General features: G+C 74.4%; 53 protein-coding genes and 2 pseudogenes (1 of these 55 only partly in view). 23 read left to right on the top strand and 32 right to left on the bottom strand.

From position 1 onward, the window contains the following. The 4 genes from ABB07_RS35000 to ABB07_RS34985 all read right to left on the bottom strand — a co-directional run. A protein-coding gene (locus ABB07_RS35000; protein WP_208902468.1) for a serine/threonine-protein kinase crosses the window boundary here: on the bottom strand, positions 1–1,289 show its 5' portion. It extends 937 nt beyond the left edge of the window; 1,289 of the gene's 2,226 nt are visible here — the first part of the coding sequence; its start codon is at positions 1,287–1,289; its stop codon lies beyond the left edge, outside the window. 118 nt (positions 1,290–1,407) lie between these two features. Then, positions 1,408–2,247, bottom strand: coding sequence for an oxygenase MpaB family protein (locus ABB07_RS34995; RefSeq protein ID WP_208902467.1), 840 nt, complete (start codon positions 2,245–2,247; stop codon positions 1,408–1,410). A gap of 9 nt (positions 2,248–2,256) precedes the next feature. Then, positions 2,257–3,435: an acyl-CoA dehydrogenase family protein gene (locus ABB07_RS34990; protein ID WP_208902466.1), complete on the bottom strand. Its 1,179-nt coding sequence runs from the start codon at positions 3,433–3,435 to the stop codon at positions 2,257–2,259. Between the two features lie 116 nt (positions 3,436–3,551). Continuing rightward, a complete protein-coding gene (locus tag ABB07_RS34985; RefSeq protein ID WP_208902465.1) occupies positions 3,552–3,923 on the bottom strand; it encodes a four-helix bundle copper-binding protein in 372 nt (123 codons plus the stop codon). Between the two features lie 208 nt (positions 3,924–4,131). Here ABB07_RS34985 and ABB07_RS34980 point away from each other — a divergent pair, with 208 nt between their 5' ends. Further along, on the top strand, positions 4,132–4,497 hold the full coding sequence (locus ABB07_RS34980) for a DUF6479 family protein (protein ID WP_244189615.1): 366 nt from the start codon (positions 4,132–4,134) through the stop codon (positions 4,495–4,497). A gap of 81 nt (positions 4,498–4,578) precedes the next feature. Here the strand turns inward: ABB07_RS34980 and ABB07_RS34975 are convergent, their stop codons facing one another. The 14 genes and pseudogenes from ABB07_RS34975 to ABB07_RS34905 form a co-directional block, all read right to left on the bottom strand. After that, a complete protein-coding gene (locus ABB07_RS34975) occupies positions 4,579–5,031 on the bottom strand; it encodes an RpiB/LacA/LacB family sugar-phosphate isomerase (RefSeq protein WP_208902464.1) in 453 nt (150 codons plus the stop codon). A gap of 114 nt (positions 5,032–5,145) precedes the next feature. Then, positions 5,146–6,690, bottom strand: coding sequence for an ANTAR domain-containing protein (locus ABB07_RS34965; RefSeq protein ID WP_244189614.1), 1,545 nt, complete (start codon positions 6,688–6,690; stop codon positions 5,146–5,148). Between the two features lie 124 nt (positions 6,691–6,814). Continuing rightward, positions 6,815–7,270, bottom strand: coding sequence for an STAS domain-containing protein (locus ABB07_RS34960; protein ID WP_244189613.1), 456 nt, complete (start codon positions 7,268–7,270; stop codon positions 6,815–6,817). 118 nt (positions 7,271–7,388) lie between these two features. Further along, positions 7,389–7,791: pseudogene (locus ABB07_RS34955) on the bottom strand (glycosyltransferase family 2 protein); the annotation flags it as partial. A 74-nt stretch (positions 7,792–7,865) separates the two neighbouring features. Next, the gene (locus ABB07_RS34950) at positions 7,866–8,858 is read right to left on the bottom strand and encodes a glycosyltransferase family 9 protein (RefSeq protein WP_208902463.1); all 993 of its coding nucleotides are present in this window, start codon (positions 8,856–8,858) and stop codon (positions 7,866–7,868) included. A 241-nt stretch (positions 8,859–9,099) separates the two neighbouring features. Beyond that, the gene (locus ABB07_RS34945; RefSeq protein ID WP_208902462.1) at positions 9,100–10,524 is read right to left on the bottom strand and encodes a PfkB family carbohydrate kinase; all 1,425 of its coding nucleotides are present in this window, start codon (positions 10,522–10,524) and stop codon (positions 9,100–9,102) included. Then, a complete protein-coding gene (locus ABB07_RS34940) occupies positions 10,521–11,222 on the bottom strand; it encodes a D-sedoheptulose-7-phosphate isomerase (RefSeq protein ID WP_208902461.1) in 702 nt (233 codons plus the stop codon). The genes ABB07_RS34945 and ABB07_RS34940 overlap by 4 nt, the downstream gene beginning before the upstream one ends. After that, positions 11,219–12,451 carry a glycosyltransferase gene (locus tag ABB07_RS34935; protein WP_208902460.1) on the bottom strand — a complete coding sequence of 411 codons (1,233 nt, stop codon included), beginning with the start codon at positions 12,449–12,451 and terminating at the stop codon, positions 11,219–11,221. Before ABB07_RS34935 ends, ABB07_RS34940 begins: the two co-directional genes overlap by 4 nt. Next, positions 12,448–13,410, bottom strand: coding sequence for a glycosyltransferase (locus tag ABB07_RS34930; protein ID WP_208902459.1), 963 nt, complete (start codon positions 13,408–13,410; stop codon positions 12,448–12,450). Before ABB07_RS34930 ends, ABB07_RS34935 begins: the two co-directional genes overlap by 4 nt. Beyond that, positions 13,407–14,417 carry a glycosyltransferase family 9 protein gene (locus tag ABB07_RS34925; protein ID WP_208902458.1) on the bottom strand — a complete coding sequence of 337 codons (1,011 nt, stop codon included), beginning with the start codon at positions 14,415–14,417 and terminating at the stop codon, positions 13,407–13,409. Before ABB07_RS34925 ends, ABB07_RS34930 begins: the two co-directional genes overlap by 4 nt. 607 nt (positions 14,418–15,024) lie before the next feature. Then, positions 15,025–15,735, bottom strand: coding sequence for a D-glycero-alpha-D-manno-heptose-1,7-bisphosphate 7-phosphatase (locus tag ABB07_RS34920; protein ID WP_208902457.1), 711 nt, complete (start codon positions 15,733–15,735; stop codon positions 15,025–15,027). After that, entirely contained in the window at positions 15,732–16,727 is a 996-nt protein-coding gene (locus ABB07_RS34915) for a glycosyltransferase family 2 protein (RefSeq protein ID WP_208902456.1), read from the bottom strand. Before ABB07_RS34915 ends, ABB07_RS34920 begins: the two co-directional genes overlap by 4 nt. Continuing rightward, positions 16,724–18,358 (bottom strand): carbamoyltransferase family protein, encoded by a 1,635-nt coding sequence (locus ABB07_RS34910; protein ID WP_208902455.1) that lies wholly within the window; start codon positions 18,356–18,358, stop codon positions 16,724–16,726. The genes ABB07_RS34915 and ABB07_RS34910 overlap by 4 nt, the downstream gene beginning before the upstream one ends. Positions 18,359–18,402: 44 nt before the next feature. Beyond that, a complete protein-coding gene (locus ABB07_RS34905; protein ID WP_208902454.1) occupies positions 18,403–19,410 on the bottom strand; it encodes an NAD-dependent epimerase/dehydratase family protein in 1,008 nt (335 codons plus the stop codon). A 349-nt stretch (positions 19,411–19,759) separates the two neighbouring features. Here ABB07_RS34905 and ABB07_RS34900 point away from each other — a divergent pair, with 349 nt between their 5' ends. Further along, complete coding sequence (locus ABB07_RS34900; protein ID WP_208903852.1) at positions 19,760–19,960, top strand: hypothetical protein; 201 nt, start codon at positions 19,760–19,762, stop codon at positions 19,958–19,960. A 201-nt stretch (positions 19,961–20,161) separates the two neighbouring features. Beyond that, a complete protein-coding gene (locus ABB07_RS34895; protein WP_208902453.1) occupies positions 20,162–20,725 on the top strand; it encodes a hemerythrin domain-containing protein in 564 nt (187 codons plus the stop codon). A gap of 451 nt (positions 20,726–21,176) precedes the next feature. On the opposite strand, the gene ABB07_RS34890 is transcribed toward ABB07_RS34895, so the two are convergent. Continuing rightward, positions 21,177–21,530: a DUF3040 domain-containing protein gene (locus tag ABB07_RS34890; RefSeq protein ID WP_208902452.1), complete on the bottom strand. Its 354-nt coding sequence runs from the start codon at positions 21,528–21,530 to the stop codon at positions 21,177–21,179. A gap of 295 nt (positions 21,531–21,825) precedes the next feature. Next, positions 21,826–22,290: a hypothetical protein gene (locus ABB07_RS34885; protein WP_208902451.1), complete on the bottom strand. Its 465-nt coding sequence runs from the start codon at positions 22,288–22,290 to the stop codon at positions 21,826–21,828. A gap of 157 nt (positions 22,291–22,447) precedes the next feature. On the opposite strand from ABB07_RS34885, the gene dhaK reads away from it, so the two are divergent. The 3 genes from dhaK to ABB07_RS34870 all read left to right on the top strand — a co-directional run bounded on the left by dhaK (position 22,448) and on the right by ABB07_RS34870 (position 24,520). Next, the gene (gene dhaK / locus ABB07_RS34880) at positions 22,448–23,440 is read left to right on the top strand and encodes a dihydroxyacetone kinase subunit DhaK (RefSeq protein ID WP_208902450.1); all 993 of its coding nucleotides are present in this window, start codon (positions 22,448–22,450) and stop codon (positions 23,438–23,440) included. 67 nt (positions 23,441–23,507) lie between these two features. Next, positions 23,508–24,113 (top strand): dihydroxyacetone kinase subunit DhaL, encoded by a 606-nt coding sequence (dhaL, locus tag ABB07_RS34875; RefSeq protein ID WP_208902449.1) that lies wholly within the window; start codon positions 23,508–23,510, stop codon positions 24,111–24,113. Continuing rightward, entirely contained in the window at positions 24,110–24,520 is a 411-nt protein-coding gene (locus ABB07_RS34870) for a PTS-dependent dihydroxyacetone kinase phosphotransferase subunit DhaM (protein ID WP_142219242.1), read from the top strand. The genes dhaL and ABB07_RS34870 overlap by 4 nt, the downstream gene beginning before the upstream one ends. 21 nt (positions 24,521–24,541) lie before the next feature. On the opposite strand, the gene ABB07_RS34865 is transcribed toward ABB07_RS34870, so the two are convergent. Then, on the bottom strand, positions 24,542–25,261 hold the full coding sequence (locus ABB07_RS34865) for a glycoside hydrolase family 75 protein (RefSeq protein WP_208902448.1): 720 nt from the start codon (positions 25,259–25,261) through the stop codon (positions 24,542–24,544). A gap of 537 nt (positions 25,262–25,798) precedes the next feature. Here ABB07_RS34865 and ABB07_RS34860 point away from each other — a divergent pair. Both ABB07_RS34860 and ABB07_RS34855 read left to right on the top strand, forming a co-directional pair. Next, positions 25,799–26,770: pseudogene (locus ABB07_RS34860) on the top strand (fibronectin type III domain-containing protein); the annotation flags it as partial. Positions 26,771–27,006: 236 nt separating this feature from the next. Then, positions 27,007–27,582 (top strand): hypothetical protein, encoded by a 576-nt coding sequence (locus tag ABB07_RS34855; protein WP_208902447.1) that lies wholly within the window; start codon positions 27,007–27,009, stop codon positions 27,580–27,582. Positions 27,583–27,725: 143 nt separating this feature from the next. On the opposite strand, the gene ABB07_RS34845 is transcribed toward ABB07_RS34855, so the two are convergent. Together ABB07_RS34845 and ABB07_RS34840 are read right to left on the bottom strand one after the other, a co-directional pair. Continuing rightward, on the bottom strand, positions 27,726–28,271 hold the full coding sequence (locus tag ABB07_RS34845; protein WP_208902446.1) for a PadR family transcriptional regulator: 546 nt from the start codon (positions 28,269–28,271) through the stop codon (positions 27,726–27,728). A 32-nt stretch (positions 28,272–28,303) separates the two neighbouring features. Beyond that, the gene (locus ABB07_RS34840) at positions 28,304–30,319 is read right to left on the bottom strand and encodes an NADPH-dependent 2,4-dienoyl-CoA reductase (protein ID WP_208902445.1); all 2,016 of its coding nucleotides are present in this window, start codon (positions 30,317–30,319) and stop codon (positions 28,304–28,306) included. Between the two features lie 161 nt (positions 30,320–30,480). Between ABB07_RS34840 and ABB07_RS34835 the strand changes: the two genes are divergently transcribed. Beyond that, positions 30,481–30,894 (top strand): tautomerase family protein, encoded by a 414-nt coding sequence (locus ABB07_RS34835; protein ID WP_208902444.1) that lies wholly within the window; start codon positions 30,481–30,483, stop codon positions 30,892–30,894. 29 nt (positions 30,895–30,923) lie between these two features. Here the strand turns inward: ABB07_RS34835 and ABB07_RS34830 are convergent, their stop codons facing one another. After that, entirely contained in the window at positions 30,924–31,295 is a 372-nt protein-coding gene (locus tag ABB07_RS34830) for a hypothetical protein (protein ID WP_055709692.1), read from the bottom strand. A 104-nt stretch (positions 31,296–31,399) separates the two neighbouring features. Next, the gene (locus ABB07_RS34825; protein ID WP_208902443.1) at positions 31,400–32,281 is read right to left on the bottom strand and encodes a hypothetical protein; all 882 of its coding nucleotides are present in this window, start codon (positions 32,279–32,281) and stop codon (positions 31,400–31,402) included. 340 nt (positions 32,282–32,621) lie between these two features. On the opposite strand from ABB07_RS34825, the gene ABB07_RS34820 reads away from it, so the two are divergent. Further along, positions 32,622–34,700, top strand: a complete 2,079-nt coding sequence (locus tag ABB07_RS34820) for a SpoIIE family protein phosphatase (protein ID WP_208902442.1) — start codon at positions 32,622–32,624, stop codon at positions 34,698–34,700. A 3-nt stretch (positions 34,701–34,703) separates the two neighbouring features. On the opposite strand, the gene ABB07_RS34815 is transcribed toward ABB07_RS34820, so the two are convergent. Beyond that, the gene (locus tag ABB07_RS34815; protein ID WP_208902441.1) at positions 34,704–35,540 is read right to left on the bottom strand and encodes a putative protein N(5)-glutamine methyltransferase; all 837 of its coding nucleotides are present in this window, start codon (positions 35,538–35,540) and stop codon (positions 34,704–34,706) included. A 221-nt stretch (positions 35,541–35,761) separates the two neighbouring features. Between ABB07_RS34815 and ABB07_RS41155 the strand changes: the two genes are divergently transcribed. The 3 genes from ABB07_RS41155 to ABB07_RS34795 are packed head-to-tail and all read left to right on the top strand — an operon-like array spanning position 35,762 to position 39,982. Then, the gene (locus ABB07_RS41155) at positions 35,762–37,456 is read left to right on the top strand and encodes a hypothetical protein (RefSeq protein ID WP_244189612.1); all 1,695 of its coding nucleotides are present in this window, start codon (positions 35,762–35,764) and stop codon (positions 37,454–37,456) included. A 46-nt stretch (positions 37,457–37,502) separates the two neighbouring features. Beyond that, positions 37,503–38,744: an AAA family ATPase gene (locus ABB07_RS34800; RefSeq protein WP_208902440.1), complete on the top strand. Its 1,242-nt coding sequence runs from the start codon at positions 37,503–37,505 to the stop codon at positions 38,742–38,744. Next, on the top strand, positions 38,741–39,982 hold the full coding sequence (locus ABB07_RS34795; protein ID WP_208902439.1) for a vWA domain-containing protein: 1,242 nt from the start codon (positions 38,741–38,743) through the stop codon (positions 39,980–39,982). Before ABB07_RS34800 ends, ABB07_RS34795 begins: the two co-directional genes overlap by 4 nt. Positions 39,983–40,252: 270 nt before the next feature. Here the strand turns inward: ABB07_RS34795 and ABB07_RS34790 are convergent, their stop codons facing one another. Continuing rightward, positions 40,253–41,353, bottom strand: a complete 1,101-nt coding sequence (locus ABB07_RS34790) for an ABC-2 transporter permease (RefSeq protein ID WP_208902438.1) — start codon at positions 41,351–41,353, stop codon at positions 40,253–40,255. 125 nt (positions 41,354–41,478) lie between these two features. Between ABB07_RS34790 and ABB07_RS34785 the strand changes: the two genes are divergently transcribed. Then, positions 41,479–41,877, top strand: a complete 399-nt coding sequence (locus ABB07_RS34785) for a MarR family winged helix-turn-helix transcriptional regulator (protein WP_244189817.1) — start codon at positions 41,479–41,481, stop codon at positions 41,875–41,877. A gap of 22 nt (positions 41,878–41,899) precedes the next feature. On the opposite strand, the gene ABB07_RS34780 is transcribed toward ABB07_RS34785, so the two are convergent. Next, positions 41,900–42,661 carry a GNAT family N-acetyltransferase gene (locus ABB07_RS34780; protein ID WP_425264784.1) on the bottom strand — a complete coding sequence of 254 codons (762 nt, stop codon included), beginning with the start codon at positions 42,659–42,661 and terminating at the stop codon, positions 41,900–41,902. Next, complete coding sequence (locus tag ABB07_RS34775) at positions 42,658–43,581, bottom strand: NADP-dependent oxidoreductase (RefSeq protein WP_208902436.1); 924 nt, start codon at positions 43,579–43,581, stop codon at positions 42,658–42,660. The genes ABB07_RS34780 and ABB07_RS34775 overlap by 4 nt, the downstream gene beginning before the upstream one ends. A 179-nt stretch (positions 43,582–43,760) precedes the next feature. Here ABB07_RS34775 and ABB07_RS34770 point away from each other — a divergent pair, with 179 nt between their 5' ends. From ABB07_RS34770 to ABB07_RS34745, 6 genes are all read left to right on the top strand, one after another. Then, a complete protein-coding gene (locus tag ABB07_RS34770) occupies positions 43,761–44,366 on the top strand; it encodes a sulfite oxidase-like oxidoreductase (RefSeq protein WP_208902435.1) in 606 nt (201 codons plus the stop codon). Between the two features lie 283 nt (positions 44,367–44,649). Then, positions 44,650–45,369, top strand: coding sequence for a ferredoxin reductase (locus ABB07_RS34765; RefSeq protein ID WP_208903742.1), 720 nt, complete (start codon positions 44,650–44,652; stop codon positions 45,367–45,369). A gap of 214 nt (positions 45,370–45,583) precedes the next feature. After that, entirely contained in the window at positions 45,584–46,168 is a 585-nt protein-coding gene (locus tag ABB07_RS34760; RefSeq protein WP_208902434.1) for an Rv1733c family protein, read from the top strand. A 106-nt stretch (positions 46,169–46,274) separates the two neighbouring features. Beyond that, positions 46,275–47,243, top strand: coding sequence for an acetylxylan esterase (locus ABB07_RS34755; RefSeq protein ID WP_208902433.1), 969 nt, complete (start codon positions 46,275–46,277; stop codon positions 47,241–47,243). Positions 47,244–47,351: 108 nt separating this feature from the next. Next, entirely contained in the window at positions 47,352–48,530 is a 1,179-nt protein-coding gene (locus ABB07_RS34750) for a serine hydrolase domain-containing protein (RefSeq protein ID WP_208902432.1), read from the top strand. 130 nt (positions 48,531–48,660) lie between these two features. Continuing rightward, positions 48,661–49,419 (top strand): GntR family transcriptional regulator, encoded by a 759-nt coding sequence (locus tag ABB07_RS34745; RefSeq protein WP_208902431.1) that lies wholly within the window; start codon positions 48,661–48,663, stop codon positions 49,417–49,419. Here ABB07_RS34745 and ABB07_RS34740 read toward each other — a convergent pair. Together ABB07_RS34740 and ABB07_RS34735 are read right to left on the bottom strand one after the other, a co-directional pair. Then, entirely contained in the window at positions 49,389–50,141 is a 753-nt protein-coding gene (locus ABB07_RS34740; protein WP_208902430.1) for a class I SAM-dependent methyltransferase, read from the bottom strand. The two genes, ABB07_RS34745 and ABB07_RS34740, sit on opposite strands and share 31 nt — an antisense overlap. A gap of 4 nt (positions 50,142–50,145) precedes the next feature. Then, complete coding sequence (locus ABB07_RS34735) at positions 50,146–50,709, bottom strand: PadR family transcriptional regulator (RefSeq protein WP_208902429.1); 564 nt, start codon at positions 50,707–50,709, stop codon at positions 50,146–50,148. A gap of 89 nt (positions 50,710–50,798) precedes the next feature. Between ABB07_RS34735 and ABB07_RS34730 the strand changes: the two genes are divergently transcribed. Beyond that, on the top strand, positions 50,799–51,197 hold the full coding sequence (locus ABB07_RS34730) for a nuclear transport factor 2 family protein (protein WP_208902428.1): 399 nt from the start codon (positions 50,799–50,801) through the stop codon (positions 51,195–51,197). Positions 51,198–51,246: 49 nt separating this feature from the next. On the opposite strand, the gene ABB07_RS41150 is transcribed toward ABB07_RS34730, so the two are convergent. Then, on the bottom strand, positions 51,247–52,248 hold the full coding sequence (locus ABB07_RS41150; protein ID WP_244189611.1) for a hypothetical protein: 1,002 nt from the start codon (positions 52,246–52,248) through the stop codon (positions 51,247–51,249). A gap of 584 nt (positions 52,249–52,832) precedes the next feature. On the opposite strand from ABB07_RS41150, the gene rho reads away from it, so the two are divergent. Together rho and ABB07_RS34715 are read left to right on the top strand one after the other, a co-directional pair. Further along, positions 52,833–53,981 (top strand): transcription termination factor Rho, encoded by a 1,149-nt coding sequence (gene rho, locus ABB07_RS34720; RefSeq protein ID WP_208902427.1) that lies wholly within the window; start codon positions 52,833–52,835, stop codon positions 53,979–53,981. 101 nt (positions 53,982–54,082) lie between these two features. Beyond that, the coding region (locus tag ABB07_RS34715) for a D-alanyl-D-alanine carboxypeptidase family protein (RefSeq protein ID WP_244189610.1) at positions 54,083–55,137 on the top strand (1,055 nt) is incomplete at its 3' end.

Raw genomic sequence — 55,137 nt, 5'->3', positions numbered from 1 at the left:
GCCAGTGCCTCGGCGACCCGGCCGGCGCGGACGAGCGCGAAGGCGGCCTCGTAGCGGCCGGCCAGGGCCTCGGGGTGGTCGGGGCCTGTGCGCTCCGCGGGTAGTGCCGGACACTCGCCGGGGAGGGGCGGTACGGGCCGTCGTGCGTCCTGCAGTCCGTTGTGGCTGCTCGCTCCCCCACGTTCTCGGCTTGGCGCTAACCCGGGGGAATTTCCTTCGCGACGGGAGTCGCCTGTCGGGTACGGCCCCGCGCCCGCTGGGGGCGTGTCCCGCCGGGTCACCTTCCATCGTCCCGACAGGGCCGCCCCCGGGTCCGGCGGCAGGGCACCGAGTCCGGCACCCATCGCCTTGTGGCCGGTGGTCATGCCGCACGTCCAGGACGGCAGGCGGGCCGCACCGGTCACCTGCGGGATCTCCATGGCCGGGACAGCGGTGGCCACCCCGCGTGGATGCTGGAGCCGACGGGCCAACTCCCCCGCGTCGCACGGCCGTTCCTCGGGCCGTTTGGCCAGCAGGTCGAGGATGATCCGCTCGAGGTGGCCGGGCAGGTCCGGGCGCACCTCGCGCGGCGGCCGGGGCGGGGTGTCGCGGTGGCCGATGAGGATCGCCCAGGCGTCCTCCAGGTCGAACGGCGGTGCGCCGGTGGCGATTTCGTACAGCACGCAGCCCAGCGAGTACAGGTCGCTGCGCCGGTCCACCGCATCGCCGCCGATCTGTTCCGGAGACATGTACTGCGGGGTGCCCAGCGCGACCCCGGTGCCGGTCAGCCGGGCGGTGAAGCCGATGTCGTGGCCGAGGCGCGCGATGCCGAAGTCGCAGATCTTCACCGTGCCGTCGGTGAGCCGGACGATGTTGGCCGGTTTCAGGTCGCGGTGGACTATGCCCTGTCGATGGGTGTAGGCGAGAGCGGCGGCGACCTGCGCGGCGATGTCCGCCAGGTCGTCCACCGGCAGCGGATGGCCCTTGTTGTCCTGCAGCAGCCGGCTCAGATCGCGGCCTTCGAGGAGTTCCATCACCAGATACGGGACCCCGTCGGACTCGCCGAAGTCGTGGACGACGGTCACCCCGCGGTGCGACAGGCCGGCGGCCAGCCGGGCCTCGCGGCGGAAGCGCTCGCGCAGGACCCGGGCGAGGGACGGGTCGTGGTACGGGCCGAGCGGCTTGAGGCACTTGACCGCGACCTGCCGGCCCAGGGACTCGTCCCGGGCCCGCCACACCTCGCCCATGCCGCCCCGCCCGATCAGGTCGAGCAGCCGGTACCGGCCCTGAACCAGCCTGTTCTCCCCCATAGCGATCCGCCGCCCCCGTCGCCGTCCGCCCCGCCGCCAGGAGGCAGGCCCGGAGCCGCGCCCCACGCACCGGCCCGATCCGCGCCACACCCCCCTGCTCGTCCAGTATGGCGGTCTATCACCCGACTTTGTACGGTGCCGGACGCGCCCCGGGTCCGAGCCGCGCCATGGCCCGCAGGATGTGTTTGGGCGGCAGCTGCCAGCGCAGACGTGCGGGAATGCCCCGCAGCAGCGCGCCCGTGGCCCGCAGCCGGCGGGTGACGACGGTGGGTGCGGGGGCCGGTCTGCCGTACAGCTCATGGGCGTACGGCGGCAGAGCGGCGTACGCCAGTTGGGCCACGCGCCGCCACAGCACCTCGCGCGCCGGGATGAGAAGGGGATGCGTCGGCGGCCGGAGGAGGAAGTCGTCCACCTCGCGTGCCTCGGGTCCCGCCGCCAGTTGCGGCCGCACCGTCTCGAAGTACGCGGCGAGTTCGGCCCGGCTCGCCGGTACGGTCTCCGGCTCCAGGCCCACCAGGCGGGCGCTGACCCGGTGTTCGGCTATGTACCGGTCGGCCTGGGCGTCGGTGAGCGGGAAGCCGGAGCGCCGCAGCACGTGCAGATAGGAGTCGATCTCCGCGCAGTGCACCCAGAGCAGCAGCCCGGGCTCGTCGACGCCGTACCGCTCGCCGGTCTGCGGATCGGTCGCCGTCAGCGTGCGGTGGATCTTCCGCACCCGGGCACCGGCCCGCTCGGCGGCCTCGGTGGTGCCGTACGTCGTCGTCCCGACGAAGTTCACGGTGCGCATCAGCCGGCCCCAGGCGTCGCGCCGGAAGTCGGAGTTCTGCAGGACGCCGCGTACGGCGCGGGGGTGCAGCGCCTGGAGGTAGAGCGCGCGGACGCCGGCGACCCACATCATCGGGTCGCCGTGCATCTGCCAGGTCACGGAGTGCGGCGTGAACAGCCCGGGGTCGCCCATGCCCGCAGGCTAGCGCCGCACCCGGGGCATCCCCAGGCCGATCCACGAGATGATCTCGCGCTGGATCTCGTTGTTGCCGCCGCCGAAGGTGAAGATGACCGCCGAGCGGTAGCCGCGCTCCAGTTCGCCGTGGAGGACCGCGCCCGCCGAGCCCTCTTTGAGCGGGCCGGCGGCGGCGACGATCTCCATGAGCCAGGCGTAGGCGTCCCGGCGGGCCTCGGAGCCGTAGACCTTGACGGCGGAGGCGTCCTGAGGGGTGAGCGTGCCGTCCTCGACGGCGCCGACCATCTGCCAGTTGAGCAGCTTCAGCGCGTCGAGCCGGGTGTGGGTGCGGGCGAGCAGCCGGCGCACCCAGGGCAGGTCGGCGACCCGGCGGCCGTCGGCGAGCTTGGTCTCCATGGCCCAGCGCTGCACGTCGTACAGGGCGCGGACGGCCATGGTGCCGTGCGCGGCGAGGGTGACGCGTTCGTGGTTGAGCTGGTTGGTGATCAGCCGCCAGCCCTGGTTCTCCTCGCCGACGCGGCGGGAGACGGGGACGCGGACGTTCTCGTAGTAGCTCGCGGTGGTGTCGTGCGAGGCGAGCGTGGTGATGACCGTGCAGGAGTAGCCCGGGTCGGAGGTCGGCACCAGCAGCATGGTGATGCCCTTGTGCGGCGGCGCGGCGGGGTCGGTGCGGACGGCCAGCCACACCCAGTCGGCGGTGTCGCCGTTGGTCGTCCAGATCTTCTGCCCGTTGACGACATACTGATCGCCGTCGCGTACGGCCCTGGTCTTCAGGGAGGCGAGGTCGGTGCCGGCGTCGGGCTCGCTGTAGCCGATCGCGAAGTCGATCTCGCCGGAGAGGATGCGCGGCAGGAAGTACGCCTTCTGTTCCTCGGTGCCGTACCGCATCAGCGTCGGGCCGACCGTGTTCAGCGCCATCAGCGGCAGCGGTACGCCGGCCTGCGCGGCCTCGTCGAAGAAGATGAACTGCTCCATCGCGGTCATGCCGCGTCCGCCGTACTCCTTCGGCCAGCCGACGCCGAGCCAGCCGTCCGTGCCGAGCCGGCGGATGGTGTCCCGGTAGAACCGTTTCTGGGCCACCGGGTCGGCGTACCGGGCATAGGCGTGGTCCGGGACCAGCTCGGCGAAGTAGGCGCGCAGTTCGGCGCGCAGTCGCTGCTGCTCGGGCGTGTGGTCGAGGTGCACGGCGCCTCCAGGCTCCCCAAGGGTGGTCCTGACGGCGCACACCGTAGAACGTGTTTCAGAAATAGGGAATGACGCGCCCGGGGGAATTCCGCCGGGCCCAGATCGGGCGAGGCAGGTCAGGCGAGGCTTCGCAGGAACTCGGAGCAGGCGTCGGCGCAGGTACGGCAGGTGGCCGCCGCCGACTCGGCGCCGGGCTGCTCGTCGAAGGTGCGGGCGCACTCCAGGCAGACCGAGCGGCACCACTCCAGCCGGACCCGGATCTCGTCCTCGTCCTGCCGGCTCTCCTCGCACAGCACGTGGCACGTGGCGTCACACACCTCGGCGCACATGATGCCCAGCCTGCGCACCCGCTCATGGCGCTCGGTGCCGTCCGGGTCGACCAGGCTCGCGCGCACCGCACAGGCCCGGGCGCACTCCGTGCACGCCTGGGCACAGGCGAAGCGGTCCTCCAGGAACCGGTAGAGCTGCTGAGAAGTCGGCGATGTCACACGGTGCGGGTAGCCGGGGCACAGGGCCGCAAACCACTGCGCGGGACCGGATCGGCGCCCCGGACCTGCCCGGGGCGGACCGGCAGCGGGAGGCCGCCGTACGGCGGGAGGCGCGTCGCCGTGCAGCGGAAGGTGGGTCGCCGTCCGTCGGCCGCCGGTCACGCATAGCGTCCGGTTCGTCCGGTTCTGTGCGGGGTATTCCTGTCCTATGAACACCGCATCGATGCAGCTGGCCGCAGCGAGCGGCCTGATGAGCCTTGTCCTGTTCATCGTGGCCATGGGCGTCCTGGCGCTGCTCGCCGGCGGCTTCTGGATGACGTCCCGCGTCAGGTACCGCGAGTCCCCCCGGCCCCGGCCCGAGGAACAGCCCACACTGCCGCCGGACGGCCCGGTGCGCGAGGTGCGGCAGAACAGGGAATACGAGGAGGTCCCCCAGACCCCCAAGGGCGGCCGCCCGCTCACCCCGTACGACCTGAGGAACCAGGACTCCAAGCCGAGCGCCTCGAAGGAGCGTCCGCGCTGGAGCCGGGGTTCCAGCGGCTCGTTCGGCGGCGGCGGACTCGGCGCCCACTGAGCCCCGGCCCCGGCACGGCCGAACGTCCCGCAACCCAACCCCAGCAGGCCCGGCCCGCGCCGGACCGCCGTACGCCGCCCCCTAGGAACCCCGGGCGGCGTCCAGGCGGCCGACGCGGGCCACGTTCTGCCGGTCCTCGGGGTCCTGGCTGGGCTCGCCGGCGAACCAGGCGTCCAGGATCTCCTTCAGCAGGGGTTCGGAGGTCAGGCGCAGACTCAGCGCGAGGACGTTGGCGTCGTTCCAGCGGCGCGCGCCGTCCGCGGTGACGGCGTCCGTGCACAGCGCGGCGCGCACGCCGGGCACCTTGTTGGCCGCGATGGACGCCCCCGTGCCGGTCCAGCAGCACACCACGGCCTGATCGGCGGTCCCCTCCGCGACGTCCCGCGCGGCCGCCTCGGAGCACGCCGCCCACTGCGCGTCGGCGCCGGGGCGCAGCGCGCCGTGCGCGCGGACGTCGTGGCCGCGCCTCCTCAGCTCGTCGAGGAGGAGACGGGCCACGGGTTCGTCCATGTCGGAGGAGACGGCGATGCGCATACGGGTGAGAGTAGTGCGCCATGGGAAGGCGAGTCCCCCGGCACTGCGCCCGCGCTCTGATCCTTACGGTGATCCTTGCGGTCTACGATGATCCTTGCGGTCGAGGGTGCCCGGTCAAGGGTGATCGGGCCGCTGTTCCGGAGGTACTCCTCCGCCCTTGCCGCCGCCCTTCTTCCCCTCGTCCGAGCCGTGCGGACGGCCGCCCGCGGCGCGCTCGGCTCCCTGCCGGGCCTTCGTCCGGCCGCTGTCCTGCGGGGTGGCGGCTCCCTTGTCACTGCGCCGCTGTTCGGGCTGCTGTGGATTGGACATGCGCCGGACTCCCTCCAGGTGCTGCGTGGCGTCTACGGCGTCCGGGTTCCCGGGACGCCACGGGTCACCCCCGGCGTCCTCGGCGGGCACGGCGGGCCCGGCGGAGCCGGTCACCGTCCGGTGGAGGTGTTCGAGGGCGTCGAGGAGCACCGAGCGGTGGTACCAGCTCAGCCAGGCCGCCGTGTCGGAGGCCAGCAGACCGAGCGCCTCGGCCTGGGCGGCGGTCGGGCGGTGCCCCGCCTCGGGCCAGTGCAGGGTGATCACGCCGGTGCAGGAGCCGGCCGCGGAGAGGACGGGGACGCTCTGCAGGGCACCGGCGCCCGTGCTGAGCAGGGCGCGCCGGGCCTCCTCGGAGAGCAGCGTGTCGGCGGCCACGTCGGGCACGCTCACCCGGTGTCCGCGCAGCCGGGCGAGCGCGTCGGCCGTGCCCTCGTCCCGGCCGCGCACGAGCAGGTCGAGAAACGTGTCCGCGCAGCCGTAGTGGGTCTCCAGCATCAGCGCGTGCACGGCAGGGTCCACGCACCGCACATAGCCGGCCGGCGCCCGCCCGATGGCCAGCGCCTCGTGCAGCACGGCGTCGATCATCTGCCGCCGGTAGCGGGGGTCGCGGCCGTCGCGGGCCAGGATCCGCAGCTGCGGCACGGGCAGGGAACGGCGGCCCGGGAACCACACCTCGCCGTCCGGTGGCCGGGCCACGACCACGGCGGAGACGAGGACGCGCAACGGCACGTTGAACCGCTGGGAGGCCTCGCGCAGCGCCCGGAAGGCGGTGCCGGAGTCCGGGAGGCCGTAGCGGACCATCAGCACCCCCTGTGCCATGCCGATGACCGGGGCGGTGCGCACCCGGGCACGCAGGGCGCGGACCTCCTTGCGCAGATCCTCGTAGCTGGGCCGCAGCGGATCCGCCATCTGCGACCGCCAGGCGGGCAGTTCCTCCACCCGGGAGGCGGCCCGGGCCAGCTCCCGCATGGCCTCGTCGAGCGTGGCGAACAGCCGGACCCCGTCCAGGCGGGCGAGGTGCACCGCCTCGCGCACCCCCGGCCGGGCGCGGACGATGATCAGGTCCGGGTGTCCGGTGCGCGCCCGGGTCGCCTCGCTGAGCGTGTGCAGCACGGCGGCGCCGCCGAGCTGCACGTGGGCCATGTCCAGGACGGGCCTCAGCCCCGCGCGGTCCGCCTGTTCGAGGTGGCCCCGCAGCTGGGCCGACCAGGCCTGGGCGCCCGCGGCGTCGAGGCTGCCGGACATGCGCAGCAGCAGCGCCGCCTCGGCGGGCAGCCCCTCGACGACGGACGACTCGATGACGAGCGGTGCCGGGGCGGCGGACGGGTCGGAGGACGAAGGGGGGGTCATGGCATCACCCGGGCATGACGGTGCGACGAACTCGGGCGGCCTCTTCCTGACCACGCCGCACGGTACGGGACCGGCCGCCGGCCGCCCCGGCCACCGCGCCGGAGGGGACGGGCCGGTGTGCTCCTCAAGCGGTGCCGCCGGGCCGGGGGCCGGCCCGTCTGCGGGCCTGAAGGGAGTTCAGGGCGGACGCCATGGTGGCGTGCACCCGCACGCCCGGCAGTCCCGCGGCGCGCAGCGCCTCCCGCACATGCGGACGGGGCTGTACGACGGGCAGGGCGCGGCCGGAGAAGGCCAGGACCCCGGTGGCCCGGTCCACGGCTCGCACCGCGGCCGCGCAGGCGAGGTACACCTCCGTCATGTCGAGTACGGCGTGTTCCCCGGCCCGGTCGGCGTGGGCGATGTGCTCGGCGAGGGTCTCGGAGAACTCCACGGCGTTGGTGGCGTCGACGGTGCCCCGCGCCTTCAGGACGCTGACGGCGCCGGCCTCGGGCCGGTGCTCGTGCACGGTCTGCAGGAGCAGCGGCGCCGGGCCGCCGGGGCGGCCCCGGGCACGGGACAGCTGACCTTTTTCCATGGACATCGGGCTTCCTGGATGGGGAAGGATCAGCCAGCCGCGTCTTGACCGGGGAGTTCACTGTGCCCCCGCGCCAGGCCTGACGCAACGATTCTGCCCGGGCGTGTCGCACCCCCGGGGCGGTTCAGCCGACATACCGCCGGGCGGGTGAGGTCCGACGGGCCCGCTCCAGCGCCGCCAGCCGCCGCTCCAGCTCGGGCGGCACCGGGCCGCGCCGGCGCAGCGCCCACGGCGGCCGGGCGGTGGCGTGAGCGAAGGCGCGCGCGGAGGCGATGTCCTGGGGCACGGTGCGCATCAGATGCCCGGTGCGGCGCGGCGCAGGCAGCAGCGGGCGGCGCAGCCAGGTGAACCACAGGGCGTTGCGGATCCCGAGCACGCTGCGGGCCGTGCTGTCCCGCAGCCGGGAGGCGTGGTGGTGGACGGTGAGGTCCTCGGCGCAGGCCGGGCCACCAGCCCCGGCGCGGCAGGTCGCGGGCGAGCAGCTCTTCCTCGCCGCCGAGCCACAGGCCGGGATGGAAGCCGCCGGCACGATCCGCGCGGTGCCGGCGGCGAGCCGGGCCGGGCGTCGAGCAGGTCGGCGGCGCGCCGCAGGCTGCCGGGTTCAGCGGACGCGCGCCACCTCCGGTCCGGCCCGCCGCCCGCCGTCGGCCGGTTCGAGCAGCGTCAGGCAGGCCGCGGCGACCTCCGCCGAGCGGATGCGCAGCAGCCGGGCGTCGGGGGTGCGGCCGTGCGGATCGCCGGGCGGGCCGGGCTTCCACAGGGCCAGGTGGCGGGGGCTCGGGGGCGGGCCCCACAGGCTCGGGGAGACGGGGCCGAACAGGGTGACGGAGCGGGTGCCGTGGGCGAACGCGAGGTGCGCCACTCCGGTGTCGCCGCTGAGCACCAGGGATGCCTCGGCGACCAGCGCGGACAGCTCCCGGTGGGGAAGGCCGCCGGAGAACACGTCCCCGGCGTCCAGTCCGCCGCGTTCGGCGACCGAACGCACCAGGGCCTCCTCGCCGGGGCCGCCGGTGAGCACCACATGGAATCCGGCCGCGCGCAGGCGCTCCACGACGGCGGCGAACCGCTCCCCCGGCCAGCGGCGGGAGCCGGAGGCCGCGCCGGGGTGCACGACCACGGCGCCGGGCGCCCGGGACCGGTTCCCCGGCCGGGGCAGCCGCAGGTCCAGGGGGTCGGCCGGGATGCCGTAGGCCTTCAGGAAGGCGCACCAGCGGTCCCGTTCGTGGGCCTGCGCCGGCCAGGGCGGGCCGTCCGGGCAGGCATGGGCGAGCAGCCGGCGCGGGTGCACGGCGGCGAGGGCGTCGCGGCTCTCGGGGCCGTTGCCGTGCAGGTCGACGGCCAGGTCGGGCGGCGGGCCGGTCCAGTGGATGAGGGACGGCACCGCCCGGCCGGGGGCCTCGGCCGGGAACACGGCGTCGATCGCCCCGGTGGCCAGGGCCGGCTCGGTCAGCCCCGGGGGCAGGGCGAGCAGGATCCGGTGGTCCGGGAAGGCCCGGCGGATGCCCCGCAACGCGGGCACACCGGCCAGCAGGTCACCGAGGCCCAGCGCGCGCAGCACCAGGACGGTCGGGGGGTGGGGCGGGATGTGGGTCACCGAGTGGGCCCTCCGGTATGTGGGACGGGGTGGCTGGTCGGGTGAGGGCAGGCCCGCGCCGCGGCCGGCCGGCGGTGTGGTGCGCGGAGCGCGCCGGGCACCGGAGCGCGACCGGTCGTCGTCGCGCCGGGCCCGCCGGGGGCCACGGACGGCCGGGCCGGTGCCACGGCGGCCGCTCCGGTGCCGTACCGGACCCGTTCCGCGGCGGGCGGAGCCGGTGGGCGTGCCGAGTACCCGGCGATCATGACGTACGTCCCGCGGCCGGTGCCTGGGCGGCTCGGCGGGCGAGGCCGGTGGTGGAACGGCCGTCGAGGTAGGGCAGCAGGAGGACCTGGCCGCCCCAGCTCTCCACCAGGGGCTGTTCGGGCAGTTCGGTGCGGGCGTAGTCGCCGCCCTTGGCCCAGATGTGCGGGCGGAGTTCGCCGAGGACGCGTTCGGGCGTGTCCTCGTCGAACACGGCGACCGCGTCGACGCACTCCAGGGCGCGCAGCACCCGGACCCGGTCGGCGGCCGGCACCAGGGGGCGGCCGGTGCCCTTGCGGCGGCGCACGGAGTCGTCGGAGTTCACGCAGACGATCAGGCAGTCGCCGGCCCGGCGGGCGGCCTGCAGGAGGGCGACGTGACCGGCGTGCAGCAGGTCGAAGCAGCCGCCCGCGGCGACGACGGTGCCGCCCGCGGTCCGGACCCGGGCGGCCAGGCGCACGGCGTCCCCGGTGATGTCGCCGTCCGCCGGGGCGGGCTCGGGGGTGTCCGCCCGCTCCTCGGTGGCGACCGCGCGGGCGCCGCCCTCGGCGACGTAGCGGGTCGCGGCGTGGACGGCGGCCCGCACGGCGGCCTCGGTGAGCGCGCCGTCGGCGAGTTCACCGGCCGCCGCCGCGGCGAACCGGTCGCCGGCGCCGCAGGGGTCGCCCGCCACCGCGGCCGGGGTCGGTACCAGCAGCGGGGTCTCGCCGTGGGAGAGCAGGGCGCCGCGCTCGCCGAGGGTCACGGCGACGGCCCGCGCCTGCCAGGCCCGGACCAGGGTGCGGGCGTCCCGGGCGGCGGTGCGCAGTCCCGCCCCGTCGCCGGCCTCCCCGGTGGTGTCCGACTGCCGGGCGAAGGCGCGGGCCTCCTGCGCGGAGGGCGTGGCCAGGCGGACGCCGGGGACCGGGGCCTGGCCGCGCACATGGGGGTCCCAGACCATGGGTGTGCGGCCGGCGGCGGTGGCCAGCGCCGTCCGGAGGACGTCGGCGGTGCCCCGGCCGTAGTCGGCGACCAGGATGCCGGCGGCACCGGTGACGGCGTCCTCGGCGGCCCCCGTCGCCGCGCGGGCGCGTCCCTCGCCGTCGTCCAGGCGGAGCAGCGGCCGGTCTCCGGCCATGACCCGGGTCTTGCTGCTCAGCGTGCCTTCCAGCGGCACCTCCACCAGGTCCAGCCGGCCGGCCAGCAGCCCGCGCAGGATGTCGCTGGCGGTGTCGTCGCCGAGGGCGGTGACGAGCGTGACCGGGCGGCCGTCGGCGGCGGCGAGGCAGGCGGCGAGGGCCGCGCCGCCGGGCCGGGAGCTGCGCCGGGTGCCCTGCACCACCGGCACGGGGGCGTCCGGGGCCAGGCGTTCGGCCCGGCCGCACAGGTCGTGGTCGAGCAGCGCGTCGCCCACGACGACCAGCGGTGTGCGCGGGCTCGTCATGTGTCTCCCCTCCTGCGGGCAGCGGGCGCACCGGGCGTGGACCGGCCGACGGTACGGGCCCGGCCGACGAGCCGGCCGACGACGCCCGGCCTGCCGTCCACCCCGTCGCAGCCGGCCCGGCCGGCCTCCCCGCGCTCGACGGCCCGGTCGAAGGCCTCGCACAGCATGTGCACGGCGACCAGGTGGAGTTCCTGCACGGTGGCGGCGACCGGCGCGTCCACGCACAGCGCGTCGTCGGCGCCGAGCTGCAGCGGGTTGGGTGCCCGGCCGGTCAGCGCCCACACCGTCATGCCCAGGCGGCGGGCGCGCTCGGCGGCGGTCAGCAGATTGGCGCTCGCGCCGCTGGTGGACAGCAGCATGAGCACGTCTCCGGGGCGGCCGTGGGCGACGGTCTGCCGGGCGAAGATCTCCTGGACGCCGTAGTCGTTGGCGATCGCGGTGGTGGAGGAGGTGTCGGCGTGCAGGGCGACGGCGGAGAACGGCGGCCGGTCGTCGCGGTAGCGGCCGACGAGTTCGGCCGTCAGGTGCTGCGCCTGGGCGGCGCTGCCGCCGTTGCCCGCGACCAGCAGCCGGGCCCCCGCGCCCAGGCGGCGGGCGAGTTCGCCGCCCCACTCCGCGATGCGGGACTCGTGCTCGCGGAACGCGTCCAGGGCCTTGGCGAGGTCGTCGCAGTGCGTGGTGTCGCCGGCGGTCTTCATCGCACCACCCCCGAGAGCCGGGGGACCGGGGCGACGGCGCCGTACACCCCCGCCACTCCGTCCGCCACCCGGTCCCAGGTGTAGTGGGTCAGCACCCGCTCCCGGCCGGCGGCTCCGTACCGGGCGAGCCGGTCGGGGTCGGCGAGCAGCGAGCGCACGACCGCGCCGAGGTCGTAGTCGTCGTCGGCCGGGACCAGGACGCCCGTGGTGCCGTCCACGACCGTGTCGAGCTGGCCGCCGACCGCGGTGGCGACGACCGGCGTGGCGCAGGCCATGGCCTCCAGCGGGACGATGCCGAACGGCTCGTAGCGCGGCAGGGACAGCACGAGGTCGGCGCCGGCCATCAGCCGGGGCATCCGGGCCCTGCCGACCCCGCCGAGCAGGGTGACGCGGTCGCTGACGCCGTATTCGCCGGCGAGGGTGCGCAGGCGCCGGGCCTCGGTGTCGATGCCGAGCAGGTCGGCCTCGGGGCCGCCCGCGACGAGCAGTTCGGCGTCGGGGATGGAGGCCAGGGCGCGGATGGCACGGTCGAAGCCCTTGCGGGGCACCAGCCGGCCGACGGCCAGCAGCCGCCTGCGCGCACCGGCCGGGCGGGCGCCGGGGGCGGGCGTGAACCGGTCGGGGTCGACCCCGCAGGGCACGACGCTGATCCGCTCCTCGTCCAGGCCCATGGCCTTCAGTTCGGCGACCTCGTCGCTGCAGGTGGCGATGATGCGGGCGCACTCGTGGCCGACGGCCTCCTCGATGGCGAGGCGCTGCGGGGGGCTGGTGTCGGCGGCGCCCTGGTAGCGCTTCTTCACCGTGCCCAGCGCGTGATAGGTCTGCACGACGGGTATGCCGAGCTCCCGGACGCCCGCCAGGGCCGCCAGGCCCGACATCCAGAAGTGGGAGTGCACCACGTCCGGTGGGCTCAGCGACCACTGCCGGGCCAGGTACGAACCGAACTCCGCCATGTGCGGCAGGAGTTCGTCCTTGGGGACGGGCACGGGCGGTCCGGCGGGCACGTGCACCACCTGTACCCCGTCGATGAGGGTCACCCGGTCCGGCAGGCCCGCCGAGTCCCGCCGGGTGTACACCGTGACCCGGTATCCCTTTCTGGCGAGCTGCCGGGCGACCTGTGCCACGTACACGTTCTGGCCGCCGGCGTCCGGTCCGCCGAGCGCGGCCAGCGGGCTGGCGTGCTCGGAGACCAGGGCGACGCGTCCGGCGGTGGACGGGATGCGGCTCATCGGGTGACCTCCTTGATCAGGCGTTCCCAGTCGTCCAGGAAGCGCCGCTCTCCGTAGCGGGCCCGGGCAGCGGCCCGGGCCGCGGCGCCGGTGCGGCGGGCGAGCGCGGGTTCGGCGAGGAAGGCCCGTACGGCGTCCTCCAGTACCTCGAGGCGGTTCGAGACCACCCCGGCGCCCCCGGGTACGGCCTCGCGCACCTCGGTGGTGTCGAGGGCGACCACCGGCATGCCCAGGAACATCGCCTCCAGCAGGGACAGCCCGAGCGAGGTCCAGCGCACGGGGTGCAGATAGAGCCGGCAGCGGGCCATCTCGCGGTGCAGTTCGTGCTGGGGCAGATCGCGGGTGCGGCAGCGTTCGGGGGGCAGGCCGAGGTGTTCGGCGAGGCCTTCGGTGCGCATGCCGAAGACGTCGAGCGGCGCGGACCGGGCCAGGCGGGGCAGCAGGTCGGTGCCGGTCGTACGGCCCCTGCGCACCGGCTCGTTGACCACGACGGCGGCGCGCCGCTCGGTGCCGGTGTACAGCGGGCCGGGGTCGATGATGCCGTGCTCCACGACCTCGGTGGGGGCCTGGCCGCTGTCCCACATCAGCCGGTTGAAGTGGGTGACGTGCACGACCGGGATCGCCGACTGCCCGGCCAGTGGGTGGAGTTGACGTTCGGGGGACGCGTCGGGGCTGTTGTGCTCGACGTACACGGCGGGCACGTCCACGCCGGGCCGCCGGCCGGTCCAGCGCAGGGCGAGGTCGAGTTCGTGCGGCCGCTGCAGCACCATCAGGTCGATGTCGCGGTCCCACAGCTCCTTCGGCGTCCGCTCCTGGACGGTCCCGGGCCAGTCCCAGGTCACGGCGCGGCCGAGTCCGTCGGGGCCGCGGTCGTCGGTGACCGGGACCAGGTAGGTGTGCGGGCCCTGCACGAAGGCGGTGAGCCACGATCCGTGCACGTGCCAGACGAGGATGTTCATGTGTGCCGCTCCTGGATGAGCTTGTGCACCGCGCGCACCACGTCCTGTCCGGTGACCTCGTCCAGACAGGGGTGCCCGGGCACCGGGCAGGTCAGCGCCCGGGTGTTCGCGCACGGCGCCGACTGGTCGCCGAGCAGGATGACCGGGACGCCGTACGGGGCCCAGCGCTCGGCCGGGACCACGGGCGCGAAGAGGGACACGACCGGGGTGCCGACGGCGGCCGCGAGGTGGGCGGGCCCGGTGTTGGCGCTGATCACGACGTCGGCCATGCGCAGCACCCCGGCGAGGGTGCGCGGGGAGGTCCGGCCGCCGAGGTCGATGCCCGCGTCGCCGCTCACGCACCGGGTGAGCACGGTCTCGTGCGGGCCGCCGGTGACGACCACGCGGTGCCCGGCGTCGGCGAGCAGGGCGACCGCGTCCGCGCAGCGCCGTGGGTGCCAGGCGCGGGCGGGGGCGCTGGCTCCGGGGTGCAGGACGACGTACGGGCCGTTGCCGGTCAGGGCACTGGTGTCCGGTGACGGCAGGACGCGCAGCCGGCCGTCATCGCCGGGGGGCGGCCGGAAACCCATGGCTGCGGCGGTGTCGAGGGCCGCCTCCACCTCGTGGCGGCCCGGCAGCCGCCGGTGCCGTACGTCGAGCAGCCGCCCGGGGTGGTCGACGCTGTCGGCGCCGATCCTGCCGATGCCGGCCAGCCGCAGCAGCAGCGCGGTGGGCAACGGGCTCTGGTGGAAGGACGTGAGCACGAGCGCGGCGTCGAAGGCCGCGGCGCGCAGCCGGCCGAGCAGGGCGTCGATGTCCGCCGCGCTCACCTCGGGCGGGTCGAAACCCTCCCAGGGCGCCTCCCACACCAGCACCTCGTCGACCCCGGGCAGCAGGCGGGCGGCGTCCGCGCCGCGCGGGCCGCACAGCATGGTGACCCGCGCGCTGTGCGCGGCGACGGCACGCACGGCCGGACCGGCGAGCAACACGTCACCGAAGCTGTCCAGCCGCACGACGAGGCACTTCATCCCGACCGCCCCCTTCCCGCTCCCGCCGAGTCCGGCGCCGAGCGCCACGCCCGGCCTGACAGCACCGCGCCGGTTTCACCGGACCCCGCCGGGCCCGGCGCCCCCACGTCCGCCTCGGACACCCGCCCCGGGCCAGGCACCACCACGTCCGCCTCGGACACCCGCCCCGGGCCAGGCGCCACCACGTCCGCCTCGCGGGACCGCCCGGGGCCAGGCGTCGCCTCGTGCGGCCGGGACAGCCACATCATGGCCGGACCCTCCGTGGCCTGCGCAGGCGACCGTGTACGGCCGGCGACCGCCGTATCCCGTTCGGAGGACCGCACACCGCCGGGGGCCGTCGGGTCCGACTCGCGGAACTGCCCGGGGCCAGGCGTCGCCTCGTGCGGCCGGGACAGCCACATCCCGGCCGGACCCTCCGTGGCCGGCGCAGGCGACCGCGTACGGCCGGCGACCGCCGTATCCCGTTCGGAGGACCGCACACCGCCGGGGGCCGTCGGGTCCGACTCGGGCGGCCCCGCCTGGGCCGGCGCCACGGCGCCCTGCCGGGATGGCCGGGCCCGGGCCGGGACGGTCGCGTCCGGCGAGGACGAGCAGGTCTGATCCGGGCTCATCGCGCCCCGAGTAGAAGTACGGGTCCGGTCCGGGGCCGCCGCGTCGGGCGAAGTCGGCCGCGCCCGGTCCGGGACCGCCGCGCGGCGCGAAGACGGCCGCGCCCCCTCAGGGGCCGCCGCAACCCGCGAAGACGGCCATGCCCCGCCAGGGGCCGCCGCGCCCCGCCAAGGCGGCCGCGCCCCCGCCGCCCCCGTGAGCGCCGTGCGGATCGCGGTGAGGATGTCGGGGCGCTCTGGTCGGCGAAACGGGCGACCTCCGCCGGGGCCGTGGCCGGGTTCGGTACGAGCAGTGCGTGGGCGCCGGCCGCGCGGGCCGCGAGGACGTCCGCCGCGATGTCACCGATCACCAGGCACGCGGCGGGCGGGACACCGAGTCGGGCGGCGGCCGTGAGGATCAGGCCGGGGCGGGGCTTGCGGCAGTCGCAGCCCGTTTCCGGGGTGTGCGGGCAGAAGACCCAGGTGTCCAGGCCGCCCAGCAGGGCGTCGGCGCGTTCGTTGACCCGGCGTACGTCGTCGGCGGTGATGAGGCCGCGCCCGACGCCGGACTGGTTGCTGACCACGCCCGTGGCCAGGCCGAGGGAGCGCGCGAGTGCCACGGCCTCGGCCGCGCCGGGCAGGAGCCGGACGCGCTCGGGGTCGCCGTTGTAGGGCACGTCCGCCACGAGGGTGCCGTCGCGGTCGAACAGGACGGCGGAGAAAGGGGTCACCCGGCACCTCCCAGCGGTTCGGCGTGCCGGTGGCGGAGGACTCCGCGCAGCCAGTGCCGGACGGCGAGGGGCGGGATGAGCACACTGGTGCCGAGCATCCCGGCGATCTCGCGGGCGGTACGGGGGCCGGGCAGGATGCGGGCGAGGGCGAACTCGAGGGTGCCGAGCGTCCACAGGGCCGTACAGACGGTCGCGGCGCGGCGGCGTCCGGCCAGCGCGCAGGCGGCCGCCGCGAGAGCGGCACCGGTCACCACCGCGTGGCGGGGCAGCCGGCCGCGGGGTGCCTTGGCGCGGTCCCACCAGTCGCGGCCGTGCAGCCGGTTCATCAGCGCGTCGTCGGCGTTGCCGCGCTGCGCGGGCAGCGAGGCCCACCAGTGGGCCGGGCGCACGGGGTGCCGGGTGATGCGGCGGCCGCGCCGCAGCGTCCAGCCGGCCCGCTGTACCCGCAGGGCGAGGTCGGCGTCCTCGCGGAAGGCGCGCGGGAAGCGTTCGTCGAAGCCGCCGACCCGGGCGAGCGCCTCGGTGCGGTAGGCCATGTCGGCGGTGGCCCAGGCGGCGTTCTCCAGACCCTTGGTGCCTCGTTCCCAGTCGGTGGGCCGGCGGTCCAGGGGCAGGGGGACACGCAGCTGTCCCTGGATGCCGCCGACGTCCTCGCCGGCCGCCCGCAGGTCCTCGGCGAGCAGCCGGGACCAGTCCGGGAGCACCTGGACGTCGTCGTCGAGGAAGACGGTCCACGGTGTCCCGGCCGTGCGCCAGCCGGCGTTGCGGGCGGCGGCCGGGCCCTTGCCCCCGGTGCGCAGGGTCCGTACCCGGTCGAGCAGTGGTCCGGCCTCGGCCAGCGGCAGTTCGCCGTCGCACTCGGGCCGGTCGTCCACGACGATCACCTCGTCCGGGGGGTGGCCTTCGGCCGCGGCGAGCGCGCACAGGCACTCGGCGAGGCAGGGGCGGCCGATCGTCGGGACGACTACGGTGTAGGCGGGCGCGTCGGTCATGCGAACGCCTTCCCGCGGCGGATCGCGAACGGGCCCAGCACCAGCAGGTCCACCGGCGCGGAGCCGAAGCACTCCAGGGCGTCGCGCGGGTCGTCGACCATGGGCCGGCCCGCGGTGTTCAGGCTGGTGTTGACGACCACCGGCAGCCCGGTGCGGCGCTCGAAGCCGTCGATCATCCGCGCGACCAGCGGTTCCTGGGCGCGGTCGACGGTCTGGACGCGGGCGGTGCCGTCGACGTGCACCACGGCTGGGACGCGGGCCTTCCAGCCGGCGGCCACGTCGTGCACGAAGAGCATGTGCGGGCTGGGCAGCGGTCCGTCGAAGATCTCGGCCGCGCGTTCCGCGAGCACCATGGGCGCGACCGGCCGGAACTCCTCGCGGCCCTTGACCGCGTTGAGCCGCTCCAGGTTGTCCGCCTTGCCGGGGTGGGCGAGCAGCGAGCGGTGGCCGAGGGCGCGCGGCCCGTACTCGCTGCGGCCCTGGAACCAGGCCACGATCCCGTCGGCGGCCAGCGCCTCGGCGGCCGTCTCGGCGATGTCGGCGGGCTCCTCGTACGGTACGGCGGCCCGCTGAAGCCACTGGCGCAGCTCGGCGTCGCTCCAGCCGCGGCCGAGCGCGGCGGTCGGCATCGGCTCCAGCGTGTCCTTCTGGCCGGCGACGTGCGCGGCCGCGCCCAGGGCCGTACCGGCGTCTCCGGCGGCGGGCTGGACCCACACCCGCTCGAAGCCGCTCTCGCGCCACAGCCGGGTGTTGGCCACGCAGTTGAGGGCGACACCGCCGGCCAGGGTGAGCGTGCTCTCCCCGGTGCGCTCGCGCAGCCACCGCGCGAGGGCGAGCATGGCCTCCTCCAGACAGAGCTGGGCACTGGCTGCCAGGTCGGCGTGGTCCTGGCGCCAGGCGCCGCCCGCGGGGCGGGCCGGTACGAGGTCGGCCCACGGCACCGGGCGGGCCCGGAAGCCGCCCTGGTCGTCGGGGTGGACGTACTGCCGCAGTCGCTCGGCGAAGCGCGGGGTGCCGTAGGAGGCGAGCGCCATCACCTTGAACTCGTCGCTGCTGCGCAGGAAGCCGAGGTGCTGGGTGAGGTCCTCGTAGAACAGGCCGAGGGAGTCCGGCAGTTGCTGGGTGCCGAGGACGGTCAGCTCACGGTTGGTGTAGCGGCCCGCCAGGTGGGAGCCGCACTCGCCGCGGCCGTCGAGGACGAGGACGGCGCAGTCCGGGTACGGCGAGACCGGCCCGGCGGAGGCGGCGTGGGCCACGTGGTGCGGGACGAACCTGACCTTCGCCGGGTCCAGACCGGGCAGCGCCTCGGCAAGGAAGTCCGGGGCCTGGCGGGCGTAGTGCTGGCGCAGGTGGTCCCAGGGGTCGTCCAGGCCCATCCGCTCGGCCGGGCGGGCGAGCGAGGGGTCGTAGGAGTAGGCGACGGCGTCCAGGTCGGACGGGGTGAGGCCGGCCTGTTCCAGGCACCAGCGGGCGGACTGCTCCGGCAGCTCCCACGCGGAGAAGGGCACGGGCCGCTTGCCGTGTTTGCGGCGCGAGAACCGCTCCTCCTCCGCCGCCGCCACGACCTTGCCGTCGGTGATCAGGGCGGCCGCGGGGTCGTGGAAGAGTGCGTTGATACCGAGGACGTGCATGCGCTGTCTCCAGGGCGGCGGGCGGTCGGGGGTCGGGGCGGCGGTCAGGGCTGCGGTGCCGGGTCCTCCTGCCTCGGGACCGGTTCGGGGGGCTGGGCGGCGAAGTAGGCGATGGTCTGCTTCAGCCCCTCCTCCCAGGGGATCTGCGGCGACCAGCCGAGCAGTTCGCGCGCGAGGGTGGTGTCGGGGCGGCGCCTGCCCGGGTCGTCGACGGGCCGGTCGACGAACGCGATCGGGGAGCGGGAGCCGGTCAGGGCGACCACCCGGCGGGCCAGGTCGGCGACGGTGATCTCGTCGCTGCCGCCGATGTTCACGGGCCGCACCGACCTGCTGGCGGCCACCCGCAGTATGCCGTCGACGGTGTCGTCCACGTAGCACAGCGAGCGGGTCTGGCTGCCGTCGCCGGCCACGGTGAGCGGCTCACCGGCCAGCGCCTGGCAGATGAAGGTGGGCACCGCGCGGCCGTCGTGGGCCCGCATCCGCGGCCCGTAGGTGTTGAACAGCCGCACGATCCCGGCGTCGGTGGACCTGGTCCTGGCGTGCGCGGTGACGAGCGCCTCGGCGAACCTCTTGGACTCGTCGTACACGCTGCGCGGCCCGACCGGGTTCACATTGCCCCAGTAGCCCTCGTGCTGGGGGTGCACCAGCGGATCGCCGTACACTTCGGAGGTCGACGCGAGCAGGAGGCGCGCCCCGTCGCGTTCGGCGATCGCGAGCGCGTTGCGGGTGCCGAGGCTGCCGGCGTCCAGGGTCTCCAGGGGCAGGCGCAGATAGTCGGCGGGCGAGGCCGGGCAGGCGAAGTGCAGCACCAGGTCGTACGGTCCCGGCAGCCGCTCCGCGCAGTCGGGCGCGGAGACGTCGACCTGCGCGAACCGGAAACCCGGCCGGTCCTCCAGCGCGGCGACGTTCTCCCTGCGCCCGCAGGCGAGGTTGTCGGCGCAGTCGACTTCGACCCCCGAATCCAGCAGCCGTTCGCACAGATGGGAGCCGAGGAAGCCGGCGCCTCCGGTCACGAGGGCGCGCCGCCAGGAAAACGGTGTGTCACCAGTCATGGGGCTGTTCCTTCGTCCACGTCGTCGCGCCCCCGGAACGCTCGTGCCTGTGCGTTCCGCGCGCACCGCGACAACGGGCCGAGAGGGTCGGCCCGCTGGGGGAAGTGCTGGGGAAGCTGAGGAGAGGGCTCGGTCCCCGCTGGTCCGGAGGACCGCCCTGGTCGGCCGCCGCTGGCTGGACGGCACTGGCACTGAAGTTCCCCTGCCAGTTGGTTTCACACGTTGCATCCTTATTGTCCGGAAGGCCGGGTCCTCGCGCGACTTCAACGACGTCGAGCCAGGTGGAGAGGGGCCTGAGGCGACGCCCGGACCGGTCGGCGGCGCCATCCGGAAAGAGTTCGTGAGGGCCATGCACGACGAGGTCACGGCCGCCCTGCTGCGTGCCCTGCGGCAGCCGCACCGGCCGGTCTCCCGGGCGCGTGCTGCTGACCGGCTGGTTCAGTTTCCGGGACGGCGAGGCGACGGCGAGGCGACGGCCGGGGACGTGCCGGCCCAGCGGCACGCGTCGGCCGCGCCGACCGGGGCGGCCATCCGGCGCGACACGGCGTGAAGCCCCGGTTTCCGCCGCGGCGCCCTGGGCACGGCGGCGCCACGGCGCCGACCACGCGGTCCGCTGATCGCAGGCGAAGGCGATGTGCACCTGGGGGGCCGTGGAGCGGGTGGGCCGTGTAGCGGGCCGTGCGTGGGGCACTCGGCGCGGCGACGGCAGGCCGCTCATGGGCCGCCGCGATGTCTCGCAGGAGGTGACGACATGGGTCACGGCGGAAACGTCATCCAGGAGCTGACGACCGATCACCGTGAGGTCGAGGAGATCTTCGGGCGTATCGAGGCGCTGCCGCCCGGCTCAAAGGACCGCAAGGACCTCGCCGACCAGGCGACGATCGAGCTGGTACGGCACTCGGTCGCGGAGGAGTCCTATTTGTACCCGGCGGTGCGCGAGCACGTCACGGGTGGGGACGCGATGGCCGACAAGGAGCTCGAGGACCATGCCAAGGCCGAGCGGATCATGAAGGACATGGAGGGCATGCAGGCGGACGATCCGCAGTTCGACACGCTCATGGCCCAGCTGATGAGCGAGATCCGCTCCCATGTGATGGACGAGGAGCAGAACCTCTTCCCCAAGCTGGAGGCCGCCTGTCCGGCGGACGCGCTGATGGACCTGGGCGACAAGGTACGCCGCGCGAAGAAGATGGCCCCCACCCGTCCCCACCCCTCGGCACCGGACACGCCCCCGGCCAACAAACTGCTGGCCCCGGGAGCGGGCCTGGTCGACCGCATGCGCGACGCGCTGTCGGGCCGGGGGAAGGAGAGCTGAGGGAGGGTCCAGGGGGTCCAACCGAGTCCCCGACGTTCCCCGGGCCGACACCGGGCCCCTGCTGGTCCGGGGTTGGCCCGGCGTCGGCGGCGGGTGCTGGTCCGGGGTTGGCCCGGCGTCGGCGGCGGGCGGCTGGCTGACTGACATCGTCGTCTCGCACTGGCACAAGGCCTGGTTGGCACAAGGCCTGGCCGGTCATCGTCGTCTCGCGGCGTCTCGCCCAGCCGCCACCTCGCCACACGTCGCCACGCGACACCCTGCGCCCGGTCACCGGCGTTCTCGGGCCGCGCGGCGAGGAGGCAACGGGACCGCCCTCGGCCTGTGACCCCCACCAGTGCCGTACCAGCCAGCGGGACCGCCGATCGTCGCCACGGAGCAATCGTCGCCACGGAGCAACGGCCACCCGCCGACAGGCGCGGGAACCCCGTCCGCGGTCCCTGGCCCCAGCGCCTCACAGCCACGGCCGCCGCATACGGCCCGCGTCCCCGGAGCGGGCGCGGGCGCGGTGGTGGATCGCTCGTCGTAGGAGGCGGAACGCCTGGAGGAGGGTCAGTGGGCAGAGCAGCGCGAAGCACCAGAGCACTGCGGGGTCCGACGTACGGACACCCATGACGGCCGCGAACGCCGAGGCGATGCCCAGCAGGAGTACCGCCACCGGCAGCCACACCTCTCCGCGCAGGTCGCCCATGCGGCGCGCGAACCTGCGGTCCTGCCTGAGGCGGGCCTCGATCTGCAGCAGCGCGACGCGTTCGCGTGGCGACAGCCGTACCTCGTCGTGCGTCTCCCATGTCTCCCAGTCGTCCACGGCAACGGCACCTCCTCCGCCGACCGGCGGTTTCCGTCCCCGGGCGCCCGAGTTCCCCGGACGGCACGGCCGATGCGGAGCCGCGAGCGCCCGCCGGAGGCCGCCGCGGCCGCAGCCGTCCTCCCGCCGTTCTCGCGTGCCGGGACGCTGTACCGGAGGGGTCGACGGTGTCCGGCGGCGGGGCGCCGGCCGTGCCGGGAAGCTGTCCGGAGGAGTGGGCGGCTGTCACGACCGGCCGTATCACCGAACCCGAGGAAGTGGCGGCCCTGATCGCGCGCCACCGCAAGGGCCAGCCCTAGACCTGCCGGCGTGCCGTCCCGACGAAAGCGTCGATCAAGGCGCGAGTCGCGTCCCGTCGGATGATGACGTCGGCGCGCTCCTCCGCCCGATCGATCTTGCCGACCGCCGTGAAAGCGTCGACCGCGACGGCGATGAGTTCGGGCTCGTCGGTGATCAGCTGGAGTTGGAACAGGGCGTGCTGCGTGCTGGAGCGAAGCTCGAACGACCGGCGGCGCAGCGTGACTTCGTCCTCGGCGTCGCGGCCCTCATGCAGACAGAACCAGTGATGCAGCATGGCCTGGCGGAAATCGACGAGCAGTCCGGCGTACGCGCCGAACACCTCCAGCCGCTCCTGACGCAGCCGCTCCTTGCGGGCGTTGTGCTCCGTGCGCCGTGCCGATCGCTGCTGGAAGACATGCGTCACCGTGGAGCCCAGCAGGGTGCCGAGGACCGCGATGACACTCGTGACTATGGCGTTCATGGGACACCATGCAACCAGGCCACCGTCAGCCGACCGGGCGCTACGGACCGTAAAGCCACCGTCACAGGTGACCTTCGCTGCCCCAAGGCCGATACTGCCGATAGACGGGACGAGCGACCCCCTTCAGCCCTGGCGCCGAGCTCGCGAGGAGACACCCATGAAGATGCTGATCAACGTTCCGGAAACCGTCGTGGCGGACGCGCTGCGTGGGTTGGCGGCCGCGTATCCCGATCTCACGGTCGACGTGGAGAACCGGGTGATCGTCCGCCGGGACGCCCCGGTGGCCGGGCAGGTCGCGCTGGTGTCCGGTGGCGGGTCGGGGCACGAGCCGCTGCACGGCGGGTTCGTCGGCCCGGGCATGCTCGCCGCCGCCTGTCCCGGAGAGGTGTTCACCTCCCCGGTGCCGGACCAGATGGCGCGTGCGGCGGCGGCCGTGGACAGCGGTGCCGGTGTGCTGTTCGTCGTGAAGAACTACACCGGCGACGTGCTCAACTTCGACATGGCGGCCGAACTGGCCGAGGACGAGGGCATCCAGGTCGCCAAGGTGCTGGTCAACGATGATGTGGCGGTGACCGACAGCCTGTACACGGCCGGGCGGCGCGGCACCGGTGCGACGCTGTTCGTGGAGAAGATCGCGGGCGCCGCCGCGGCCGAGGGGCAGCCGCTGGAGCGGGTCGAGTCCATCGGGCGTCAGGTGAACGAGAACTCCCGGAGTTTCGGTGTCGCGCTCAGCGCCTGCACGACCCCGGCGAAGGGCAGCCCTACCTTCGAACTTCCCGACGGCGAACTGGAGTTGGGCATCGGCATCCACGGCGAACCGGGCCGGGAGCGGCGGCCGATGATGACCTCGGGGGAGATCGCCGACTTCGCGGTGAACGCGATCCTGGAGGACATGCCGCCGAGCAGCCCCGTGCTGGTGCTGGTCAACGGCATGGGCGCCACCCCGCTCCTGGAGCTGTACGGCTTCAACGCCGAGGCGCAGCGGGTGCTGCGCGAGCGCGGGGTCGCCGTGGCCCGCACCCTCGTCGGCAACTACGTCACCTCGCTGGACATGGCGGGCGCGTCGGTGACGCTCTGTCAGGCCGACGAGGAGCTGCTGCGGCTGTGGGACGCTCCGGTGAAGACTCCCGCGCTGCGGTGGGGGATGTGATACGGCGAACGAGGCGATCATCACCCGTAGCACGCCGGTCAACACCCCTGACACGCAAGGAGATCCAGTGCTCGACGCCGACTTCTTCCGCCGTTGGATGGCGGCCACCGCCGCGTCCGTCGACCGTGAGGCGGAGCGGCTCACCGCCCTCGACTCGGCCATCGGCGACGCCGACCACGGCAGCAATCTGCAGCGTGGCTTCACCGCCGTACGGGCCGCCCTGGAGAAGGAGGCGACGGACACCCCGGGCGCGGTTCTGGTGCTCGCCGGGCGGCAGCTCATCTCCACGGTCGGCGGCGCGGCCGGGCCGCTGTACGGCACGCTGCTCCGCCGGACCGGCAAGGCCCTCGGCGACGCCGCCGAGGTCGGCGAGGAGCAGCTGGCCGAGGCGCTGCGCGCGGGCGTGGACGGGGTGATGGCGCTGGGCGGGGCGGCCCCCGGCGACAAGACCATGATCGACGCCCTGGTGCCGGCCGTGGACGCGCTCGGTGACGGCTTCGCCGCCGCGCGGGCCGCCGCCGAGGAGGGCGCGGTGGCCACCATCCCGCTGCAGGCCCGCAAGGGCCGGGCGAGCTATCTCGGTGAGCGCAGCATCGGCCACCAGGACCCGGGTGCGACCTCGTCGGCTCTGCTGATCGCCGCTCTGGAAGAGGCGGCGGAGGGCGGACGGTGAGCGACGAGAAGGTGGTCGGGATCGTGCTGGTGTCGCACAGCGCGGAGGTGGCCGCCTCGGTGGCCGAGTTGGCGAAGGGCCTGGCGGGCGGCGCCCCGGCGGTGCCCGTGGCCCCGGCGGGCGGCACCGAGGGCGGCGGGCTGGGCACCAGCGCCGAGCTGATCCGCGCCGCGGCGGCCTCGGTGGACCGGGGCGCCGGGGTGGCGGTGCTCACCGATCTCGGCAGTGCCGTGCTCACCGTGAAGGCGCTGATCGCCGAGGGCGGCGAACTGCCGGACGGCACCCGGCTGCTGGACGCGCCGTTCGTCGAGGGGGCGGTGGCGGCCGTCGTCACCGCCGCCACCGGGGCCGGCCTGGACGCCGTGGAGGCCGCGGCGACGGAGGCGTACGGCTACCGCAAGGTGTGACACGGCCACGGCACAGGCCGGTCACCTGTGCGCGAGGAACAGCCTGGCCAGCCGCGTGCCCGCGGACACCGCCGCCGCGTGGTTCTCGATGGGGTGCACCCGGGAGTTCCGGAACACGATGTAGGTGACCCCGGCGGGCGCCCCGCCGCCGCTCGGGTCGGCCCGGATGCCGAGGCCCCGGGCGGTGGCGTAGGAGGCCTCGCCGATGACGTCGCGGGGGCCGATGTCGCCGACCACCGCGTACCGCACCCGGCCCCGGTAGAGCACGGCGGCGACCGAGCCGCCCCGTACGCCGTACTTCCGGGGGTTCCAGATGCGGCTGGGGGCCGGGACGACGATGTAGGGCAGCCTCGCCGCGTCGAGATGACGGCCGTCGGACTGCTCGTAGGCGGTCATCGTGGAGAACTGCGGGTCGGTGTGGCGGTTGCAGCGTGCGGTGGACCGTCCGTCGCAGTCGACGTCCAGGTCGGCCTTCCAGTAGACGGCGTCCCGGGTGCCGCAGACGGGCACGGTCGCGGGACGGCCGGCATCGGTGCGGTACCGGCCGCGGGAGATCCGGTGGCAGGTGCCCAGCCGGTCCAACAGGTCGGCGGCGGCCACCGCACCCTCGCTGTGGGCCACGGGCCGTTGCCGGGGTGGGCCGTCGGCTGCCGGGGCGGGCAGCACGGCCGGGGCGTGCAGGGCGGCCGGGGCGAGCAGGGCGACACCGGCCACGGCCGGCGTCAGCGACGGGACACGCACGATGAGGGACCCTCTCGTCGGGGACGGGGCGGACGTCCGGCCGCTGTGCGGCGGACATCCAGCCCACTCTGGTGCGCATCGGCGCCCTCCGGCCATCCGGCCCGCTCCGAAGAGGCCGGATGGAGCAGGCTTCTGACGCCCCGTGAGGGACATGAGGAGGGACAACGGGGGGACTTCCGGAGCGGCGGCGGTGGCCCGCGACAACAGGGGCCGGGGATCCGGGCCGAAGCCGGTCCGGATCCCCGGGCCACCCGCGTCGGCGCGGGATCGGCGACGACAGCGTGTCCGCGCCGCAGGCATGAACTTCCCTGCCCTCTCGGGTAGTTCAGCCGCAGAGAGCCCCAGCATACGGAACGTCCCGGCGTGGTCACCAACACGGGCCCCGGATCGGTCACCCGCGCGGACGCCGGTCGGTCACCCACGCGGCCCCGTAGTGGTCACCCACACGGCCCTCTTGCCGCTTCGGTGCCCCCCGCGCCATATTGGTCCGGACCTTTACATGAATGCCGATGCCGCCGTCCCCGGGGAGGCAGAGCCGTGCGACGCGTTCCGTGGCCGCTCGTGCCGGTCTGCGGGGTCCTGCTGCTGGTCGCGTCCTGCGGCTGGGGCCGGGCCGGCGAAGCCGACGAAGGCCGGGCACCCGGTGCTCCGACCGGGGTCACCGCGCGGGCGGGCAGCGCCACGAGCGTGCACGTGATGTGGAACGCCGTGCCGGACAGCTCCGGTGTCCGCGCCTACGAGGTGTATCGCGGCACCACGAAGGCGGAGGAGGTGCCGGGTTCACTGCACATGGTGGACGTCACCAGGCTCAGGCCGTCCACCGTGTACGCCTTCACCGTGCGGGCCCGGGACACCGAGGGGCGGCTCGGGCCGCCGAGCCGCCAGGTGCGGGCACGGACACCGGCCAGGACGGCGGCGGACCGCTCGGGGCCCACCCGGCCGGCGCATCCCGCCGGGCGGGTGCTCGGCGCCCGGGAGGTCCAGCTGTCCTGGGGCGCGTCCCGGGACGACCGGGGTGTGGTGTCGTACGACGTGTACCAGGGCGGGGCGAAGATCCACAGTGTCGGCGGGAACCAGACCGCGACCGTGGTCACCGGACTGCGTCCCGGCACGGCTTACGTCTTCACCGTGCGGTCCCGCGACGCCGCCGACAACCTCTCCCCCGCGAGCACCCCGGTCCGCCTCACCACCCCGGGCACCGACGACGGGCGGAACACCGCGCCCACCGGCTTCACCTTGGGGACCCATCGGGCCGGCGGGGCGTACTACCTCGACCTGTCCTGGGACCCGCCGCGCGTGGACGGCGTGATCACCGAGTACCAGGTCGGCCTCGACGGCACCGCGGCGACCTCCCTGATGTGGGGCGGCACTCCCCCGCGCGGACGGGCGGGCTACAGCTTCTACATCGGCCGGACCGCCGGAGAGGAACACCGGGTACGGCTGCGGGCGCGGCTCCCGGACGGCACCTGGGGCGGCTGGTCGCCGGAGCGAACGGTGACGACGGGCGGCCGAGGGCGGCTGAGGGCGGCCTCCCCACGCCGGCCACGGCAGCCGGCCCAGGGGCGCGGGGCCGCGTCGACCCGCGGCGCCACTGCGGGTGCGCGCCCTGCCGCGGACAGGCCGCACCCGCCGGCACCCGGGCGTCGCGGACGAGGAGGCACGTTCTCCGCCGCCCGACGGAATCCGTCACCTGACCGGCCGCCTCCCGGGTGCGGCCACCCCCGCAGCCCCGTTGGCTGCTGTCCATGCAGACCTCGCGACTCCTCGCCCGCTCCGGTCCGGCCCTGGCGGCCGCCGCGGCGCTCACCGGCGCCCTCGCCGGACCGTCCGCCGCGGCCTCGGGCATTTCCGTCAGTACGACCGGGTCCACCATCTCGGTGGTCACCAGCGCGTGCTCCGAGATCAACGGCAGCTGGGGCAACGCGGCCCTGCTCACCAGCAAGCAGGCGAACTTCTCCGAGGGCCGGCAGGTGAGTCTGGCGGGCACGTCCGTCAGCCAGTCCGCGGCCTGGACCGGGGTGAGCCCGGGGACGTACACCGTGGTCGTGGTCTGCTCCAGCGGCAGCACCGCGGGCACCCAGGCGGTGAACGTCTCGTCCGGCTCCCGGCCGACGACCTCCTCCACGGCCACCTCGTCGACCTCTTCGACAACCTCCTCGACGGCCTCGCCGGCGCCCTCCCGGGGCGTGCTGGGCGGCCTGGGCGGTGCCGCCCGGGACTACGGGCCGCTGACGCTCGGCATCGGCGCGGCCCTGGTGGGCACCGGGGCCATCGCGACGGGCTGGTACCTGCGGCGGCGTTCGAAGCCCTACCGGCTCTGACACAAAGCCGTACGGCCGGCACCGGCACAAAGCCGTGCGGCCGGCTCCGGCACAAGGCGTGCGGCCGGCTCCGGCACAAGGTGTGCGGCCGGTTCTGGCGCACGGCGTGCGGCCGGCTCCGGCGCACCGACGGCGCAGTCCGGTCAGTCGCCCTCCGGTAGTTCGGCGAACTCCGCGAGGGCGTGGGTGAGCCACTGGGTCCAGAAGGTCTCCAGGTCGATGCCGGCCCGCAGCACGAGATGGCGCAGCCGGTCCTCGGGGGCGTCCCGGTCCGGCGGGAAGTCGCGCTTCTCGATCTCCCGGTACTCGGCCAACTGCCGCCGGTGCAGCTCCAGATGACGGCGCAGGTCCGACTCCACGCCCGCCCTGCCGACCACCGCCGCGGCCCGCAGCCGCAGCAGCAGCGTGTCCCGCAGCGGTTTGGGATCCTGCGCGGCGGCGGTCCAGCGGGCCAGTTCGGCACGGCCCGCGGGCAGGACCTCGTAGCTCTTCTTCTGCCCGCGGGCCGGCGCCTGAGTCGGCAGGGCGCGGATGAGGCCGTCGGCCTCCAGCCTCCCCAGCTCGCGATAGATCTGCTGGTGCGTCGCGGACCAGAAGTAGCCGATCGACTTGTCGAACCGGCGGGTCAGCTCCAGCCCCGACGACGGCTTTTCCAGCAGGGCGGTGAGGATCGCGTGCGGGAGGGACATGGCCTCAATCCTAGGGACCGCCGGCCCGCGGCCTACAGCGCCGCCGCCAGCTCCGTGCCCTGCTTGATGGCCCGCTTGGCGTCCAGCTCGGCCGCGACGTCCGCGCCCCCGATCAGATGGACGCTGCGCCCGGCGGCGGCCAGCTCCTCGTACAGGTCGCGGCGCGGCTCCTGGCCGGTGCACAGGACCACCGTGTCGACCTCCAGCACCGTGCTCTCCTCGCCGACGGTGATGTGCAGACCCGCGTCGTCGATGCGGTCGTAGCGGACGCCCGGGACCATGGTCACGCCACGGTGCTTGAGCTCGGTGCGGTGGATCCAGCCGGTGGTCTTGCCGAGGCCGGCGCCGACCTTGGTGGTCTTGCGCTGGAGCAGGTGGACCTGGCGCGGCGGGGTGGGCCGCTGCGGCGCGGCGAGACCGCCCGGCGTCCGGTAGTCCATGTCGACGCCCCAGGCACGGAAGTACGTCTCCGGGTCCTCGCTCGCCTTGTCCCCGGCGTCGGTGAGGTACTCGGCGACGTCGAAGCCGATGCCGCCCGCGCCGAGGATGGCGACCCGGTCGCCGACGGGTGCGCCGTCGCGCAGCACGTCCAGGTAGCCGAGGACGCGGGGGTGGTCGACGCCGGGGATGTCCGGGGTGCGCGGGGTGACACCGGTGGCGACCACGACCTCGTCGTAGCCGTCCAGGTCGGCGGCGCCGACCCAGGTGTCCAGGCGTACGTCCACACCGTGCGCGTCGAGCTGGTGGCGGAAGTAGCGCAGCGTCTCGTCGAACTCCTGCTTGCCGGGGACCTTGCGGGCCACGTTGAGCTGGCCGCCGATCTCGCCCGCGGCGTCGAAGAGCGTGACCTCGTGGCCGCGTTCGGCGGCGGAGACCGCGCAGGCGAGTCCGGCCGGACCCGCGCCGACGACCGCGACGCGCTTCTTCAGCCGGGTCGGGGAGAGCACCAGCTCGGTCTCGTGGCAGGCGCGCGGGTTGACCAGGCAGGAGGTGATCTTCCCGCTGAAGGTGTGGTCGAGGCAGGCCTGGTTGCAGCCGATGCAGGTGTTGATGGCCTCGGGCGTCCCGGCGGCGGCCTTGTTGACGAAGTCGGGGTCGGCGAGCATCGGGCGGGCCATCGACACCATGTCGGCGTAACCGCCCGCCAGCAACTCCTCGGCGACTTCCGGGGTGTTGATGCGGTTGGTGGTCACCAGCGGCACGGACACCTCGCCCATGAGCTTCTTGGTGACCCAGGTGTAGGCGCCGCGCGGCACGGAGGTGGCGATGGTCGGGATGCGGGCCTCGTGCCAGCCGATGCCGGTGTTGATGATCGTCGCTCCGGCGGCCTCGACCGCCTTGCCGAGGGCGATCACCTCCTCCAGGGAGGAGCCGCCCGGGACCAGGTCGAGCATGGAGAGCCGGTAGATGACGATGAAGTCCTCGCCGACGGCCTCGCGGACCCGCTTGACGATCTCGACGGGGAAGCGCATCCGGTTCTCGTAGGAGCCGCCCCAGCGGTCGGTGCGCCGGTTGGTCTGCGCGGCGATGAACTCGTTGATGAGGTAGCCCTCGGAGCCCATGATCTCCACGCCGTCGTAGCCGGCCTGCCGGGCGAGGCGGGCGGCGCGGGCGTAGTCGTCGATGGTCCGCTCGACGTCGGCGTCGGTCAGCTCGCGCGGCACGAAGGGGCTGATCGGCGCCTGCAGCGGGCTCGGGGCGACGAGGTCCTGGTGGTAGGCGTACCGCCCGAAGTGCAGGATCTGCATCGCGATCCGGCCGCCCTCGCGGTGCACGGCCTCGGTGACGGCCTTGTGCCGCTCGGCCTCCGCCTCGGTGGTGAGCTTGGCCCCGCCCTCGTACGGCCTGCCCTCCTCGTTGGGCGCGATGCCGCCGGTGACGATGAGGCCCACCCCACCCCGCGCGCGGGCCGCGTAGAAGGCCGCCATGCGCTCGAAGCCGCGCTCGGCCTCCTCCAGACCGACGTGCATGGAGCCCATGAGCACGCGGTTGGGCAGGGTGGTGAAGCCCAGGTCGAGCGGGGTCATCAGGTGCGGGTAACGGCTCATCGGGCCCTCCGTGCGCGGTGTCGTCGCCTCTTGTTGTAGAGGAAGCCCGCGCCTTTGTGCAACTAGTTGCACAACCAGCGAGGGGTGACACCGACCACTCTGTACCTACTAGTATGTACAGCCGGACTCGACTCCAGCCCGCCCGAAAGGACGTACTCACCATGCCCTTCGTCCGGATAGACGCGCTCGGCACCGACCCCGCCCGGCTCGACGCCCTGGGCCAGGCCGTCCAGGACGCCCTGGTGGAGACGCTCGGCGTGCCGCCCGACGACCGCTTCCAGGTGCTGGCCGGCCACGACGGCACCACCAGCACCCTGCGCTACGGCGACCACCTGGGCCTGCGCAAGGACGACTCGGTGGTGTTCGTGGCCATCACCATGCGCTCGGGGCGCCCCCCGGAGCGCAAGCGGGCGCTCTACCGGCGGATCGCCGAGCTGGTCCACGAGCGCACCGGCACCGCGCCGCGCAATGTCGTCGTCACCGTCACCGAGAACACGTCCGTCGACTGGTCCTTCGGCGACGGTGAGGCACAGTACGCCCCGGCCGACGTGACGCCGGCCGGGGCAACCTCCTAGGCCCTGTCGGCCCGGCGCCCGGGGGAGGCTCAGCGGCTGCGCAGCCGCAGATGCAGGTCCCGCTCCTGGTCGCCGGAGGCCGTGCAGGTCTCCTCGACGGCGAACATCGAGTCCAGGGTGTGCCGGAACCGGTCCACGGCCCAGTAGCCGCCCTGGACGTCCGCCTGGACGGACGCGTCGAGGTGGACCGGCGGGCAGCCCGGCCCCCGGGCGTCCGCGACGTCGTACGTGCCCAGCCACACCATCGGCCGGACCTCGTGGAGCTGCTGAGGGATCTCGTCCGCGCCCCGGTCGGACGCGAAGCAGGAGCTCAGCGCGTCGAAGACGAGGCGTGCGTCCTCCTTGGAACCGCTGATCTCCACCGTGACGGTTTCCGGGTGCGACCGCTCCGTGTGTGCCATTGATCGCTCCTTCCGTGCCGCGCCGCGGTGGAAGGGGGTACCCCGCCCAGCCGCGTCCACCCCTAGGAAAGCACCACCGGCCGGTCGGCACACCCCAGGCGGGCTCAGCCGCGGGAGAACTTGTACGTCTTGCTGTCCGTGAGGACGCAGAAGCCGGGCGACATCACGATCACGCGCAGGATCCCGGTGCGGCGGTCGTAGTCGATGCCCTCCACCTCGAAGGTGCCCGAGCAGGAGCTGCGCAGCGGCAGCTGGCGCAGGGCGGTGACATGCCCGGTGACGTCCCCGGAGCCGTTCGGCGGGGCCGACAGGTCGATCTGGAGCAGCGGCTTGGTGAGGCCGAACAGGCTGCCGTCCGGGTCGTCGGAGGAGCACAGCAGGGTGGTGGGGCCGGAGAAGTCGCAGCCCTGGACGTCGCGGACGGCGTGGTCGAGGTTGACCCGGGAGACCTGCGGGAGGTTCGCCGAGGGCGAGGTGGCCGGGTTGACCCCGGGGGTCGGGAAGACCAGCAGGCGGTTCATCGTGCCCCACTCGCCCGAGAGCATCCACTGGCCGTCGGGCGAGATCGCGTCCCAGGAGTTGTTCAGGGCCTCGCCGGGGCTCAGCGCATGGACGTACTCCGACCAGGTGCCGTCGGGCGCCTGCACGCGGTACATCTTCGAGTTGCCGGAGTCCTGCTGGTAGGGCTCGATGTAGTAGCCGTTGTACGAGGCGTCGGGGTCACCGACGTGGTTCCAGCCCCGGCTGGAGACAGCGAGGGGAATGGTGCCGATACCCGTGTACCGGTTGGGACTGTTCGCCGGCACCTCGACGGAGGTCAACCCCTGGCTCTCGTCCAGCGCGCGGGCGTGGTCGGAGCCGGTCTCCGTCCAGGTGTCGGCCGCGGCGGCGGACCCGGGTGCGGCGAGGGACACGACGGCGGCGGTGGCGAGGGTGACGAGTCCGGCGAGAACTGGATGACAACGTTGCCGGGCGGACGCGGGCATGGCCGACTCCTTGGACTGGGTGACAGCGGGCGGTGGGCAGGAACGACCGGGCGGCGGGGACACTCGGTCGGCGGACAGTCTGGCGTGGTGCGATGGTCATGTACAGGCCAATGCAGCAACATGAGCGTGAACTCTCCCGGTCCGCCGTGGGGACGTGCACGATGTCCGGGACGGAAGTCCCCTCCCGGCGTGGCGGCTTCGGCGGACGTGCACCGCTGTGGTGAGAGATGGTGGAGGTGACCGGCGACGGCGCCGGAGAGTCGGGTGTGAGCGCGGTGGATCAAGGGGAGTCGGCACGGGGGACGACGTGCCGTGCGGACGGGCGAAGGCGGTACATGGCATGAGCGCAGCCGAGGCTCCGGTGACCGAGGGCGGCGAGCCGGTGCGCGGTCCGGAGCGGCCGGGCGGGCTGCTCGACGTGCTGGGCGTGGCGTCGGTGGTGCTGGACACCAGCGGCCGCATCGTGCTGTGGAGCCCGCAGGCGGAGGAGCTGTTCGGCTACACCGCGCGGGAGGCCCTCGGCCAGTACGCCGCCCGGCTCATGGTCCACGAGCGGCACTTCGAACTGGTCGGCAAGCTCTTCGCCGATGTGATGCGCACCGGGCAGAGCTGGGCCGGCGGCTTCCCCGTCCGGCACAAGGACGGCACCACCCGCGTGGTCGAGTTCCGCAACATGCGGCTGCTGGACGACCGGGGTGACGTGTACGCGCTCGGCCTCGCCGCCGACCAGTCGACCGTACGGCGTCTGGAGCAGGACGTGGCGCTGTCCGAGCGGATGGTGAAGCAGTCACCGATCGGATACGCCGTCCTGGACACCCGGCTGCGGTTCGTCTCGGTCAACCCGGCCCTGGAGAAGATCAACGGGGTACCGGCCGCCGAGCACGTCGGGCGGACGCTGCGCGAGGTGCTGCCCATGCTGAACCCCGAGCCGGTGGAGATCGACGCCCGGCGGGTGCTGGAGACCGGGGTGCCGGTCATCGACAACACGCTGGTCGGCCGTACCCCCGCCGACCCGGACCAGGACCACACCTGGGCGCATTCGCTGTACCGGCTCGACGACGCCATGGGCAATGTGCTCGGCGTCGCGGTCTCGGTCGTCGACATCACCGAGCAGCACCGGGCCTCCCTGGAGGCGGAGGCCGCCCGCCGCCGGCTCGCGGTCATCGCAGACGCCTCCGCCCGGATCGGTACGACGCTGGAGCTGGACCGCACCGCCTGCGAGCTGGCCGAGGTCGCGGTGCCGGAACTCGCCGACGTGGCCGCCGTCGATCTGCTGGACGCGGTGGTGGAGGGCCGGCCCAGCACGCTCGGTCCGTCGGAGGAGGCGGTGATCCGGGCCCTCGCGGTCCGCCCGCAGGACGACACGGACGCCGTACGGGCTGCCGACCCGCCCGGCCGGGTCGCCCGGTACGGGTCCGACCGGCTGGTCACCGAGTGCGTGCGCACCGGCGAGGCGGTGCTGGTGCCGCGGGTCAAGGACGAGGATCTGCCGCGCATCGCCCGCTCACCCGAGGCGGCCGATCTGCTGGGCCGCGCGGGACTGCACTCGTATCTCGCGGTGCCGCTGATCGCGCGCGGCGAGGTGCTGGGCGCCCTGGACCTGAAACGGACCCGCACTCCGGCGCCGTTCGACGAGGACGACGTGCTGCTCGCCCGGGAGCTGGCCGCCCGCGCTGCCGTGCAGATCGACAACGCGCGCTGGTACCAGAACGCCCGCAACACCGCCCTCACCCTGCAGCGCAGTCTGCTGCCCAGCAGCCCGCCGGTGACCACCGGCCTGGAGGTGGCCTCCCGCTACCAGCCCGCCGGGGCCACCAGCGAGGTCGGCGGCGACTGGTTCGACGTCATCCCGCTGGAGGGCGGCAAGACCGCGCTCGTGGTGGGCGATGTGATGGGCAGCGGTCTCAGCGCGGCCGCGACCATGGGCCGGCTGCGCACGGCGACCACCACGCTGGCCGCCCTGGACCTCGATCCGGCGCTGCTGCTGGAGCACCTGGACAAGACGACGTCGGCCCTGGACCACTCCATCGCGACCTGCATGTACGCCGTGCACGACCCGCATCTGCGGCAGTGCCGGATCGCCAACGCCGGCCATCTGCCGCCGGCCCGTCTCCGCCCGGGCCGGCCGCCGGAGCTGCTCGACCTGCCGACCGGGGTGCCGCTGGGCGTGGGCGGCGTCGCGTTCTCCACCGTCACCGTCGACTTCGAGCCCGGTGACGAGCTGGTGCTCTACACCGACGGGCTGGTGGAGACCCGGTACCACTCCCTGGACGAGCGCCTGGACTTCCTGCTGTCCCTGCTCGACGACCCCGCCCGGCCCTTGGAGGACACCTGCGACCTCCTCCTGCGGACCCTGCACCACCCCGCCAACCACGACGACGTCGCCCTGCTCATCGCCCGGGCGCAGGAACTCCCCTGACGGTTACGGCAGTACGCCGATCACCACGTGCGCGGACAGCTCCTGGGAGACCGCCGGACGGGCTCTCAGCCCCGCGTCCCGGAAGGCCTGTAGAGCGGCCGGTGCCTGGCGTTCGCTGGTCTCGCTCAGCAGGCAGCCGCCCGGCGCGAGCCACTCGGGGGCCCCGGCGGCCACCCGGCGCAGCACGTCCAGGCCGTCCGCGCCGCCGTCCAGGGCGCCGCGCGGTTCGTGGTCGCGGGCCTCGGCCGGCAGCAGGGGCAGCTCGGCGGTGGGGACGTACGGCACGTTGGCGGTGAGGATGCCGACCCGGCCGCGCAGCGCGCCGGGCAGGGCGTCGTAGAGGTCGCCCTGATGGGCCCGGCCCGCGTGGGCGGCGAGGTTGCGGCGCGCGCAGCGTACGGCGGCCGGGTCGATGTCGGCCGCGTGCACCTCGGCTCCGTCCAGGGCGGCGGCGAGGGCCGCGCCGAGCGCGCCGGACCCACAGCACAGGTCCACGACGACGCTCGCCCGGGGCGCCTGGGCCAGCGCCTGGTCGACCAGGAACTCGGTACGGCGGCGGGGGACGAACACCCCGGGTTCCACCGTGACCCGCACTCCGTGGAACTCGGCCCAGCCCAGGACGTGTTCGAGCGGGTGCCCGGCAGCGCGCCGTTCCACCATCGCGGCCGCTTCCTCGGGTGAGCGGGCGGTGGCGAGGATCAACTCCGCCTCGTCCTCGGCGAACACACACCCGGCGGCGCGCAGCGCGGAGACGAGGGCGGCGGGGGAAGAGAGGGAGCCGGAAGAAGACCCGGAAGAAGCGCCGGAAGAAGAGCCGAGGGAAGAGCCAGGAGAAGACATGGAGGCCGAAAGCCTTTCGGAGCGCGGGACTTCAGGGCGCTCTCGCGGTCACCGCTGCCGGTGCGCCGTCCGCGACCGGACGCCCACCCTACCCCACGGCGGGGCCCGCTCCCGGGCGGGAAAAACACCTGGCGCGGGGTGGGGCGGGCGGCTACGCTCGCCGCGATGACGACTCACGCCTCGCAGAGATTGGGGGTCCCGTCCGCGCAAGGTGAGCGCTGATGCTCCCTTCCACCGCGCATGGGGACTCCCGGCTTTCCATGTGGCTGCGCGTACGGACGTACGCCGTGCCACCGTCCATGATCGAGCTCGCCACCCGCCGCCGTACGGCCGGGGACTGGGCGGGGGCCTGCGCCGCCGCCCGGATCGACGTCGACCTCGATCTGCGTTCCGTGGCCCGCGTCCACGGCCGGGAGATCGCGGCCCGGCTCCGCGCCGACCTCCGCCGTCTCGCGCCGGACCTGCTGCGCTGGCACATGCCCAGGATCGCGCCCGACGGGCTGCTGCGCCCCGGCCTGACCCTGACGCTGGCCCGGTACGAGCGGCCCGGCCGGGCCGGGCCGCTGCACCTCGTGGCCCGTACCCCGCCGGCCTGGGCGGACGCCGGCCAGCGGATCGGCCTCGCCCTGTTCGACCCGGCCGATCCGCCCGCCGGCCGCCATCCGCATCCCCACCCCCACCGCCGCTACCGGCTCGATCTGCACCGGCACCTGTGGGACGCGAGCAGGTCCGGCGAGCTGCGCGCCCGGTCCGGCGCGGTCGGTCCCGCACCACCGGACCTCGATCCGCTGGGCCTCGTCCCGCCCGGGAGCGGCTGCGCCGTCGCCCGCTGGGCGGCCGAGGCGGGCCTCCTGCTGCGCGCCGACGGACACTCCGGCGGCCCCTTCGCGGTACGGCTCGGTGCCGGCCGCCGGGTGCTTCTGACGGTGACGGCGGACGGGGGCGGCGCGCCGGAGCCGATCGGCCAGCGGCACGGGCCGGACCCGGCCGACGGGGCGCCAGGCCCGGCCCGGCTACGGCAGCGTGGCCGGACACGCCATATCGCGGACGGGGGCGACGCGCCGGATTCGGCCGGGAACGGGCGCGGGGTCCACCCGGACGACGGCACGCCAGGCCCGGCCCGGAAACGGCACCATGGCCAGGCGCGCCACGTCGCGGACGGGAGTGACGCGCCGTATCCGGCCGCGTTCCCGCGCGGAGCGGGTGCCGACGGGGTGCATGGCCGGGCCGGGCTTCCGTACCGGGTCGCGAACGGGGACGGTGTGCCGCGCCTGCGGATCGTCGACGAGGTGCCGACGGGCGGTCTCTCCGCCGTGCCGGTGCTGCCCGACGCGGCGACCTGGGTGGCGCCCGATCTGGAGTTGCTGCGCGCCGGGCTGATCGGCGCGGACCGGCTGCATCCCCTGGTCGCGGCCGCGCTGGTCCCCGGTCGCACGGCGTCCGGTGCGGTCCGCGATCCGGATCCGGTGGAGCGGGCGCGCCGGGTGGAGTGCCGGGGAGCCACGCACCGGATCGGCCTGGCCGACGGGGTCCTGGTAGCACTGGACCACGACCGAGCCGAGATCCGGCGCGAGGAGCTGCTGGCCGCGCTCGGCGGACCGCCGCTGCCCTGTCTGCGGGTCATCGACGAGGCGCACCGGCGCCCCGACTGCCTGGCCGGTGTGCGGGAACGGCTGGACCACGGTGACACCGAAGGCGCCCTGGCCGTGGTCGAGGGCCTGCTGGGTCCCGGTGCCGTGCTGCGCGAGGGGCCGCTGCGGGACGAGCTCACGGCGGCCGCCGAGCGGCGCATCGCCTATGGGCTGTACCGGGCCGGTCTGACCGACCCCGGCGACACCTCCACCCACCCGAGCCGCCGTACCGGCCGAGGCCGCCGCCTCACCCGGCGGCAGGCCCGCACCGTCACGTTCTTCTGAACTCCCTTTCAAGCAAACCCACTTCACACTTCCAAGGTGATTCCTCATGACCTCGTACGTCTCCACGCCCCTGCCCGCAGACCCTTCCCTCTCCTCCCAACTCGCCGTCGCCGACGCCCTGTCGGCCCTGCTGCGCGACTCGGCCACCGAACCGCGCTCCGACATCCAGCTGGAGGCGCTGACCCTGGCCGTGGCCGCCGATCTCCCGGTGCTGCTGTGGGGCGAGCCCGGCATCGGCAAGACGGCGGCTCTCACCCAGCTCGCCGGCGCCCTGGACCTGCCGTTGACCACCGTGATCGCGAGCGTCCACGAGCCGTCCGACTTCTCCGGCCTGCCCGTCCTCGGCGACGATCCGGCGGTGCAGGGCGTCCCGATGGCCCCGCCGGACTGGGCGGTGCGGCTGGTACGGGCCGGGCGGGGACTGCTGTTCCTGGACGAGCTGTCCACCGCTCCCCCGGCGGTGCAGGCGGCGCTGTTGCGCCTCGTGCTGGAACGCCGGATCGGCGCGCTGCGGCTGCCGCCCGGGGTGCGCATCGTGGCCGCCGCCAACCCGCGCTCCTCGGCGGCCGACGGCTGGGAGCTGAGCCCGCCCCTGGCCAACCGGTTCGTGCATCTGCAGTGGGCCCACGACCACGACGTCGTCGTACGGGGCCTCGGCGGGACCTGGCCCCGGGCGACCCTGCCCCGGCTCGACGCCGAGCGGCTGCCCGAGGCCGTGGCCTTCGCGCGGCGCGCGGTGTGCCGGTTCCTCGTCGCCCGGCCGGGGCTGGTGCACCGGCTGCCGAGCGGGGAGAGCCGCCGGGGCGGGGCGTGGCCGTCGCCCCGGAGCTGGGAGGCGACCCTGCGGCTGATCGCCTTCGCGACCGCCGCCGGATGCTCGCGGGACGTGCTGTCGCTGCTGGTCCGCGGCACCGTGGGAGACGGCCCCGGGCTCGAGCTGCTGGCGAGCCTGGACCGGATGGACCTGCCCGACCCCGAGACGCTGCTCGCCGACCCGGTGGGTGCGGAACTGCCCGAGCGCGGGGATCTGCGGCAGGCCGTGCTCGACGGCGTGGTGGACGCGGTCCGGGGGCGCCCCGAGCGGGCCCGCTGGGACGCGGCCTGGGCCTTGCTGGTGCGGGCGATGGAGACCGGCGCCCCGGACGTGGTGGTCGTCCCGGCGACCACGCTGGCCTCGCTGCGCCGGGAGGACTGGGACGTGCCGGCGGCGATCGAGCGGCTGGCCGGCGTGGTGTCGCTGTCCCGGCGGGCCGACCAGGCCGCTCGTACGGCCGGCGCCCGCCGATGACGGCGGACGCGCCCGGCGCGCTGGACCTCGGCAAGCTGTTCGCCGCGCGGCTGCACGCGGCCCGCGTCCGGCCGTATCTGGCGACGGCGCTGTTCGCTCTGCGGCCGGTGGAGTCGCGGGAGGTTCCGACCATGGGGGTGGACCGGTACTGGCGGTGCTATGTCTCCCCGGCGTTCGTGGACCGCACACCGGTGGCGGACCTGGCGGCGGTGTGGGTGCACGAGGTGGCGCATCTGCTGCGCGACCATCACGGGCGCAGCGAACGGTTCGCCCGCGAGCACCAGCTGACCGGGCCCGCGGAACGGCTGCGCATGAACATCGCCGCGGACTGCGAGATCAACGACGACGTGTTCGGTGACGGGCTGGTGTGTCCGGAGGATGCGGTGACGCCCGGGAAACTGGGGCTGCCCGCGGGCTGGCTGATGGAGGACTACCTGCCCGGGTTCCGGCTGGGTCCGCGGCTGGAGCGGCTGGCCTGGCTGGACTGCGGCAGCGGCGCGGACGGGCTGGACCGGGGCTGGGAACTGGGGCCGGACGGCGCGCACGGCCTGAGCGAGCAGGAGCGGGACGCGGTCCGGTTCCGGGTGGCGCAGGGCATCAAGGGCAGCCCGGGCAGCGCGCCGCGGGGCTGGCGTCGGTGGGCGGAGGAGGTGTTCCATCCGCCGCAGCCGTGGCGCCAGCTGCTGGGCTCGGCGCTGCGGTCGGCGATGTCCGCCCCGGGCGTGGGCGAGGACTACAGCTACGGCCGTCCGGCGCGGCGTTCGGCCGGGCTGCCTGGGGTGGTTTTGCCGAGTCTGCGGCGCAGGCCGCCCCGGGTGTGCGTGGTCATCGACACCTCGGGGTCGGTCAGCGACGCCGAACTGGGCAGCGCGCTGCTGGAGGTGGCCGCCATCTGCCGGGCCGTGGGCGGCCGACGGGACCTGGTCACCGTGCTGTCCTGCGATGCCGCGGCGAAGACCGTGCAGCCGCTGTGCCGGGAGGAGGGCATCGAGCTGGTGGGCGGCGGCGGGACGGACCTGCGCACCGGCTTCGCCCGGGCGCTGCGGACGCGGCCGGACGCGGTGGTCGTCCTGACCGACGGCCAGACACCGTGGCCGGCCGAACGGCCCTCATGCCGGACGGTGGTGGGGCTGTTCCCGCGGTCCGGTGGGTCGTACGACGAGGACGACCCCGACTACCGACCGGACACGCCCCCGGCGTGGGCCCGGGTGGTGACGATCGGGTCGGGAGGGAGCTGAGGGGCCGGCGGACGGCACAGAGGCTTGCGGTCGAGTCCCACGGCTCACCGCACCCGGGAGAGACGCCGGCAGGGAGCCCCGCCCGTCGCCGGCCGCGCTCCCTGTCCTTGGGCCGTACCGGGCCAGAGGGCCCGGGTCGGTACCGGGTCAGAAGCCCCGGGCCGGTGCCGGGCCAGAGGGCCCGAGCCGGTGCCGGGCCAGAAGCCCCGGGCCGGTGCCGGGCCAGAGGGCCCGAGCCGGTGCTGGATCGAAGTCCCCGGGCGGTGTCGGTCAGACGCCCACCGTCTCCTCGATTTCTTCCTCGGCCTCTTCCTCAGCCTCGGCCGACCGCACTGCCTCCCGCTCCGGGGGCGCCGGCGCAGGGGTGGCCGTCGGCTCGGTCGCGGCGCCGGGGTGGCCGGCCGCGTGCCGGGCCCGGCGGGGCCGCTCGTACAGGGCCGCGATCCCGGTGACGACCAGGCCCACCAGCAGCCAGACCACGAGGGTCGAGGCGTTGCCGGACAGGCCGTCGTCGCCGAAGTACAGCAGGCTGCGGACGCCCTCGACGAAGCCGGCGCCGTTCCAGAAGGCGTGCAGCGTGCCGAAGAAGCCGTTCTGCAGCTCGGGCCGGAACAACCCGCCGGAGCTGGTGAAGTTGAGCATCACGAACAGCACCATCATGGTGAGCGTGGTCCACCGCTTCAGGAAGGTGTGCAGGCCGACGCCGATGAAGAGAATGCCGGCCGAGTACAGCCAGGCCATGCCCCACACGCCCGCGAGGTCGTGGTGGGCGAGGTGGAACACCGGTCCGGCGAGCAGCGCGCCGATGCCGCTGACCACGGCGGAGACACCGAGCGCGAGCAGCGCGCGTACCCGCATCGCGAGGGCGGCGCCGGCGGCACCGAGGGCGGCGACCGAGGCGTAGGAGCCGATGCTGAGCGCGATCAGCAGAAAGAACAGGCCCTGCCCGGTGGGGTCGTCGGCGACCGGTTCGGCCACGTCGGTGACCTTCAGCGGCACGCCCTCCTTGGCGGCGACCGGCGTGAAGACCTTCTCGACGGCCGTCGCGCCCATGTCGGAGGCGGCGCTCGCCACCAGCAGCTCGGGCGCCTTGGCGCTCGGCACATAGGCACCGGTCACGGCGCGGGACTTCAGCAGGCCGACGGCGTCGGCGCGGGTCGGGACCGTGCGGACGTCGAGCCTGTCCCCGGCGGTGTCCTTGACCGTCTGGGCGAAGACCTTCGCCTGCGGTGCGCTGCCGACCACGGCGACCGGCAGGTGGTGCGGCTCCGGGGTCACGAAGGCCCCCATGTACGCGAGCCCCATGCCCAGGCACATCAGCAGCGGGGTGATCAGGTGCGTCAGCACATGGCGCAGGGCCGGTGACCTCATCGCGCACGACCTCCAAAGGTTGGCTATTACAACTTTCCGTTCAAGTTGTACTATACAACTAGAACGCCGAAGGAGGTACTCCCGTGAGCACAGCGGAGTCGGCCGTCGAGTCGATCCAGCGCGAGATGACGGTCTTCGCCCGCCGGGCCCGCGCCTCGGCGGGCCGGATGCATCCCGAGCTGTCCCTGGTCTCGTACACCCTGCTCGGCCATCTGGAGGAGCGTGACGGCTGCCGCGCGACCGACCTGGCGGCGCACTACGCGCTGGACAAGTCCACCGTCAGCCGCCAGGTGGCCGCGCTGGAACGGGCGGGGCTGATCGAGCGCCGCCTGGACCCGGAGGACCACCGGGTCCAGGTACTGCACCTGACGGAGGCGGGCCGGGAGATCCTCGCCCAGGTCACCCGCAGCCGCCGGGCCGCCTTCCGCGAACGGCTCGCGGACTGGCCGGAGGAGGATTTGGTGCGCTTCGCGGCCTACCTGGAGCGGTACAACGCGGGTCCGGGCGAGACCGGGGCCGGCTGAGCCCCCGGCCGTCCGGTGCCGCTCATGCCACCGGCGCCGCGGCCCGCTCGTCGGCCGGCCGCTCCGGGGCGCGGGCCGCGAGGAACGCCGTACGGCGGCGCAGCCGGAAACCGAGGGACTCGTACAGCCGGATCGCGCCCGTGTTCTCGGCGCTCGTGTGCAGGAACGGCGTCTCGCCGCGCTCCCGGATGCCGTGCGCGACCGCGAGGATCAGCCGGGTGGCGAGGCCCTCGCCGCGGAAGGCGGGGTCGGTGCAGACCGCGCTGATCTCGGTCCAGCCCGGCGGGTGCAGCCGCTCCCCCGCCATGGCGATCAGCGCGCCGCGGCGGCGGATACCGAGGTAGGTGCCGAGTTCCACGGTGCGCGGCAGGAACGGTCCGGGCCGGGTGCGGGCCACGAGGTCGAGCATCTCGGGCACGTCCGCCGGGCCGAGGCGGACCGCCTCAGCGTCCGGCGCGGCGGCCAGGCCGTCGTCCACGAACTGGACCCCGTCGATCCGGAAGGTGATCTCCCAGCCGTCCGGCACCTCACCGCGGTACCCCGCCAGCGGGATCTCCGCGCCGGGACCGGCCAGCGCCGCCAGATCCGCCCAGTCCCGCGCGTCCGGTTCGTCGGGCAGCGCCAGCCAGGGGGAGACGTCGACGGGATAGCGCAGCACGCGGCCGCGCCGCTGGGCGAAGTGGGCGTGCGGGCCGGTCAGGGAGGCGAGGGCGGGGTTGTCGAGGACGTGCGGGGTATCGGCGGCGGTACGGTCGCCGACGCCCGCTCCGGCTATGAGGCTCACGCGGCCACCTCGATCACGATCTTGCCGAGGGCGTGCCCGTCCTCCACGGTGCGCAGCGCCTGGCCCGCCTGCTCCAGCGGGAAGGCGCGGGTGATGTGCGGCTTCAGGGCGCCGCGTACGGCGAGGTCGGCCACCGCCTCGAGGACGGCGGCGGTGCGGACCCGGTGCACGGGGGCGCCGCCGAGCGCGGCCACGGCCTGCTGCGGGGAGCCCGCGGTGACCAGCTTGCTCCGGTCCTTCAGCAGCTCGGCGGCCGCGGTGAGCACCGGCCCGCCCACCAGGTCGTACACCCCGTCGATCCCGTCCGGCGCGGCGGCCCGCACCCGCTCGGCCAGCTCGGGGCCGGAGGCCACGTGCACCGCGCCCAGCGACTGGACGAACTCCCTCTTGCCCTCGCTCGCCACCCCCACGACCCGCAGTCCGAAGGCGCGGGCGATCTGCACGGCAGCGCTGCCGACGCCGCCGCCCGCGCCCGTCACCAGCAGGGTCGAGCCACCGGGCAGGCCCAGCTGGCGGACGCCGTCGTAGGCGGTGGCGGCGGCGACCGGGAGGGTGGCGGCGGCACCGAAGGACAGCGCGGCGGGCTTGTGGGCGGTCGAGTCGGCGGTGAGCAGGGCGTACTCGGCGAATGCGCCGTGCGCGGCGCTGCCGAACACCTCGTCGCCGGCGGCGAAGCCGGTGACCCCCGGGCCGACCTCCTCGACGACGCCGGCGGCCTCGTTGCCGAAGACCGCCGGAAAGACACGCTCGCCCTCGCCGGGGCGGCGGAAGCCGTCACGCAGCTTCCAGTCGACGGGGTTGACGCCCGCCGCGCGGACCGCGATCAGGATCTCGCCGGGCCCCGGGCTGGGACGGTCCAGGTCGATCAGCGCCTCGGTCTCCGGTCCTCCGTGCCGTGTGTAGACATACGCCTTGGGCATGCTCGTTCCTCGCTTCTCTCGCGCTGTCACCGGTCTACCGGTGCCGGCATCGAGCGCAAAGGAGAAGCGCCGCAGAGCTATTCCCCTGGCCCGAAAGAGTTCATACGGCCGCAATCATCCGGGCCTGACGGGGGGTGACCAGGGACGGAGCATCCGGACCGACCCCGTACGGTTGAAGGATGAACGTTACGCGAGGCTTCACGGGCCGCCCGCGCGTCCACAACCCGGGGCTGCCGCCCGGGCAGTACGACGCGGGCGAGGACTGGCCCGTCCTGTCCGCCGAGGTCACCCCCGACCTCGCACCGGCCGACTGGTCCCTCCGGATCGACGGCCTGGTCGAGCGGCCGCACACCTGGGACTGGGACGCGGCGCACGCGCTGCCGGCGTCGGCGTACGACGGCGACATCCACTGCGTGACGGGCTGGTCGAAGTTCGGGGTGAGCTTCGGCGGTGTCTCCCTGGACGCCTTCTTCCATGTGGTCCGCCCCCATGTGTCCGCCACCCATGTGCTCGCCCGCTCCCACACCGGCTACACCACCAACCTGCCGCTCGCCGACCTCACCGGCGGGCGGGCCTGGATCGTCTGGGAGTACGACGGCGAGCCGCTGCCGGCCGAGCACGGTGGGCCGGCGCGGCTGCTGGTGCCCCACCTGTACTTCTGGAAGAGCGCCAAGTGGATCGCCGGGCTCACCCTCCTCGACCACGACGAGCCGGGCTTCTGGGAGGGCAACGGCTACCACGAACGCGGCAACCCCTGGGAGGAGCAGCGCTACTCCGGTGACTGACCCGATGACGACGAACCCAGGCACCCACGCCACCCACCCGGAACCGGGACCCCCGCCCAGGCCCCGGCCCCCGGCCACGGAGCCGACCACGCCCGCCCCGCAAGCGGCTCCCGACGCCACGGCACCGGAAGCAGCCACGGCGGCGCCGAACGACTCCGCCCAGCCCGCGGCCCCCGACCCGACCGCCCGCACGCCGCGTGTGGGCTCTCCTGGCACAGCCCTGCAGCCGCCGGATGCTCCCGCGCCCGGCTCCGGGTTCGTCGTTCCCACCACGCGTTTCGCCGTGCCCGGGCGGATCGCCGTGAGTGAGCAGGTCGCGGCGGTGTGGCAGCTCGCCACGGTGGTGGGGATCCGGCGGGAGACGGCGCGCGCGGCCAGCTTCCGGCTGGCGGTGCCGGGCTGGGCGGGGCATCTGCCGGGCCAGCATCTGCTGGTGCGCCTCACCGCGCAGGACGGTTACGTGGCCCAGCGGCACTACTCGATCGCGTCGGCGCCGGACGACTCCGGGCACATCGAGCTGACCCTGGACCAGGTGCCGGACGGCGAGGTCTCCGGCTGGTTCCACACGGTCGCCCGGCCCGGCGACACGGTCGAGGTGCGCGGGCCGCTGAGCGGCTTCTTCGCCTGGCCGGGCGACCGGCCCGCGCTGCTGATCGGTGCCGGATCCGGGATCGTCCCGCTGATGTCGATGGTGCGGCACCACCGCAGGCGCTCCCTCACCGTGCCGCTGCGCATGCTGGTGTCCGCGCGCAGCCCCGAGGAGCTGATCTACGCGGCCGAGCTGGGCGCGGAGACGACGCCCGTCTTCACTCGCAGCGCCCCACAGGGTGTGCCGATGGGACGTATGGCCGCCGCACATGTGGCGCCACTCCTGGCCGAGCAGCCTCCCGGTGGGTGGGAAGCCTATGTGTGCGGATCCAACGGGTTCGCCGAGCACGCGTCCCGGCTGCTCGTCGCGGCGGGCCAGCCGGCCGACCGGATCCGGATCGAGCGCTTCGGCTGACCGGGTCGCACGCCGGGGTCGTCCGAGCGGCCGTGGGGCGCGTGACGCGTTCCGTGCTCCAGGAGGGCTCGAACTCGCGGTTCGCGGCGTGAGCGAGGTGCTCCGTACGGGGTACGAGACGGGTGTGGACGCTCGTGTGCGTGAGCGGCGGGGGTGAAGGGCCGTACGGACCGGCTCGTCGGCTCTCCGGCTCCGACGGTGCGAGGAGGTGGACATGCGTACCGGGGTGCGTGGCTGGCGCTGGCGGCGCAATCCGCTGCGGCGCCGCTCGGACGTCGTGGAGGCGTGGACGGTGCTGATCGTCGCCGTCCTGCTGTTCGTCGTCACACCGCTGGTGGGCGTCGCCGCGGGCCTGCGCGCGCATGACACGGCCCGGAGCCTCGCGGCCACCCAGCGGGCCGAGCGCCACCAGGTGCGTGCCCGGGTGATCGGCGCCCCGCCCGAGCGGCTGTCGTCCGAGCAGAGCGACCGCGCGTACGCGTACCGCGCCCAGGTCCGCTGGAGCGAGCCGGGCAGGGGAATCCGTACGGCCTGGGCCCGGGTGCCCGCGGGAACCCGTACCGGTGACACCGTCTCGGTGTGGTTCGACGCCCGGGGCCGCAGCGTCGCGCCGCCGCCGGGCGACACGGCGGTCTGGCAGCACACGGTGACCGTCGGCCTGGTCGCGGCGGGCGGTTCGGCGGCCCTCGTGCTCCTCGGCCACGCCGTCGAGCGCCGGATCGCGCTGCGCCACCGCCTGGCGGAGTGGGAGCGGGAGTGGGCGCGGACGGGACCGAGGTGGACCCAGCCGCGGGCGTGAACGGCGGGTGCACGGCCGCCGCGAGGGCGCAAACGCTTACTGGTCAGCCCTCCGGCACCCACGTACGGTGAGCTGACGCAGTCTCCCTTCGCAAAGGTGGTTGTACATGGCCCTGTTCGACCTGCCCCTGGACGAACTCCGCGAGCACCGCAGCGAGTCCATCGAGCCGGAGGACTTCGACGCCTTCTGGGACAAGACCCTCGAGGAGGTGCGGGAGCACGAGCTGGACGCCCGCTTCGAGCCGGTGGACACCGGACTGTCGACGGTCCAGGTGTACGACGTCACGTTCGCGGGGTTCGGCGGCCACCCGGTCAAGGGCTGGCTCCGGCTGCCCGCTGGCGCGACCGAACCCCTGCCCCTGGTCGTGGAGTTCATCGGCTACGGCGGCGGACGCGGGCTGCCGCACGAGAGCCTGCTGTGGGCCTCGACGGGCCGGGCCCACTTCGTGATGGACACCCGCGGACAGGGCAGCGCCTGGGGCGCCGGGGGCGGCACGGCGGACCCGGTCGGCGCGGCCCCGGCCTATCCCGGCTTCATGACGCGGGGCATAGACGCACCCGAGAACTACTACTACCGCCGGGTGTACGCGGACGCCGTGCGCGCCGTCGAGGCGGCCCGCTCGCACCCGCTGGCCGACGCGTCGCGGACCGTGGCGCTCGGCGCGAGCCAGGGCGGCGGCATCACCCTGGCCGTCGGCGGCCTGGTCCCCGACCTGGTCGCGGTGGCGCCGGACGTGCCGTTCCTGTGCGACTTCCCGCGCGCGTCGACGCTGACCGACCGGCACCCCTACCGCGAGATCGGCCTGTTCCTCAAGACGCACCGCGGCCGCTCGGCTGAGGTGCAGCGCACACTGTCCTACTTCGACGGCGTGCACTTCGCGGCCCGCGGCCGGGCGCCGGCCCTCTTCTCGGCGGCGCTGGAGGACCAGACCTGCCCGCCGTCGACGGTGTTCGCCGCGTTCAACGCCTGGGCGCACGAGGACAAGGCGATCGAGGTCTACGACTTCAACGACCACGAGGGCGGCGGCCCCTTCCACGAGGCGGAGAAGCTGCGCTGGCTGCGGTCGTACGCCTGACGCGGCGGGCCCGTGTGAGGGTCTTCCCTCCAGTCCGACCAGTCGGTACGTTCGGGGCACCCGGGCCGCAGCGCCGCGGCCCGGGTTTCCGGCGACGACGGAGGTCCGATGTCCGCGCACGAGACCCAGCACGAGACACAGGTCCACGGCCACTGCGACGCGCGCTTCACAGCGGTGCGGGAGGCGTTCGAGGCCAACTTCCGGGAGCGGGGCGAACTGGGCGCCGCCGTCGCCGTGACCGTCGACGGCACCCCGGTGGTGGACCTCTGGGGCGGCTGGGCGGACGCGGCGGCCACCCGGGCGTGGGAGCGGGACACGCTGGTGAACGTGTGGTCGACCACCAAGGGCCCGGTGGCCCTGTGCGCGCATCTGCTCGCCGACCGGGGACTGCTCGACCTCGACGCGCCCGTGGCCGCGTACTGGCCGGAGTTCGCGGCCGCGGGCAAGGAGAAGGTGCTGGTACGGCATCTGCTGTCGCACCGCGCGGGGCTGTCCGGGCTGCGCGAGCCGCACTCCCTGGCGGACCTGTACGACTGGCAGCTGACGACCGCCCGGCTGGCGGCGACCGAGCCGTGGTGGGAGCCGGGCACCGTCTCCGGGTACCACGCGCTGACGTACGGCCACCTGGTCGGCGAGGTCGTCCGGCGGGTCTCCGGGCTGCGGCCGGGGGCCTTCCTGGAGCGGGAGGTGACCGGGCCGCTCGGGATCGACTTCACGGTCGGGCTGCCGGCGAAGGAGGCGGGTCGGGCGGCCGAACTGGTGCATCCGCCGGCCGCCGACCGCGGTGAACAGGCGGCGGCCTTCGGCCAGTTGGCGCCCGCCGCGCTGGCGGCGCTGACGAATCCGGTGGTCGGCGCGGCGGAGGCGAACACGGCCGAGTGGCGGGCGGCGGAGATCCCCGCGTCGAACGGGCACGGCACCGCACGCGCCGTCGCGGCACTGTACGGCGTCCTCGCCGGGCGCGGCCGGCACGACGGGCGGCGCCTTCTGTCGCCGGAGGCGGCGGAGCGGGTGCGCGAGGGCCAGGGAAGCTGCCGCGATCTGGTGCTGGGCGCGGGCTTCGACCGGGAGACGGAGGCGGGGCTCGGGCTGTGGCTGAGCGGTCCGCACGGGTCGTACGGCCCGAATCCGCGGGCTTTCGGTCATGACGGGTTCGGCGGTTCGTGCGGACTCGCCGATCCGGAGGCCGATGTGTCGCTGGGGTACGTGATGAACCGGATGGGGCCGCGCATCGCCGACGACCCACGGAAGATGGCGCTCATCGACGCCCTGTACAGCGCCCTGTGACGGCGCGATCGCGCGGGTGGGTTTCGGCCGAACCGGCAGTCCGCTCTTCCCTCGTGGTTTAGACCAATGCTAAGTGTGGTCGCGCAACGAGCCCGCACGACTACGTCTTGTCACCACAGGAGGGCGCGGCATGGCCCGCACCACCCCGAAAGAATCCGCACCGCACGAAGCGGCGCAGAGCGACGACCGGCCCCTGTACGGACGGATCGCGGCGCTGCTCCTCGACGAACTGCGCGCCGGCACCATCCCCCCGGGCGAACGGCTGCCGGGCGAGCGGCACTTGGCCGCCTACTTCCAGGTCAGCCGGGAGACCGTACGGCAGGCCCTGGAGGTGCTGCGGCGCAGCGGTGCCGTCTCCACCGACCGGCGGGGCAGCCATGCCACGCTGCCCGCCCGGCCCGTCGCGGCGCCGGGGACACCGGCCTTCCCGCTGGGCGCCCGGTCGGCCGACCCGTGCGCGGTCGACCTGGCCACGGTGACCTGGGAGGCGCCGCCGGAGGAGCACGCCCGGGCGCTGGGACTGGCCCCGCACCGGCCGACGCTGGTGCACCGCTACCGGTCGGCGACGCCGGACGGCCGGTCGCTGCGGACGGCCGTGACCTCGTTCTCGGCGGTGGCCCTGGCCGAGGTCGCCGAGCTGGCCCGCTACCGCAGCCGGGCCGACGGCACCACCCCCGCGCAACTGCGCCGGGCCTACGACTGGATGCGCCAGGCCGGCCTGTCCCTGCACCACCGTGATTCCATCACCCAGCTCGACGGCGCCGCCTCGGTGCGGGTGACCCGGCGGGTGCACGACCAGTACGCCCGGCCGCTGGAGATCACCGACCTGGTGGTGGACGCCGAACGGGACGCCCTGGTCTACGAGTTCACGCTGCCGGCGGCCGGCTGAGCCCGCCGTGCCACCACCAGCCGGGCCCGTGGGCTGCCGTCACCGCGCCGCCCGAACTCGGGCAGCGGGTGCAGCTCGACCGCGAATCCGGCCCGGCCCAGCTCGCCGAGCACGCCGCCGAGCCGGAAGGACCGGTAGTACATGACGAACGGCGGCCGCCACAGGGCGTTGCGCACCCGCATCACCGTGTCGAAGCCGAGCAGCATCCAGAACCCGGCCCGCGTCGGCCGGGGCGGGGCGAGCACCGGGAAGGCGAACCGGCCGCCCGGCCGCAGGACGGAGTGGACCTGACCGAACAGCCCCGGCAGTTCGCGGGGCAGGAAGTGGCCGAACGCGCCGAAGGAGACCACGAGATCGAAGGCGGCCGCGAACGGCAGGGCACGGGCGTCGCCGCGCACCCAGGCGACCCCGGGCCCGCCGGCGGGCCGCACCCGGTGCCGGGCGACGCCGAGCATGCCCGCGCTGAAGTCGACCCCGGTGACACTGCGGCGGCACAGACCGGTGAGCACCTCGGCCCCCGCTCCCGTGCCGCAGCACAGGTCGAGCCCGTCCTCGAACGGGCCGAGCGGGGTGAGCGCCTTCGCCACGGAGTCCAGGACGCCGTCCGGTGTCCGGAAGGGCGTGTGATCGAACTTGGGGGCGAGCAGGTCGTAGCCGCGCTCGACGGACGACAGTGCCTGCACGGCGAGTTCACGCAGGTTGGGGCCTTCGGGACCGAACATGTCCTCAGCCTAGGGCCACCCGCCGGGTCAGGACCGCGAGCGCCCGCTCGCACCAGCGCAGGTTCTCCTCCTCGAAGCCGATCCCGGCCATGAGGGTGAGGTACGGGCCGACGCGGTCGGCGTTGCTCAGGTACTCGCCCTCGGTCCGGCCGCCGAGGAGGCGGGCCTGCACCCGCCGGTAGCGGTCGAGCTTGCCGCGCGCCCAGCCCATGCGCTCCTCGATCAGCGCGCGGGTGACCTCCGGGTCGCCGCCGTCCATCGCCTGGATCTTGATGAGGAGCTCGTCGCGGATGGCGGTGGGCCGCTTCGGCGGCTCGGCGGCGAAGGCGTCCAGCTCGGCCCGGCCGGCCTCGGTGAGCGTGAACATCCGCTTGTTCGGCCGCCGTTCCTGCTGCACCGTCCGCGCCTGGACCAGGCCGTCCTGCGCGAGGCGCTCCAGCTCCCGGTAGAGCTGCTGCGGGGTGGCGGGCCAGAAGTTCGCGAGCGAGACGTCGAACGACTTCGACAGCTCGTAGCCCGAGGCCTCGCCCTCCAGCAGGGCGGCCAGGACGGCGTACTTGAGCGACATGTGGACAGGCTAGCAGTCGTTGACTAACCTCATCCGCACCTATTCAAATAATTGTCTATCTGACTTTTCTGACTGTGCGAGGTGATCCGATGCACGCGTTCCGTGCGGCGGTGGAGGCCGGCGACATCGATGCCGTCGAGGCGCTGCTGGCCGAGGACGTCGTCTTCTCCAGCCCGGTCGTCTTCAAGCCGTATCCGGGCAAGGCGATCACCGCGGCGATCCTGCGCGCGGTCTTCCACGTCTTCGAGGACTTCCGGTACGTCCGCGAGATCGGCGACCCGGCCGCCCCCGACCACGCGCTGGTCTTCACCGCCCGGGTCGGCGACCGCGAACTGACCGGCTGCGACTTCCTGCACGTCAACGAGGACGGCCTGATCGACGAGTTCATGGTCATGGTCCGCCCGCTGTCCGGGGCGCACGCCCTCGCCGAGGCCATGGGCGCGCGGTTCGACGGCATCGTGCAGGAGGCGGAGGCGCGCTCGGCGTGAGCACGCCTCCGCCGCGCGGTCACGCCAGGGTCAGGGTGACGCCTGAGGGTCAGTTCTTCAGCCGGCCGAGCGTGGCCTTGGCGTCCTTCTTCAGCCAGTCGTCCACGTCGCTGAGCGCGGGCGGGTTCTTGTCCTGGTCGTACGAGGTCAGGTAGGCGCTGTAGCTCATCGTGTACGTCACCCAGCCGTCGCGGACGGCGAGCGTGGCGTAGCGGGAACCGCTGGAGGAGCCGCTGGTGGTGTCCTGGCTGACCAGGTAGGCCTCGTCGCCGATGCCGCTGACCGGGGAGACGCCGTAACCGGTGTGGCTGTCACCGTAGTTCTTCCAGGTGGCGGTGAACTCGGGCCCGGGGTTCGTCTTCTTGTGCAGGTCCAGTTGCATGGACAGATAGGCGTCCGCATAGGTCGAGCCGGTCTTCTTCAGGCCCACGCTGCAGAAACCCTCGTCCAGCGCCACGTTCTTCAGCGAGGTCTTGGTCGGCGAGGAGTCGCCTTGCGGATACTCGTCCTTGAAGGAGGAGTAGTCGGCGCTGGAGCACATGTCGGACGGCGCCGAGTAGCCGCGCAGGTCCGCGCTGTCGCCCTTGCCGCCGAGGAGGAACACACCGCCCGCCCAGGCGGCGGAGGCGACGACCGCGCCGACCGCCGCCCACAGCACCGCCTTGCCCACTCCGCCGCCACCGGACGGAGGCACGGGCGGCACCGCGGCCCCGAACTGGGGAGCCTGCGCATAGGGGTTGCCCGGCTGCGGCTGGGTCGGCTGACCGAACTGGCCCGGCTGCCCCGGCTGCCCCTGGCCGAACTGGCCCGACTGCTGGCCCTGGCCGAACTGGCCCGGCTGTCCCGGCTGCGGCTGCGGCTGCGGCTGCGGCTGCGCGGTGGGCTGGCCGACCAGCGTGGGCTGGGCGTAGAAGCTGCCCGGCGGCGGGGACTGCGGGTTCGGGTAGGGGTAGGCCGTCGGCTGCGGCGGGACGGCCGGCGCCGGCCCGGGCTGCTGGGGCTGCGGAACCGGCTGGTCGGCCGGCTGCGGGGACTGCGGTGGCGTGGACATGCCTTGAAAATAGTCCACGGTTGACGGTCAAGTCCCCCGACGTCCGGGATCGTTATGGTCTGGGGACATCTGGTGCGGTTCCCTGACATGACATCCGGCAGCGAAAGGGCCGGGGCGCGAGCCCCCGGCCCTCCAGTGTCGCCTGCGGCTCCCCCGGACGCGCTCGGCACCGCCGTGTGCCGCGGCCCTGGCGTTCGCATGGCCGGTATGCGGCTGGGCTCTGGGCCGCCGCGGCGAACCGTCCGGTGCAGGAGCGCGTTGCCGAGGTGGTGCGGCAGCCCGCGAGGGGGCGGGAACAGCCGGGAACGGCGGCATGTTGACCGGACCGAGCGCACGGGTATAGTGCGATCAGAGCGTGTGCGTGTCCCGTCGTACGGACACCGGCGCCGCTCTTCTCTCCACCAGCCCCCGGCCGAGGCTTCCGACCGGCCCGGGCTTCTTCTCTGCACCACCTCGTGACCAGGGCGTTTCCGCCGTACCGAGGTGCCGTTCCCGCCGCCCGGAGGCAGCTGTCAAGCCTCCCGCTCGCGGCCTCATCCCCCCTTCCCGCTCTCGGTCTTCCGTCCGTGAAAGGACCTCCCACCATGACCACCGCACTCGAACACCCTCCCGTGGCCCAACAGGCCCCGGCCGCCCGGCTCGTCACCGGTGTCCTCGACATCGACGCGCAGGGGAAGGGGCATCTGCGGGCCGCGCACCTGCTGCCCTCCCCCGCCGATCCCCAGGTCGCGCCAGGCCTGATCCGGCGCCATGGGCTGCGCAAGGGCGACCTCGTCGAAGGCGTCCGGGGTGACCGGCGCGCGCTGACCGAGGTCACGCGCGTCGACGGCCGCGACCCGGCGGACCTCCGCGCCCGGCGCCACTTCCGTGACCTCACCCCGCTCCACCCGCACGAGCGCATCCGTCTCGAACACCCCGCGTCCGGACCGGCAGGGCGCGTCACCGATCTCTTCGCACCGGTCGGCAAGGGCCAGCGCGGACTCATCGTGGCCCCGCCGAAGAGCGGCAAGACGGTGCTGCTCCAGCAGCTCGCGGCCGCCGTGGCCGGCAACCACCCCGAGTGCCGGCTGATCGTCCTGCTGCTGGACGAGCGCCCCGAGGAGGTCACCGAGATGCGCCGCTCGGTGCGCGGCGAGGTGTACGCCTCCACCTTCGACCGGACGCCCAGGGAGCACATCGCGCTCGCCGAGCTCGTCGTCGAGCGGGCCAAGCGCCTGGTGGAGGCCGGCGAGGACGTCGTGATCCTGCTGGACTCGCTGACCCGGCTGTGCCGGGCGCACAACAACGCCTCCGCCGCCGGCGGCCGCACGCTGAGCGGCGGTGTCGACGCGGGCGCGCTGCTCGGGCCGAAGCGGTTCTTCGGCGCCGCCCGGCAGGCCGAGGAGGGCGGCTCGCTGACCATCCTCGCCACCGTCCTGGTGGACACCGGCTCGCGCGCCGACGGCTACTACTTCGAGGAGCTGAAGAGCACGGGCAACATGGAGCTGCGCCTGGACCGGGAGTCCGCCGCCCGGCGCCTCTTCCCCGCCGTGGACCTCGACGCCACCGGCACCCGGCGCGAGGAACTCCTCCTCCCCCCGGCCGAGTTGGCGGCCGTACACGGGCTGCGCCGGGTGCTGCGCTCCCGCGAGGGCGGCCCGTCCGGCCTTCAGACCCTCCTGGAGCGGCTGCGCTCCACCTCCGACAACGCCGCGTTCCTGCGGCAGATCCGGCCCACCCTGCCCGCCGGCTGAGCCCGCCCGGAGGCGGCCTCGGTGCGGCATCCGGGTTGCTCGTGTGCTCCGAACGGCCGCTACGGCGCGAGGGATGACACCCAGGTTCGTACGTTGATCATATGATCAGCGGACTTTCTCATCGGGTGGCCGTGTCGGCCTGTGCCCTGTGCGCGGCCGGCGTACTGGCACTCTCCCCCGCCGCCTTCGCCGGGCCCCGTACCGGGGAACCCGCCCCGCCCGGGCCCCGGGCGGTGATGCCCCAGCCGTCCCAGCTCTACGGCTCCGGCACCCAGGTCCGGCCGCACCGGGACGCGCCCGAGCTGCCGGAGGTGTCGGCGCTGTCCTGGGTGGTGGCCGACGCCGGCAGCGGGGCGGTACTGGCCGCGAGCGACGCGCACCGCAAGCTGCCGCCCGCGAGCACCCTGAAGACCCTGTTCGCCCTCACCGTGCTGCCGTCCCTGCCCGCCACGATGCGGCACACCGTGCGCAACGAGGAACTGGCGGACATCGGCCCGGGCAGCAGCCTGGTCGGCGTCCAGGAGGGACACACCTACCAGGTGGCCGACCTGTGGCGCGGCGTCTTCCTCAACTCGGGCAACGACGCCGTGCACGTGCTCGCCTCGCTGAACGGCGGCTGGTCGGCCACGGCGGCCGCGATGCAGGCCAAGGCGCGCTCGCTCGGCGCCCTGGACACCCATGTCGTCTCCCCCGACGGCTACGACGCCGACGGCCAGGTGTCCTCCGCCTACGACCTGGCGGTCTTCGGCCGGGAGGGCCTGCGCAATCCCGACTTCGCCCGCTACTGCTCGACCGCGGAGGCGTACTTCCCCGGGGACGGCGCGTCGTTCGGCATCCGGAACACCAACCGGCTGCTGACCGGTGCGAACGGCGTGGTGAAGTATCCCGGGCTGATCGGCATCAAGAACGGCTACACCAGCAACGCGGGCAACACCCTGGTGGCGGCCGCCCGGCATGGCGCGCGCACGCTGGTGGTGACCGTGATGAACCCTCAGCACGGCGGCGGCTTGGCGGTGTACGAGGAGGCGCGCGAGCTGCTCGACTGGGGGTTCTCCGCGGCCGGCCGGGTGGATCCGGTCGGCTCGCTGGACGGGCTGCGCGTCACGTCCCGGCCGGCGTCGACGGCCGCACCGGTGGCCGCGGCCGCGGCGACGCC

The sequence above is a fragment of the Streptomyces incarnatus genome (assembly GCF_001027185.1).
Taxonomy (GTDB): domain Bacteria; phylum Actinomycetota; class Actinomycetes; order Streptomycetales; family Streptomycetaceae; genus Streptomyces; species Streptomyces puniciscabiei.
This window is presented reverse-complemented; position numbering and strand designations above follow the sequence as displayed.

What these genes read in the sequence shown, in the direction of transcription:
- ABB07_RS41155 (WP_244189612.1), top strand. Translation starts at nt 35,762, where the DNA reads ATGCTCCCTTCCACCGCGCATGGGGACTCCCGGCTTTCCATGTGGCTG.
- ABB07_RS34825 (WP_208902443.1), bottom strand. Translation starts at nt 32,281, where the DNA reads ATGCCCGCGTCCGCCCGGCAACGTTGTCATCCAGTTCTCGCCGGACTC.
- ABB07_RS41150 (WP_244189611.1), bottom strand. Translation starts at nt 52,248, where the DNA reads ATGTCCACGCCACCGCAGTCCCCGCAGCCGGCCGACCAGCCGGTTCCG.
- ABB07_RS34895 (WP_208902453.1), top strand. Translation starts at nt 20,162, where the DNA reads ATGGGTCACGGCGGAAACGTCATCCAGGAGCTGACGACCGATCACCGT.
- ABB07_RS34905 (WP_208902454.1), bottom strand. Translation starts at nt 19,410, where the DNA reads ATGACTGGTGACACACCGTTTTCCTGGCGGCGCGCCCTCGTGACCGGA.
- dhaK (WP_208902450.1), top strand. Translation starts at nt 22,448, where the DNA reads ATGAAGATGCTGATCAACGTTCCGGAAACCGTCGTGGCGGACGCGCTG.
- ABB07_RS34755 (WP_208902433.1), top strand. Translation starts at nt 46,275, where the DNA reads ATGGCCCTGTTCGACCTGCCCCTGGACGAACTCCGCGAGCACCGCAGC.
- ABB07_RS34830 (WP_055709692.1), bottom strand. Translation starts at nt 31,295, where the DNA reads ATGGCACACACGGAGCGGTCGCACCCGGAAACCGTCACGGTGGAGATC.
- ABB07_RS34910 (WP_208902455.1), bottom strand. Translation starts at nt 18,358, where the DNA reads ATGCACGTCCTCGGTATCAACGCACTCTTCCACGACCCCGCGGCCGCC.
- ABB07_RS34740 (WP_208902430.1), bottom strand. Translation starts at nt 50,141, where the DNA reads ATGTTCGGTCCCGAAGGCCCCAACCTGCGTGAACTCGCCGTGCAGGCA.
- ABB07_RS34795 (WP_208902439.1), top strand. Translation starts at nt 38,741, where the DNA reads ATGACGGCGGACGCGCCCGGCGCGCTGGACCTCGGCAAGCTGTTCGCC.
- ABB07_RS34855 (WP_208902447.1), top strand. Translation starts at nt 27,007, where the DNA reads ATGCAGACCTCGCGACTCCTCGCCCGCTCCGGTCCGGCCCTGGCGGCC.
- ABB07_RS34965 (WP_244189614.1), bottom strand. Translation starts at nt 6,690, where the DNA reads ATGACCCCCCCTTCGTCCTCCGACCCGTCCGCCGCCCCGGCACCGCTC.
- ABB07_RS34735 (WP_208902429.1), bottom strand. Translation starts at nt 50,709, where the DNA reads ATGTCGCTCAAGTACGCCGTCCTGGCCGCCCTGCTGGAGGGCGAGGCC.
- ABB07_RS34930 (WP_208902459.1), bottom strand. Translation starts at nt 13,410, where the DNA reads ATGAACATCCTCGTCTGGCACGTGCACGGATCGTGGCTCACCGCCTTC.
- ABB07_RS34925 (WP_208902458.1), bottom strand. Translation starts at nt 14,417, where the DNA reads ATGAAGTGCCTCGTCGTGCGGCTGGACAGCTTCGGTGACGTGTTGCTC.
- ABB07_RS34885 (WP_208902451.1), bottom strand. Translation starts at nt 22,290, where the DNA reads ATGAACGCCATAGTCACGAGTGTCATCGCGGTCCTCGGCACCCTGCTG.
- ABB07_RS34940 (WP_208902461.1), bottom strand. Translation starts at nt 11,222, where the DNA reads ATGAAGACCGCCGGCGACACCACGCACTGCGACGACCTCGCCAAGGCC.
- ABB07_RS34730 (WP_208902428.1), top strand. Translation starts at nt 50,799, where the DNA reads ATGCACGCGTTCCGTGCGGCGGTGGAGGCCGGCGACATCGATGCCGTC.
- ABB07_RS34975 (WP_208902464.1), bottom strand. Translation starts at nt 5,031, where the DNA reads ATGCGCATCGCCGTCTCCTCCGACATGGACGAACCCGTGGCCCGTCTC.
- ABB07_RS34800 (WP_208902440.1), top strand. Translation starts at nt 37,503, where the DNA reads ATGACCTCGTACGTCTCCACGCCCCTGCCCGCAGACCCTTCCCTCTCC.
- ABB07_RS34980 (WP_244189615.1), top strand. Translation starts at nt 4,132, where the DNA reads ATGAACACCGCATCGATGCAGCTGGCCGCAGCGAGCGGCCTGATGAGC.
- ABB07_RS34835 (WP_208902444.1), top strand. Translation starts at nt 30,481, where the DNA reads ATGCCCTTCGTCCGGATAGACGCGCTCGGCACCGACCCCGCCCGGCTC.
- ABB07_RS34760 (WP_208902434.1), top strand. Translation starts at nt 45,584, where the DNA reads ATGCGTACCGGGGTGCGTGGCTGGCGCTGGCGGCGCAATCCGCTGCGG.
- ABB07_RS34900 (WP_208903852.1), top strand. Translation starts at nt 19,760, where the DNA reads ATGCACGACGAGGTCACGGCCGCCCTGCTGCGTGCCCTGCGGCAGCCG.
- ABB07_RS34820 (WP_208902442.1), top strand. Translation starts at nt 32,622, where the DNA reads ATGAGCGCAGCCGAGGCTCCGGTGACCGAGGGCGGCGAGCCGGTGCGC.
- ABB07_RS34790 (WP_208902438.1), bottom strand. Translation starts at nt 41,353, where the DNA reads ATGAGGTCACCGGCCCTGCGCCATGTGCTGACGCACCTGATCACCCCG.
- ABB07_RS34915 (WP_208902456.1), bottom strand. Translation starts at nt 16,727, where the DNA reads ATGACCGACGCGCCCGCCTACACCGTAGTCGTCCCGACGATCGGCCGC.
- ABB07_RS34995 (WP_208902467.1), bottom strand. Translation starts at nt 2,247, where the DNA reads ATGGGCGACCCCGGGCTGTTCACGCCGCACTCCGTGACCTGGCAGATG.
- ABB07_RS34750 (WP_208902432.1), top strand. Translation starts at nt 47,352, where the DNA reads ATGTCCGCGCACGAGACCCAGCACGAGACACAGGTCCACGGCCACTGC.
- ABB07_RS34845 (WP_208902446.1), bottom strand. Translation starts at nt 28,271, where the DNA reads ATGTCCCTCCCGCACGCGATCCTCACCGCCCTGCTGGAAAAGCCGTCG.
- rho (WP_208902427.1), top strand. Translation starts at nt 52,833, where the DNA reads ATGACCACCGCACTCGAACACCCTCCCGTGGCCCAACAGGCCCCGGCC.
- ABB07_RS34840 (WP_208902445.1), bottom strand. Translation starts at nt 30,319, where the DNA reads ATGAGCCGTTACCCGCACCTGATGACCCCGCTCGACCTGGGCTTCACC.
- ABB07_RS34785 (WP_244189817.1), top strand. Translation starts at nt 41,479, where the DNA reads ATGACGGTCTTCGCCCGCCGGGCCCGCGCCTCGGCGGGCCGGATGCAT.
- ABB07_RS34775 (WP_208902436.1), bottom strand. Translation starts at nt 43,581, where the DNA reads ATGCCCAAGGCGTATGTCTACACACGGCACGGAGGACCGGAGACCGAG.
- ABB07_RS34770 (WP_208902435.1), top strand. Translation starts at nt 43,761, where the DNA reads ATGAACGTTACGCGAGGCTTCACGGGCCGCCCGCGCGTCCACAACCCG.
- ABB07_RS34745 (WP_208902431.1), top strand. Translation starts at nt 48,661, where the DNA reads ATGGCCCGCACCACCCCGAAAGAATCCGCACCGCACGAAGCGGCGCAG.
- ABB07_RS34815 (WP_208902441.1), bottom strand. Translation starts at nt 35,540, where the DNA reads ATGTCTTCTCCTGGCTCTTCCCTCGGCTCTTCTTCCGGCGCTTCTTCC.
- ABB07_RS34945 (WP_208902462.1), bottom strand. Translation starts at nt 10,524, where the DNA reads ATGACGAGCCCGCGCACACCGCTGGTCGTCGTGGGCGACGCGCTGCTC.
- ABB07_RS34935 (WP_208902460.1), bottom strand. Translation starts at nt 12,451, where the DNA reads ATGAGCCGCATCCCGTCCACCGCCGGACGCGTCGCCCTGGTCTCCGAG.
- ABB07_RS34960 (WP_244189613.1), bottom strand. Translation starts at nt 7,270, where the DNA reads ATGTCCATGGAAAAAGGTCAGCTGTCCCGTGCCCGGGGCCGCCCCGGC.